Source organism: Dietzia natronolimnaea, assembly GCF_002289575.1.
Taxonomy (GTDB): Bacteria; Actinomycetota; Actinomycetes; order Mycobacteriales; family Mycobacteriaceae; genus Dietzia; species Dietzia natronolimnaea_A.
In genome coordinates, this window is sequence record NZ_NTGA01000009.1 from 1 (window position 1) to 57671 (window position 57671).

Sequence of the window (57671 nt, forward strand, 5' to 3'; positions counted from 1 at the left end):
GGCCCATCAGGCCCCCGATTAGCCGGATAATGCTGGGATAACGCGATGGCCGAATCGTTCTTCTCCGCCCTGAAGAACGAGCGTGTCCACCGAACCGCCTACGCCACGAAGCGGCAAGCCAGGCGCGACGTCATCAAGAGGGTGTTTCATTGAGTGTGTAAGGGTCCGGTCTCGAACCGAGGTGTGACCTACGGGTTTCACCTCTTGGAAGGACCGACCGAATGACCGAAATTGCTGGTGCGCAGAACCCCCTCGCTGGGGTTCTCAACGCCAATCAGATCGACGCGATGGTGACCGCCGCCGAGGAGCTCGGTGAGGGCCGCCATGGGGTCGAGGAGCTGCTGACGCGGATGACCAAGGCCGTACTGGAGCGGGCCATGGAAGCCGAACTCAGCGACCACCTGGGCTACGAGGCCGGAGACCCCGCCGGCCATGGGAGCGGCAACTCCCGCAACGGCAAGACCACCAAGAGCGTCCAGACCCTCCAGGGCCCTGTGGAGCTGACCGTGCCGCGGGACCGCAATAGCTCGTTTGAGCCGGTAATCGTTCCCAAGAGGGCCCGCCGGCTGGGCAAGGTCGAGGACATGATCCTGTCCCTCTACGCCCGTGGAATGACGACACGGGATATCGGCTCACACATCGAGGAGATCTACGGCTCCAAGGTTTCCGCCGCGACCATCTCCAGGGTCACCGACGTGGTGACAGACGAGATCGCCCTCTGGCAGTCCCGGCCGCTGGAGACGGTGTATCCGATCGTCTACATCGATGCGATCTGGTTGAAGATCCGCGACGGTGGAGTCGTGTCCAACAAAGCCTGCCACGTGGCCGTAGGCGTCGATCTGGAGGGCCGTAAGCAGGTGCTGGGCCTATGGCTCGGCGCCACCGAGGGGGCCAAGTTCTGGGCCAACGTGCTGACGGAAATCCGCAATCGCGGAGCCAAGGACATCTTGATCCTGTGCTGCGACGGGCTGACCGGGCTGCCGGCCGCGGTCAACAGCGTCTACCCCGAGACCGTGGTGCAGACCTGCGTGGTGCACCTGCTGCGATCGGCCATGAAGTACGCCTCCTACACCGACCGCAAGACCATGGCCAAGGACATGAAGCCGATCTACACAGCGGCCACCGTGCAGGCCGCCGAGATGGCGATGGAGGCCTTCGCCGAGACCTGGGGCACCAAGGCCCCAGGGGCGGTGTTGGCGTGGCGCAATGCGTGGGACGACTTCACTCCGTTCCTGGCGTTCACGCCGGAGATCCGCAAGGTCATTTACACGACGAATCAAATCGAGTCGATCAACTATCAACTCCGGAAGATCACCAAAACCAGGGGCTCATTCCCCTCGGCTGAGGCGGCGATCAAGCTGGTCTATCTCGGCATCCGCAACATCGAAACCACCCGCGGTGGCGAACTCGGCACCGGCACCCAGGGATGGCACCAAGCGTTGAACGCCTTCGCCGTGCAATTCCCCAACAGACTCCCACTCTGACCACCCGGCAGAGGGGCTAACTGACCGGCCCCTTACACAGAAAACTTGACACGCCCGTCATCAGCTACATCGAGGGGTTCTACAACACCCGACGGCGCCATTCAGCGCTCGGCTACAAGCGCCCGAACGAGGTGCACTACGCTGACCTCCAGCCGGCAACGGCAGCGTAGAGAAACCATCAACTCCGCTGTCCGAAATCGACGCGGCAGGTCAGACCGCGCACCCGGGTGTAGCCGTAGGCGGCGGCCTGTTTGGCGTAACCGTGGACCTCGCGCACAGTGTCATCGACATCGATGAATGTGAGCTCTTCGCCGGCACCGCCACCGGCCACAAGCCGCGGCACTCGTGCTTGCAGCCCCGCCAGCACCGCTGCGCCGACGGCATCGAGTTGTTGCACGTGCCCGTTGAGTGAACGAGCGAAGGAATGTGCCCAGCGTGGACGGGGCACGCACGCCGGAGACCAACCGCCCCATCCCGCCGTGGCGCAACAGATCTAGATCGTCAATGCTGTCAGCGCCGGCGAGCATCCCGCCCACCACGCTCGAGGCCTTGGCCGCCGCGTTCGGCGAAGCAACGCTCAGCCGCAGGTCCAGAAGACCATGCAGACCGGCCGACCCGGCCAACCGCATCGTCGGCACCAGACCAGACTCCGACACCAGGTTCGCATCATCGAACACCGGACAGATCGTGTGAGAGGATTTCACTCGCGAGGTGACCCTTCTGGGGGACGATTGGCGATTTCAGTAACCACCATTCTCCCTGCCCAGAAGGGAAACCTCGCCCTACGCCACGCTCACACCCCACTCTCCCTCGGTGGATCAGGCCTGAGTGGCCGCCTACAAGGCCACCATGACGTTGGCGCCGACCGGGCATAGGTTCAGCGAGATCGTCGCCGTGTGCTCGCGGCGGGAGATCGCGGCGGCCGGCGAAGACGATTGCCGCGTACGGCGTCACGGCCCGGGCAGGCGGCATCGATGAGCCCGGCCGAAATCGGACCCGAAGTCGCTGGATGCCCCCGACCGGCGCTACCCGATGCTCGTCCTCTCGCTACCCGATCAGCAGAACCCCGCTATCCGAAACGCGTCCCTAACACGCATGCCCTCATCGGGTGGGTCGAGGAGCCATTCGTCGAGCACGAGCAGCGTGAAGGCGGCGTACTTTTTCAGGAACGTCGAGCTGCCGTTCGGTTTGTCCCGCGCCAACGCCCACGCCTCGGCCAGGTCGGGCATCCGGATGTAGTGGGCCCGGATCCGGTGCGTGCATGCCTGCTTGGCCAGAGCGCAGCCGAGGTAGGACTTACCAGAGCCGGTGAAGCCCTGGAAGACGACATTCTGATGCCGGTCGATGAACGAGCAGGTGCCCAGTTGCGCGATCACGCCTTGGTCCAGGCCCCGCTCGGCGATCATGTCCAGCCGCCTGAGGTCAGCGTTCGGGTAGCGCAGGCCGGCTCGCCGGATCAGGCCCTCGACCTTGGCGTGGGTGAACGAGGAGTGGGCCTCGTCCACGACGATCTTGACCTGGTCCTCGAACCCCATGCCCATCATGAGGGTCTCATCGCGGGCCTCGAACGATTCCAGCAGCGCGGTGGCGCCCATCTCCCGCAGCTTGCGACGGGTCTCGGGATCGAGCCGGGTCATCGCGCACCTCCCGTGGCGTAGTAGTCGGCCCCGCGCACGTAACCGCCGGCGTCCTGGGAGGGTGGGTCCTGGCTGGCTCTGCCGGTCGATGGTGTGGGTTTGTCCTGCCCGGTTTCCAGGATCGGCCGCAGGTGGGCGTACCGCGGGGAGCGGATCGGTCCGGCCAACGCGTGGCAGATAGGGCTTGTCGGTACTGCGGGTCCGGCGAGTCGGTACCGCTGTTCCGGCGACCCGGAACCGGCCCGTGTGTGAGGCGGGCCGGCACCGTCGGGGGTTACTCCCAGTATCCGGTGGTCGCGCGGGCTTGGTCGTCGCGTTGGCGGCGCATGTCGACTTCGCCGAGGTTGATCTCGCGGGCGTTGTTGGCCAAGCGGTTGACGATGGAATCGGCGGCCACCCGGTCGGGCAGTGCTTCGAGCCAGTACGCCGGCCGGGACTGGGAGGCGATCATCGTCGGCAGGCGATGCTCCCGGTTGGCCAGGACGGCGAACAAATCGTTGGCGGCTTCAGGGTCGATCCCCACGGTGAGGAAGTCGTCGATGATCAGTAGCTCCACGTCCGAGAGGTCATTGAGCATCTTCTGGTGGCGGATCCCGTCGCCTCGGGCGATGACCAGCCGCCGGGCGAGCTCGTCCATCCGGGCATAGGTGACGGTGTGCCCGTTCTGGCAGGCGGCGATCCCGATCGCGCAGGCCAGGTAGGTTTTCCCACCGCCGGTCGGTGAGATCACCAGCAGGTTTGTGGGGTCCTGGCGCCAGTGGTGCCCGGCGTAGCGTTTCATCCGCACCGGGGTGATCCCGCGTCCTTCCTGGTAGTTGATCTCGGCGATCGAGGCTTGTGGAATGGGGAACTTCGCCGCGCGGATGAGCTTGTCGATCCGGTGGGCCTGGCGCTGGTCCAGGGCGTCGTCGACGGCGGTGAGGAAGATCTGCTCCGGGGTGAGCTCGTCATTGGCCTCATCGCTGATCAGCTCCTCGAACCGGGTGGCCACGTGCGTGATGCGCAGGCTGCGGAACTTCTGATGATCGATCTCGGTGAACATCACACGCCCTCCCCGCTGCGGCCGCGGGCGTAATGGTCGGCCGACCGGACTTGGATCGCCCCGTCATCCCGGGGGCCGGCCGGTGGTGGGGGCTTTCGTGTGGCGGCCGCCGGTACGGCGGGACGGGGCGCCTTGCCGTCGGAGTCGATCGTGGCCATCACGCGTTTGAGCACGCTGTAGCTGCCGGCACTGTTCTGGTTGAGCAGTACCTGGCAGGCTGCCTCGAGCCGCTGGCGACTGCGCTTGCCGAGAGTGTCGAGGATGTTCTGGCAGTCCAGATAGCCCTGCGCCTCGATCACGTGACGATCCAAGATCTGGGCGATCACCTGCTCGGTGGCGGGGCCGAATCCGCGGGCGCGGTCGGTGAACCACTGCCGCGACCACAGGCCGTCGATGCCCTGGTGTTGCTTTGGGGCGTGGGCGAGCACGGTGGAGTACTGGCCCTTGCGGCCATGGCGCCGCGGATGCTCGCAGACGACCTGGTCGCCGTCGAAGATCGTCACCGACTGCGCCGTCAGGCGCACCCTAAGTAGCTGACCGGCGAAGGTGTACGGCACCGAGTAGTACTGCGAATCGCAGGACACGTGATAGTTCCGCCCGACCTTGAGTTGCTTCCACTCCACCGTGGCGAACCCGTCGTCGGGCAGCGCCGTCAGCAGCGGTGCTTCGTCGGATTCGAACCGCTCCCACCTGGTCGTGCCGTCAGCCCGACGGATGGCGGTGTTGATCTCCGCGACACGGTCGGCGATCGCCGAGTTCAGGGCCTCGACGGTGGTCCACACCTCCTCGGCGAGATAGCCGATGACGCGCTTGTTGACCACGTCCACGGCCGATTCCACGGCCGCCTTGTCGCGGGGTTTGCGGACCCGCGCCGGCACGATCGCCGTGCCGTAATGGTCGGCCAACTGCTGATAGCGGACGTTGACCGCCCTGGCCGCCTCACCCTTGGCCTGCCGGTGAGTGGCGGTGGTCGGATTGTCGGGCACCACCATCTGCGGCGTCCCGCCGAAGAAATCGAACGCGGCGACGTGCGCGTCGATCCAGGACGGGGACTTCATATCGGTGAAGCCGCGGCAGAAGACCGCACCGGAGTACGGCAGCACCCCCACGAACAGGTACAGCTTGGTGACCTGGCCGGTGACGGCGTCGAGGACCTCGAGGGTGTCGCCGGCCCAGTCGACCAGCATCGTTCTGCCGGGTTCGTGATGCAGCGTGGCCACGACGTCCTTGACCCGTGCGTGCTCGGCAAACAGGGCGCAGTACTGCGAGTACCCGTACTTCTTCCCGGCCCCGGCGGGGTCGGCGAGGTACTTGCCCCACGCCTGCTGGATGGTGAAGTGCCGGTTGAACTTCATCGACGCCAGCACCCGGTCAAAATCCGGCTGGTTGTAGTCCTCCGAGACGCGCTTGCGCCCATCGGGAAACATCCCGGCGATCTCCGCCGGGTTCATCGACGCAGCCTGGCCGGCGGTGATGCCGTACGCGGTGATCGTCTTCTTCACCGCCGCGATCTCCCGCCGCGAGCACCCGACGGCAGCAACGATCTCACTGTAGCTATGCCCGGCCAGCGCCAACATCATGATGGCCTTGTAGTCGGCCACATCAGCCTCCTCAAATAGGAAGAGGCGACGCAGTCGCGCCGCCTCATCTTGAGCAGACCACTCGGGCACGACCGAGGAGTACCGAGTCGCCGGAATCGAAGTACCGGATCGCCGGACTAGGCGTACCCACTAGCCCTATCTGCCAAACGCGATCCGACACGCGGCCTCGACTCGCTCGGCGGAGTAGCGGCGGGTCAGCCGCAGGACTGCCAGCGCGGGATTGATGCCCTGCTCGGCGACGGGGACCGATTCGAAGATCCGATCGGTCACGATCACAGCGGAGGGGCCCACTCGCTCGGCCCACTCCCGCACCCTCGACTGGTCCCACTGCCGGTACTTCGGCCCGGCCGGCAGATCAGCGTCATTGGTGCGGTAGGCGTTGACCACGCTCTCGGGCAGCAGCACGTGGCTCGCCAACCGTTGGTGGCCGCGGTGTACCTCCAGCATCGACTCGGTGATCCGCAGGTCCACCTTGGCGCCCACGTGCGGGTACGGCACGGAGTAGAAGTTGCGGGCCCAGGACACGTGGCCGTTCCGCCCGACTCGCCGACCGTAGACCCAGCGACTGATCTCATACCCGGTGGCCGGAAGCGGCCGCAGCAACTCCTTCTCCTCTGAGGTGAACACGCTGGCCCGCGAGCCTGCCCGCTTCTGGAACGGCTCACCGTTGTAGGCCCCAAGCTGGTCGGCGATCGCCGTCTTCAGCTCGGCAAGCGTCGCGAACGTCCGCGTGCGTAGCGCCGCGATGACCCAGGTGGCCACGTGCGCGACAGTGTTCTCCACGCTCGCCTTGTCCTTGGGCTTGCGCACCCGGCCGGGAAGGACCGCGGCCGAGTAATGCGCGGCCATCTCCCGGTAGGCGTCATTGAGAACGATCTCGCCCTCGCGGGGATGCTTGATCACGCCGGTCTTGAGATTGTCACAGGCGATTCGCGGTACCGAGCCGCCGAAGAACTCGAACATCGCAACATGGGCGCGCAGCCAGGTGTCCTGCTTCATGTCCAGCGTTGGCTCGACGAAGGCATAGCGGCTGAACGGCAGGCACGCCACGAACAGATACACCCGGGTCGACTCGCCCGTCACCGGATCGGTCAGCTGCATCGTCGGCCCCGACCAGTCCACCTCGACGGTCTGCCCGGCCTTATGCCCGACGCGGGAGGCAAGCCCAGCGACCTGCACATGCTGCTGGTACTGCTTGCAGAACCTGTCGTACCCCATCGCCGGCGAGCCCGAGCTGGCGCACCGGTCGACGTACTCGCCGTGCAGTAGCTTCATCGTGACCCCGACCCGGGCCATCTCCCGATGTACCTCGGCCCAGTCTGGCTCGGCGAACACGCTCTCGTGCTCGCCACGGCCGGGGAACAACAGCGAGTACACCTCGCCGTCGGGCAGGTCCACCACATCGTCCCAGCTGAGCTGGGCTGTATCAGCGGCCTCAAACACCGCCGCCACGCTGTTGCGCGAAATCTGCTGCGAGGCCGCGATCGCTCTGCCGGACAGGCCCTCGGCCCGTAGCTGCAAGACGAGTTTCGCCTTGATCTTCCTCACCATTGGGAACTGCTCCTTCCGCCAGATGCCCGTTACACCCAGCGGAAGGAGTCTAAGAAGGTGGCTCTCAAGCCGAATAACGATGGCTCCGAAGCCGTCCAGGGCGTCAAGCAGCCACCGGCTCCCAGACCCAATACGACTGGCCCTCAGAACAACGAATACTCAGGCAGTGCTGGAGCGTGGGATGGGTGCCGAGCTGACCGGGCACCCGGGCCGCCAGACTCACGCCCGCGGCGGGGACGGAAACCATTGCAATGGCTCGAGCCGGAAGACGGTGGCGACCGAGGTCGGCCCGGTCGAGATCGACCAGCCGCGCGATCGTCAGGGCTCGTTCGTCTCGCAACTGGTGCCCAAGGGCGCCCGGCACGCACTAATTCCCGACGGCAACGCAAAGAACCGATCGAATCGCGCCGCCACTGGCAAAATAAGTGGTTCGGCGAATGGCGGGTCAGTCCGCTTCGAGGCGGGACGCGAAACCGGGATCGCTGAATGGCAGACCACGTGAGAAGGCGACGTCTACGGTTGCGGCCGCGCCGTTGATGATTCCCCACGTCGTCTCTGATAGGTGTGCGGTGAAAAACTTGTCGTCCACCCCTTGCTCACGACCGCTGTCGATCCACCACTGAGTCGCAGATAGACCAAAACCCAGAATGGACGCGACGGCTAAGGGAATGACTGACGTATTTGCGTGGACACGCTGCAGACTTTCAGTGAACCGATCGGCGACGACCTCCATCACCGATCTCAGTTGGTCAGCAACTCCGCCGTTTCCCGATCCGGAGTATTGAAACAAGTGATTCGCCATAAGGTATCTGACGACCGCGGGATATTGCCCGACGAGCGCGACGTAGCTCTGGACGGCCGAGCGAACCAGGTCGTCGACCGGAGCATGATCTTGCTCGGCGAGAATTGTGACTTGCGCCGACTCCCACATCAACGCACCGAGTTTCGCCGCCACCGCCCCGTTCAAGCCCGCTTTGTCGCCGAAGTAGCGGTACAGCTTCGGTTTAGATACACCGGCCTCCGCAGCGATGTCGTCCATGCTGACGCTTGCGCCATAGCGTTCGATGGTCCGTATGGCCGCGTCGACCAGCTGTGCGCGTACCGCGACCCGATGCTCATCCCAACGGGTGCTGCGGGCATCCCTCACCCGACGCTGCACCTGAGATGGTGCGGAGGAAACTCGGCGGACGACTGACATTCTGGGAGTAACCATACCGGAAGTCCCTCCCCAAGCGTTCATCAGCTCATGTGCGTTCGGTCATAGGTATCGACGGTTCGAGAGTCAACTTTCTACCGTGACTGCGTCCAGTCGCGCCGTCGCTTCGTTGAAATCGTTCGGTGCCTCCATGTTGGTCATGTGACCGATCTGCGGCAACGTCACGAAATCGTGCAACCGACCGCGCTGCTGCAGTCGTTCGGCGAGATCGATGGAATGAACCTCGGGTGTCAACTTGTCGGCAGAGCCCACGATCACTGTCGTCGGAACCGCCAGTGAGTCGACTCCTTTGCTGACGTCGATGGTGGCCAGGACCTTGCCCCACATCCCGCGCACCACAGGGGGGCACTGCAGTACTATGTCGGAACACTCAGCTACAACGTCGGCCGGCGCGTGCGGACCCAGCGTCCCGTATTTCACCAAACGTCGGTTGAAACGAGTGTCAGGCATCTCCGGTCCCGCGATGGCGAGCCCGGCTGCGAAGGCCCGCTCCAATGAGGCGCGGAATCGACGTGGCGACCCAATTAACGTCGATCTACTCACCAACTGGGAGGAGCCGGTGCTCGCCAAGACGGCACCGCGGGATAGGAGGGGCACCGACTCCGGGTGCTCGGCAGCCCAACCCATGATGGACATCCCGCCCATACTGTGACCGGTCACCAATGCCTTACGACTCGACGTGACGACCGCGCGCAAGACAGCCTCGAGATCGTCGCCGAGCAACGACGAAGAGAAGGGGGTGTGACCCCGGTCGCTCCAGCCGTGCCCTCGTTGGTCATACACCACCACACGGTGCGTGTTGGCGAAGTGTTCGATCTGAGGTCTCCAGAACCGACCGTGGCAAGCCCACCCGTGGCTGAACACCAACAGCGGCGCATCATCACCCAGCCCGTACTCCTCGACGAACAGCCTCGTGCCGTCACTGGAGAGAACCTCCCGCGACCGCCGCGACTGTAGGCCGGCTCCCGAAGAGTCAGAGGTCATCGAAGCTCACCGTCACAGCGTCGGTGAGCGGAAGTGACTGGCACGCGAGTCGCTCACCGTCCTCAATGTCGTCGTCGACGAGGATGTTGTTTTGCACCATGTCGACATCGCCCTCGATGAGCTTGCACACACACGCACTGCATGCGCCCTCTCGGCACGAGTACGGGGCGTTGTGCCCTCGGGAGAGCAGCACATCGAGCAGCGGCGTGTTACGCGGCCACTCCGTGGTGATGCACTCTCCGTTGAGGTAGACCGTGGCCGTAGCTACACCCTCGTCGTCACTGAGTCGACGCAGTGTGGCGGTGTCGAACGGGTCACCCGCCAGGGACTGGAACACCTCCCGATGTACATCCGAATGGTCCACTCCACACGCGGCGGCAGACCTTTCCACCAGATCCATGAAGGGGGAAGGGCCGCACGTGAAGATCGCCGATCCCTTGTGATCACGAATAATCTTCTCGACAGCCTCGGATGTGGGGATCCCGTTCTCCGACTCAAGCCAGTCAACCAAAGTGAACCGCTCGGCGAATTCGGATCTGATCTGCTGAAGCTGGCGCTCGTACATGATCGAATCGGCGTCACGGTTCGCGTAGAACAGGACGACTTCCCCACTGCCCGACACCAGTGCCGACTTCACCAGCGACAGGACCGGCGTGATGCCGCTTCCGCCGGCGAAGAAAAGCATGTCGACGTCGAGGCTCTTAGCGGTAAACTTTCCCGACGGCGTGAGTACGGTCACCTCCATGCCGACGCAGACGTTGTCGCACAACCAGTTCGACGCATATCCCCCGGCGGTGCGCTTCACCCCGATCTCGAGGCGGAAGTCATCGACATGAGGTGAACTGCTCAGCGAATAGCATCGTGCGACGTGGCCCGTCTGGTCGGACGGGATCTTCAGCGTGATGAACTGCCCGGGAAGGTGCTTGAAATCGTCGACGATCTCGTCAGGCACTTCGAAGGCGATGCTCACGGAGTCCTTGGTCTCTTGCACGACCTCCGACACGGTCAGCGTCCGCGACCGCGCGGTGGTGCCCGGCCGACTCTCCTGCTCAACGGTCATGTGATGATCCCCCGCTTGCGGGCCAAGGCGTAGCCCGCGCGTGTGACAGGCGCAGAGATGTCCTGGTAGCGCGGACCCACAACGCGTGCGACAAAGTCGAAACCCCGTGCGTCTGCGCCGATCAACACGCGGGGCTTCTTCTTGTCCATTCCCTTGAGGATGGTGGACGCCGCTTTCTCCGGAGTGGTCCTGGCGATGTTGTTGAACATCGAGGCAATGGTGGCGGTATCTGCCCCCATATCGGATACACCCCGAGCGTTGTTGACGATATTGGTCTTGACGCCACCGGGGTGAACGCATGTCACCGTGACCGGATACCGGCTGATTTTCATCTCTTGGCGAAGCGCTTCGGTGAAGCCACGCACACCGAACTTCGCGGCGTTGTAGGCACTCTGACTAGGGATCCCGACCAGACCGAAGACACTGGAGGTGTTCACCAGATGACCATCACCCGAGGCGATCAGATAAGGCAGGAACGCCTTCGTCCCGTTGACGACACCACCGAAGTTGATACCCATCAGCCAGTCGAAGTCCTCCCAGGACATATCGACGACGTCGGTGCCGAGGGCGACGCCGGCATTGTTGAACACCATGTTGACGCGCCCGAAAAACGACTGGACGCTATCTGCGTAATCCTGGAACGCAGCACGATCTGCCACGTCCAACACGGCGGTCTCAACCGTCACCCCATGCGCGGCACGGCACATGTCCGCCGTCTCCTTGAGATGCACCTCGTCGACGTCGGACAAGGCAAGGCTGGCCCCGTGTCCGGCCAATTGCAGGGCAAGGGACCGGCCGATCCCTGAGGCGGCTCCCGTGACGACCGCGACCTGGGTCGCGTAACGGCCTGCTGTCGAACTACTCACTGTCGCGTACCCACTTCTCCGATGACCTACGGCTGGACTGTCAGGCAATCTCGTACTCGGCGGACTCGAAGTCTTTCGTCGCTCGCCAGTACTGCCAGGTGAACCCGGGCCACACCGTACGGTTGACACCCTGCGAGTCCAGATACCAGCTCGTACATCCGCCGTTGGTCCACACGCCCTTGGCGAGCTTGTGCTGGATGTCCTTGTTGAAGTGTTCTTGAACCTCGGGCCGCACATCAATGCGCTGCGCACCCCGACTATCGACGGCGTCGATGGCCTTGATGATGTACTTGATCTGCTGCTCGATCATGAATACGACAGAGTTGTGCCCAAGACCCGTGTTAGGTCCGAGCAGGAAGAACAGGTTCGGGAAACCCTCGGTGGTGATGCCGAGATGGGTGTTGATGCCCGTTTCGTGCCAGTGCGACGGCAGGTCCTCGCCCCCCGCGCCCTTGAGCGCGAGTTGATCGAACCCGTCCGTGACATGGAACCCTGTGGCATAGATGATCACATCCACAGGATGCGACACGCCGTCAGCGGTGACGATCGAATCCGCGGTAACCTTCTCGATCCGATCGCTGATCACTGTCGTGTTGGGCGCAGCCAGCGCAGGATAATAGTCGTTCGATCCCAGGATGCGCTTACATCCGATGCGGTACGACGGCATCAACTTCCGGCGCAACTCAGGGTCGGTGATGGAACGTTCGATGTTCCACTTCGCCACCTTCTCGATTGGCCGCATAACGTTGGAATGGCCGTTGAGCCCGAAGGCCAGGCTCTCTGCGCCCCAGTAGACCGACCACCGAGCGAGGCGGCGAGTAATCGGGACCGTGCTGAGCAGGGTACGAAGTGCCCCCGGCACCGCGAAGTTCTTGCGCGGAAGTACCCAAGCCGGGGTTCGCTGGAAGACCGTGAGCGTGCCAGCCTCCTTCTGCACGAACGGCACGAACTGAATCGCGCTGGCACCGGTGCCAATGACGGCCACCCGCTTGCCCTGGAGATCCACCGTGTGGTCCCACCTCGCCGAATGGAACGCCTGACCGGCGAACCCGTCGATTCCGGGGATGTTCGGAAAATTCGGGACGTGCAGAGCGCCAACACCGGACACGACGTACTGCGCGACGTACTCCCGGCCCGACTCGGTACGCAGGTGCCACCGGGATTCAGACTCACTCCAATATCCGGAGACCAGCTTCTGCCCGAAGTGGATCTTCTGGGTGATACCACGCTTGTCGGATATACCCTTCAGGTACTGCTCGATCTCGGGCTGCGAGGACCACACCTTCGACCAGCTACCGCGGCTCTCGAACGAGTAGGAGTACATCAGCGACGGTACATCGCACGCGCATCCCGGATAGGTGTTGTCGCGCCACGTCCCACCGACGGAGTCGGCCTTCTCTAGCACGATGAAATCGTTGTACCCGCGTCGGCGGAGCTGCACGGCCATACCGAGGCCGGAGAAACCGCTGCCGACGATGAGGACCTTGGTAGTGATCGGTTCGGTCGTTCCCGGGTCGGTCGTTCCCGGGTCTGTCGCCGTGACGGCGCGCGATGCGCGCTTGGTGTTGGAGGACGGCATTAAGTTACAATCTCCTGATCAAAGTACAGCAAACGGACCTGCACGGCGCGGGGACGCGTGACAGGTGTGGGGAATGTCATCCGCCCGAGCCCCCGAACGGAGAGATCCGGACGTGGTGTCGGGCGGATGGGCCGGCGGGCGCCCGGACCGGTCCGGGCGGGTCAGCGCAGATCGTCGGGCAGGCTGCGCGTTGCGCGCCACATCGCCATCGTGAACTTCCCCTCCAGCATCCCGGCCTCGTGGAAGAACCGGATCATCGGCTCGGACATGAACTGCAAGTTGACACGATAATTCGGGCTCGTCTGCTGCGCCCACAGGCCGCGCAGACGGCCGATTCCGACAGCGGGGTACACCTTCGGATTGATGAGCAACGGGTACGCAAAGTTCGCAATGACCGCCAACGTGCCTCGATGCCAAGCGCGCGAGATGCGTCCGCGACGCTGCATGCCCTCCACCATGTCCAGCCGCGCGAACGTGATGTGGCGGGCCTCTTCGAGAACGTGGATCTTCATGAGCTGGCGCAGATGCGGCTGCATCTTCGGGTCATTCATCGCCTCACGCTGAGCGCGGTCGAGGATCTCCTCGATGAGCAGTGTCGCGCCGGACACAGACGGGCCGAGAGGCACAAAGTGCAAGATCTTCGCGAAGCCCAAGAACCCCCTCGGCAACTTGTACGGCGCCACGCCCGTCTTGTTGATCAGCTGGGCGAACATCGTCGAGTGACGTGCCTCATCGCCGATCTCGTTAAGGGCGTAGAGGGACCTTTGATCTGTCAGGGCGCCTTTGGCAGACGTTCGGAGCAGCGCCGAACTGAGCAGATTCTCGGCGTAGATCCCGAAGCTGAGAATACTGACGATCTCGTGGCGCCCGAGTTCCACCTTCTGCTCATCGCTCATCCTCTCCCACAGCTTGGTGCCGTAGAGCGAGACCCGATGCTCTGGCAGGAAGTACTTTCCTTCCTCCCAGGGCGAATCCCAATCGATGTCGATCTCCGCGTCATAAAATTTTTCGGCCGCCGCCCGCAGCAGTCGGCCGGCAGATCTCTGCATGTCGACGGGCTTGCGGGCGCTGACACGCGCAACGCCTTCCGTCGAGAGGCCGGACTTGTTCTCCACATTTTGAACAGTCATGTGACACCTCCGTTGTGTTCCGGGCCGAGCCGAGTCCCGACTCCATAGCCCATACTCTGGGTACCCGATACTGCTAGTATCTCCGCCAGTGAGTTCTTTTGTCAACGTTTGATGTGAAGAAAGGGAGCCCTGCGTGTCTGACGACCACGAGCTCGACTACTCCGGCGAGGGCACCCTGGTGTGCCGTGGCAAGGAGATTGCTGTCGAGGTGAAGATCAAAGGCTATTTCCAGCCCCTCAACGGCTTTTACACCTGGTACGGCAGGATCGACAAGAATGATGCGCTCGACGCCCTCCTCGCGGGCAGGCGCACAGTGGCCGTCTTCATAACACCAGAGGGACGCGCCGAGTGCCTCGTGGGCGATCCTGATTTCTGGGACCGCTACCGCATCTCGGGCACGAGCAGGCCGCCGTACCACATCCCCACCACGCTCGAAGAAGTGGAGGCGATAGCAGAGAGTGAACACCACAGCTGACCGACCCGCGCAGCCGCCTGGGGGCGTTCCCCCCACGTCCAGTCCTAGTGTCGCGTGTCGTTAGTTCCTAAATGCTTGGGTGTTTGGGAGAATGGGTCATGCCCAATAACCCGGCTCCGGCTTTGATTCTTCGTGATGGTGACCGCGAGGAGTTGGAGTCGTGGACGCGGTCAACGTCGATCCAATCGGGGTTGGCGATGCGGGCGCGGATTATCCTGCTCGCGGCGGAAGGTCAGGCAAACTCTCGGATCGCTGACCGGGAGCGAACGACGCCGACGACGGTGTGGAAGTGGCGAGGCAGGTATGAGGCGGATGGGATCGCGGGCCTGTTCGACGAGTCGCGCTCTGGCCGGCCGAAGCGGATAGATGACCAGAAGATCATCACCACGACGTTGACTCCTCCGCCGAAGAAGTACGGGGTGACGCACTGGTCCTCACGCCTGCTGGCGGATCATCTGAAGATCGGTAACGCCACCGTGGCCAGGGCGTGGCGCAAGTTCGGGGTGCAGCCTTGGCGGGCCGGAACGTTCAAGTTCTCCACCGATCCCGAACTGGTCGCGAAGGTCACCGACGTGGTGGGGTTGTACTTGGCGCCACCGGACAACGCGATCGTGTTGTGTGTTGACGAGAAGAGTCAGATCCAGGCGCTGGATAGGACCGCGCCGATGCTGCCGATGCGCACCGGCAGCATCGAAAGGCACACCCACGATTACAAGCGGCACGGCACCACGACTCTGTTCGCCGCGTTGGACATTGCGACCGGGCACGTCACCGGCGCGGTCAAGCCGAAGCATCGCCATCAGGAGTTCCTGGCGTTCCTGCGTCAACTCGACCGCGCCTACCCGGAGGTTGACCTGCACTTGGTGATGGACAACTACGCGACCCACAAGACCCCGGCGGTGAAGGTGTGGCTGGCACAGCATCCGCGGTTCCACGTGCACTTCACCCCGACGTCCGGATCCTGGCTCAACCTCGTGGAAGTCTGGTTCGGGATCATCGACCGGCAGGCCATCCGCCGTGGTGTCTTTACATCTGTCAAGGACCTCAATGCCAAGATTCGCCAGTTCATCACGGGCTGGAACGACCGCAAACACCCGTTCGTCTGGACTAAAACTCCCGAACAGATCCTCGCGAAAGCGAACCCTAAACCAACTTCAGAAACGCGACACTAGGAGCGTGGGTCAGGCCGGCGTTCCGCAGAATTCGGGGGTTACGGGGTTCGACGAACTCATCGACCCACCACCGTTCTAGGCCGAGCGCGCACAGCTCACACGAAGCGGCGGCTGACCTTCTCCGGCAACAGCGTCAACAGCGGGCCGATGGCCTTCCACGGCTTCGCGGGAACGAGCGCGCGGGTGGGCTCTGCGTCGATCGTCTTGACCAGCGCGTCGACACCCTCGTCGAACTCGGTCATCAGCGCGGTCTTGACCGACCGGTTGATGTCCGTGCGGATGTAACCCGGCAGGATGTCGGTCACCTTGATCCGGCTGCCCGCACTGTCGAGTTCGGCGTACAGCCCCTGAGCCAGAGCGGAGACGAACGCCTTCGTGGCGCCGTAGGTGTTCTGCGCCTTCGGCATGCCCCGCAGCGAGCTCACCGACGAGATGAACACCAGGTGCCCCACGCTTCGAGTGAAGAGCAGCTCCATCGCGGCTTCGGCCTGGTTGAGCGTGCCGACCACGTTCACCATCGCGGTCTCGCGATTGGCGTGCGCCTTGCCCGTGCCAATCGAGGCGCCCTTGCCCAGGCCGGCGTTGAGCACGAACCGGTCGATCCCGCCGAGTTCGGCATCCAGCTCGCCGAACACCCGCTCGACCGCGTCGGCGTCGGCCACGTCGAGCTCGCGAACCGCGACCGTGATCGACGGGTGGGCCGCCAGCAGCTCGGAACGCAGCTCTTCCAGGCGGTCGAGACGCCGTGCACACAGTGCCAGGTTCCTGCCCTGGGCGGCCCAGCGGCGGGCCATGCCCTCGCCGAGACCAGAGCTGGCACCGGTGATCAGGATCGTCTTGCGGTCAGTCACGAGTTCTCCTCCGTTGGCGATGCGCTCAGTGTGGCACGGCGCGGCTGGCAGGACGGGCAGCGGTACGCGATGCGATCGGGCGAATCACTCGGCTCGTGCGGGTCCGCGAGGCCACCGAGGCGGAACGTCTCCACCCGGGTCCCGCACCTGCGGCACGGCCTACCGTCACGGCCGTACACCCATAACTCGCGCCCACGCCGGGTCTCGCCGGTGGTCACGCGCACAACGCGGTTGGCGTTGGCGACCAGCATCTTGCGCGCGAGCGTGACCGTGGCGCCGAGATCCGGCCCGACCTCGACGGGATCCCGCGGATCCACCCCACGCAGAAAACACAGTTCGGCGCGGTAGATGGTGCCTATCCCGGCCAGATTGCGTTGGTCGAGCAGGGCCTCGCTGATCGTGCGCCCCGGCCGCTCCCGGATACGCCGCACGGCCTCGGCGGTACTCGCGACCGGATCCCAGTCCGCGTCCAACAGGTCGGGACCGAGATGCTCGACGGCGCCGTCGGCCTCGGCGGGTGTCAGTGCGCGCAGCAGTCCGAGTTCGGTGCCCACCACCTCGGTGTCGCCCGCGCGGAGGACCAGCCGGACGGTGTGCGCGGGGAACCGCCACCGCTCCCCCGCGCGCAACACATGGATGCGGCCCTCCATCTTGAGGTGGATGTGGAGGGTGACCGGATCGCGCCCCTGGCCATCGGGGCCGACGACGACGAGGAGGTGCTTTCCCCGGGACCGGGCTGCCTCAACGGTCCTGCCGCGGAGGTCGACCGCGGCGAACCTCGGCACCCGGAGCTCGGTCCTGTCCATGGTCCGCCCAGCGAGCGCAGCGCGGACCCGCGCCGCGGCTCTGTGGACCGTGTCGCCTTCGGGCACTGCTCACCATCCCAGTTCGTGACACCCGCCGGTACGGGCGGTCTCGATCTGCACGGTCACGTGCTCGACTCCGTGTCCCTCCAGCAGAACGCGCCGGGCGTCGCCGAGCACCTCGGCGTGGTCGGCACCCGGGTCGACCACCAGGTGCACAGTCCCCACGTCCATGCCGGAAGTCAGGGTCCACAAGTGCAGGTCGTGGACCTCCTCGACACCCCGCAACTCCCCGAGCTGCGCCTCCACCGCCCCGGGATCGACGTCGGCCGGAGCGTGCTGGGCGAGGACGGCGAGCACCTGTCGACCGAGCGCCACCGCCCGGATCACGACGAATACGGCGATAGCCACCGCCACCACCAGGTCCCACACCGTCGAACCGGTGACCCGCATGAGCAGCGCGGCCGCGATCACCCCGACCGAACCGGCCGCGTCGGCGAGCACCTCGAGGTACGCGCCGCGGACCGCCAGACTCTCGGTGGAGCCACTGCGCAGCAGCAGCAGGGAGACCACGTTGATGACGAGCCCCAGCACGCCGACGAGCAGCATCGTCCCGGTGGCGACGGGAGCGTCGGAACCGAGCCGGCTGACGGCTTCGACCAGCACGTACCCGCCCATGCTGAGCATGATGAGCACGGCCAGGCCGGAGGCGAAGATCTCCCCGCGGTAGCGGCCGAACGTCCGGCGGCCTGTCCCGTCGGGCCGGGCGGCGATGATCGTCGCCAGCAGGGCCGCACCGAGCGCCACCACGTCCGCGCCCATGTGCCCGGCGTCGGACAGCAGGGCGAGGGAACCGGAGACCAGTCCCGCGACCAGTTCGACGACGAAGAATGCCGCCGTCAGGACGAAAGCAGTAGCGAGCCGCGCCCGGTAGCGGGCACCGGCATGGCCGGAGGGTCGACCGTGAGCATGACCCGCACCCATGTGACATCCCCCCTTCCCAACATATGCACTAATGCGCATATTCTAACTACTCGTCGGGGCGGTCTCAAGAAATCGTCTCACGGGTCGGCCGCCCGGTCGGCGTCGCCTAGCCTCGGATGCGCAGACCCTGGGGGGTGATACCGAACCCGGCGCTCTCGAAGGCGGCGGCGTGGGGTGAGGTGTGGACGGCCTCGCCGCCGAGGGTCGTGACCGTGAGCGTGCCGACCGCGCCCGATCTCACAGTGCCGGCGAGCGCGGCGGCGGCGAGGGGGACGGCGTCGACTCTGTCGTCGAGAACCAGGATGGTCCGCCCTCCGCGCTCGACGAACAGCACGCACACGCCGTCGACCAGCACCACCAGGGCGCCCGCCTTGCGGCCGGGACGGTGTCCGGACGCGGTCCCGGCCCCTGCGCCAGCCCCTGCGCCGACCCCGTCGCCGGTCATCCTGCCGGCCGGCCAGGGCAGGGCCGCGCCGTAGGGGTTCGCAGGGTCGGTCGCGGCGAGCACCCGGACCGTAGGCTCGTCGGCACCGGAGGGCCAGTGCGCGTCGTCGGCGGTGTCGTCGAACGTCCGCAGCCGGTCGATGGTGTTTCCGGCGGCGAACTGGGCGGCGCCGAGGCCGTCGACGAAGTAGCCGCGGCGGCAGCGGCCGGAGTCCTCAATCTGTGCCAGTACCTTGTACACGGCTGCGAACCCGCCGGGGATCTCCTCGGCCTCCACCGCGCCCCGGGTCACCACGCCGTGACGCAGCAGGAGGGTCTCGGCCCAGGCGTGAGCGCGCAGCGTCACGTCGGTGACCGGCTCCGGCACGAGCGACCAGCGGCCGGCGAGCACGGGCGGCGTCCTCGTCCCGGCGGCCACCGCGCCGTTGAGTTGGGCCATCGTGGTCCTGCCCAGGCGGGCACGGCGTGGACGGGCGGAGGATCGGGCCGAGCGGTGCGCGGTGCCCGACCCCGACGACCCGCCGCCGGCCAGTACGGCGCGCAGCGGGGCGAGGGTGTCGTTGGTGACCACACCGTCCCACACCAGGTCCCACAGGGCGTCGCGGACCGCGGCCTCGGTGATGACCGGCGCGGCGTCGGTGGGCGCGGCGTCGGCGGGTGCGGCGTCGATGGGCGCGGCGGCCTCCTTCACCCTGGCCACGATGTCGCGGAAGAACAGGGCTCCGCCGCGCAGGGAGTCGACGACGGCGAGATGGACCGGCCCCTCCGGCTGCGGTCGCTCGAGGGGCAGGGTGGCGCCGGCCGAATCCGCCGGATGCAGCGAGACCCAGCCGTCGCGGGACCCCGCACGTCCACGCCCGCTCCAGACCACCTCTCCCCCGGCGAGGAGTTCGTCGAGCATCGCCGGGGAGTAGTCCCGCACGCGCGGCGCCAGAATCAGTGGTTCGAGAGCCGATGCCGGCAGAGCGAGGCCGTCGAGTTGCTCGATCACCGCGAGCACCCCGTCCACGCCGGACTCTGCGCCCGCGTGGGAGCCGGTGGCGGAACCACCGGCGCCGGAGCCGGCCCCGGTGCCGAGGCTCTGCCAGCCGGGCAGGAAGCGGCCCAGCGCGGAGTGCGAGACCGGTTCGATCTGCGATCGCAATGCGGCAAGCGAGCGGCGACGGATGTGCCGCAGGACCTCGGCGTCGCACCACTCGGGGCCCGTCGCGCCCGGACGGAACTCGCCGGCCAGCAGCGCCCCGGAGGACGTGAGTCGATCGAGAACGCCCCGGGCGACGGCCACCCCGAGCCCGAAACGCTCGGCGACCGCGTCGACGGTGAACGGGCCGTGGGTGCGCGCATAGCGCCGGATGAGCTCACCGAGCGGGTCGGTGACATCGCCGAGGAACGCCGACGGCACCCCGGGCGGCGGCGGGACACCCAGTCCATCGCGGAGCCTGGACACGTCTTCGACGCCGGCCCACCACGTCCGGCCGGAATGCTCGACGGTGACCACGCGCCACGCCTCGGCCAGGGAGGCGAGCCAGGCGGGAGCGGCGTCGGGGTCGGTGGACCGGGCCGCGACCTCCTCGGCCGTGAGCGGGCCCAGCAGGCGCAGGAGATCGACCACGGCCTCGGCGTCGCGGGCCGCGCGGTCGGGCTCCAGGTGCTGCAGCCGCCGCCCGATCGAGTCCAGGACCTCGATGTCGAGCAGCTCGCGCAACTCGACGCGACCGAGGAGCTGCCCGAGCAGCGACGGGTCGATCGCGAGCGCCGCCGCCCGCTTCTCCGCCAACGGCGAGTCGCCCTCGTAGAGGAACGCCCCGACGTAGTCGAACAGCAGCGACTGCGCGAACGGCGAGGCACTGGGTGTGTCCACCTCGACGATCCGCACGGTGCGCGACTCGATCTCGGTCAGGATCCGCTCGAGCGCCGGGACGTCGTAGACGTCCTGCAGACACTCGCGCACCGCCTCGAGGATCATCGGGAAGTCCGGGTAGCGGCGCGCGACGTCGAGCAGCTGCGCCGACTTCTGCCGCTGCTGCCACAACGGCGCCCGCCGGCCGGGGTCGAGCCGGGGGAACAGCAGGGCGCGCGCGGAACACTCACGGAAGCGGGAGGCGAACAGTGCGGACCCGCCCACGTGCCGGGTGACCAGGTCCACCGCCTCCTCGGCCCCGATGGCGAACGTCTCGGCTCCCGGGCGTGCGCCCACCTCGCCGTCGTCGCCCATGTCCGGTACCCGGAGGATGATGCCGTCGTCGGACACCACGGGCACCGCGTCGAATCCGTGCGCGGCGGCGAGCCGGGCGCGCACGGCCTCCGCCCACGGCCAGTGCACCCGCGCCCCGAACGGCGAGTGGAGAACCACCCGCCAGTCGCCGACCTCGTCGCGGAAACGCTCCACGACGAGCGTGGTGTCGCTGGGTACATGACCGGTGGCCTCGCGCTGTTCGGACAGGAAGCGCCGGAGATTGGTGGCGGCGTTGGCATCGAGGCCGGCGGCGTCCAGCCGGGCGGTGGCCTCCGCGTCCGTGCCGCCCGCGACCTCCCGCAGGAAGCCGCCCAGCGCGCGGCCGAGCTCGGCGGGCCGACCCTGGTCGTCACCGAGCCAGAACGGCAGCCGACCGGTGCCGCCGGGCGCGGGGGTGACCAGCACCCGGTCATGGGTGATCTCCTCGACGCGCCAGCTCGAGGCCCCGAGCGCGAACACGTCACCGACGCGGGACTCGTAGACCATCTCCTCGTCCAGCTCCCCGACACGGGTGGCCTTCTCCCCCACCATGAACACGCCGAACAGTCCGCGGTCCGGGATCGTGCCGCCCGAGGTGACGGCCAGCCGCTGGGCGCCGGGGCGGCCGGTGAGCGTCCCCGCGTCGCGGTCCCAGACCAACCGCGGCCTCAATTCCGCGAAGTCCGCCGACGGGTACTTACCGGCGAGCATGTCGAGCGTGGCCTCGAACGCCGACCGCGGCAGCCCCTGGTACGGGGCCGTGCGCCGGACGGCCGAGAACCACTCCTCCACGTCGATCGGCTCCAGCGCACACGCCGCCACCGTCTGCTGGGCCAGGACGTCGAGGGGGTTGGCGACAACCGACAACTCCTCGATCGCACCGGCGAGCATCCGCTCCACGGTCACCGCGCTGTGGACCAGGTCCGCACGGTGCTTGGGGAACACCACCGCCCGGGAGACCTCACCGACCTGGTGACCGGCACGGCCGACGCGCTGCAGCCCCGACGCCACCGACGGCGGTGACTCGACCTGCACCACCATGTCCACCGACCCCATGTCGATGCCCAACTCGAGGGACGAGGTGGCCACCACCGCCCGGAGCCGGCCCGACTTCAACGCGTCCTCGATGAGCGCCCGGCGCTCCTTGGACACCGACCCGTGGTGCGCCATCGCCAACTCCGGCGGTGCGCCCCGCGTGACCTCCGAGGGCACCATCACCTGCGCTGGCGGTCGGGCCGGGGGCTCGGGCAGGGACCCGGGGTCGGTGTCCTCGGCGTAGATCTCGTTGAGGCGGGCGGTGAGCCGTTCGGCCAGGCGACGGGAGTTGACGAAGACGATCGTCGAGCGGTGCGCGGTGACCAGGTCCACCACCTGCCGCTCGACGTGCGGCCAGATCGACCCCTGCCCCGGCGTGCCCGCTGGTGCGGACACATCCGGGGCGGCCGAGGACAGGTCGGTCATGTCCTCCACCGGGACCCGGACGGACAGCTCGAAGCTCTTGTCCGACCGCGGTGCCACCACGGTGACCGGGCGCTCACCCGCCAGGAAGCGGGCCACCTCGGAGTGCGGCCGGACCGTCGCCGACAACCCCACCCGCTGCGCGGGCGCGTCGAGCAGCTCGTCCAGACGCTCGAGGCTCAGCGCGAGGTGCGCGCCGCGCTTGCTGCCGGCGACCGCGTGGATCTCGTCGATGATGACCGTGTCCACGTCCGTCAGGGTCTCGCGGGCGGCCGAGGTCAGCAGCAGGAACAATGACTCGGGCGTGGTGACCAGGATGTGCGGTGGCCTGGCCCGCTGGCGGCGTCGCTCGTCCGGCGGGGTGTCACCGGTCCGGATCCCCACGGTCACCTCCGGCGTCTCCGTGCCCAGCGCCGCGGCCTCCCGGGCGATCCCCGCCAGCGGAGCCCGGAGGTTACGCTCGACGTCCACGGCCAGCGCCTTGAGGGGGGAGATGTAGAGGACACGGGTGCCGGGGCCGGACGCGCGGGCACTCCCGGCCGCACTGCCCGGGTCGGGTTCGGCCGGGCCCAGGAGCAGTCCGTCGAGCGCGGCGAGGAACGCCGACAGCGTCTTGCCCGAGCCCGTCGGTGCGACGACCAGGGTGTGGGCGCCCCCGGCGAGGGCCGCCCACGCACCGGACTGCGCGGCGGTGGGCGCGCCGAACGCACCACGGAACCAGGAGGCGGTGGCCGGGTGGAACCGGTCCAGGGCGACGGACATGAACACATGATGTCGTACGGCTACGACACACGCCGAGACACGGACGTGGCTCCGTAGAGTGTGCCCATGCGCGATCTCGACGACCACGACCTGGCTTCCCACCTCGCCACCGGCATCGGGGACATCGTCCGGGGCACCCGCGCGGGCGGCCTGCTGCACGGACGTTCGCTCGCGCGTGTGGCGAACGACGTCGCCGAGGACTGGACCGGCGAGGTACTCGCCGTGCACCGACCGGACGACGGGATCCTCTCGGAGGGGGTCGCCGACGATCGCAGCCGCCTCGCCAAGTCACGGGTGTGGATCATCGACGTGATCGACGGCACCAAGGAGTTCTCCACCGGCCGGTCGGACTGGTCGGTCCACGTCGCGCTTGTCGTCGACGGCCGGCCCACCGTCGCCGCCGTCGGACTCCCCGACGCGGGCCGGGTGTTCCGGTCGGACCAGGTCGATCACGTCGACGGCCCGAGTTCGGGGGCCATGGTGATCAGTCGCAACAACCCGCCCGCCGGGATCCACGGGGCCGCCGACGAGCTCGGGCTGCACGTGCGGCCAATGGGGTCGGCCGGCGCCAAGATGCTCTCCGTCCTGCTCGGCGACGCCGACGTCTACCTTCACGCCGGCGGACAGAACGAATGGGACCAAGCGGCGCCCGTCGGCGTGGCGCTCGCCGCCGGTCTGCACGCCTCCCGGATCGACGGGTCGCCTCTCGAGTTCAACAAGTCCGACACCTACTCCCCGGACATCCTCGTGTGCCGCCCCGATCTCACCGAGAAGGTGCTCGCCGTGACGGCGGGGCACCCGGTCTGGACCGCGTGACCGGACCGCCTGAGTAGACTTGAGCGCCATGACCGTCCCCACCCCGTACGAGGACCTGCTGCGGTTGGTCCTGGAGCAGGGCGCCCCCAAGGCGGACCGCACCGGCACGGGCACGCGGAGCCTGTTCGGCCACCAGCTGCGCTACGACCTGGCGCAGGGGTTTCCGCTGATCACCACCAAGCGCGTGCACTTCAAGTCCGTGGCGTACGAGCTGCTGTGGTTCCTGCGTGGCGACTCCAACGTCGGGTGGTTGCGCGAGAACGGTGTGACGATCTGGGACGAGTGGGCGGACGCCGACGGTGAGCTGGGGCCCGTCTACGGGGTGCAGTGGCGCTCGTGGCCGACCCCCGACGGTGCCCACATCGACCAGATCGCCGCGGCGGTGGAGCTACTGAGGGCCGACCCGGACTCGCGGCGCAACATCGTCTCCGCGTGGAACGTCAGCGAGTTGTCGGAGATGGCCCTGCCGCCCTGCCACCTGCTGTTCCAGTTCTACGTGGCCGACGGCAAGCTCAGCTGTCAGCTGTACCAGCGCAGCGCCGACCTCTTCCTGGGCGTGCCGTTCAACATCGCCTCCTATTCCCTGCTCACCCACATGATTGCGCAGCAGGTGGGTCTCGAAGTGGGTGAGTTCATCTGGACCGGCGGCGACTGTCACATCTACGACAACCACGTCGAGCAGGTCCGCACACAGCTCTCGCGGGAGCCGTACCCCTACCCCGAGCTGCGGCTGAACCGCGCCCCGTCGATCTTCGACTACACCTTCGAGGATTTCGAGGTCGTCGGCTACGAGCACCACCCGGGCATCAAGGCCCCGGTCGCGGTCTGATCCGGCGGACGACTGCGGTGACCGTGCGGATGGTGTGGGCGCAGGCCCGCGGCGGGGTGATCGGTGACGGCCGAGACATGCCGTGGCACATCCCCGAGGACCTCGCGTTCTTCAAGCAGGCCACCGTCGGGCGTCCCGTGGTGATGGGCCGCGCGACGTGGGACTCGATCCCGGAGCGGTTCCGCCCCCTGCCCGGCCGTCGCAACGTCGTGTGCACGCGGGACGCCGACTGGTCGGCCGACGGCGCCGAACGCGCCGGGTCCGTGGAGCGCGCCCTGGAACTCGCAGGCCCGGAGGCCGCGGTGATGGGCGGCGGCCAGATCTACGCCGCGGCGCTGTCCGCCGCGGACGAGTGTCTGGTGACCGAGATCGACGCCGAGGCGCCGGGCGTTGTGCTGGCGCCCGAACTGGACGACGCCTGGGAACTGGTCGAGGTCGGCGAATGGATCACCGACCCACGGAGTCGGGTCGAGGGGTACGACGACGAGGTGCGGCACCGGCACACCGTGTGGCGTCGCCGGAGAATCTCCTAGAACCACTTCCAGGTCTTGGGGATCTTCTCCCCCGCGGCGAGGATCTTGATCTTCGCGCCCGCCATGAACCCGTTGATCTCGATGTCCAGGTGGGGACCGCCGTAGACGTCGTAGCGCCCCTCGTCGATCCTCAGCTCGCTCATGGTCCGGTTGCCGGTGATCGACACCGAGACCCCGGGCGGGAGAAGGATCTTGGCGTTGGCGCCCCACAGATCCAGTTGGAGGTGGGTGCGCGGGCGGTCGACGACGGCCTCTCGGGCGTCGAGGTAGATCTCACCCAGCCACGACGTCAGTCGGTAGTCGTCCGGCAGCATCCAGCGGCCCTCGCGCTTGAGGGTGTCGAAGACGGAGGTCCTCTTCTGGCTCTCGTCCACGGTGATCGCGCTGCCGGGACGGGTGGCCGGCGGCGCGGAATGCACCGGGCCGACCGGCGCCGGTCGGGCGTGCTGTGCCGGGCCGGGCCGGTCGGCGGGGAGACCGCTCAGCGCCACCTCGAGTTCCGCGGGGCAGGTCGCGGCCCAGATCTTGGCCGCTCGGTCCGAGAACTCGGCGAGCGACAACTCACCTCGCCCCACCATCGCCTCGAGGCGCCGCTGGGCCAGGGTCCGTGGGTCGTTGTCCTGCTCCGGGTTCATGCCCCCAGGTTACTCAGCGCGTGAGGTCCTTCATCATCGAGCGCATGTCGGTGGTCAGTTCGTCGGCGAGGTCCTGCAGGCCACCGGAGATGACCTGCGAGAGGAGATCCGGGTTCTGGGCCTCGATCACGCAGCCGCCGCCGGACTCGCGGATCACCACATTGCACGGGATCATCAGGGCGACGTCCTTGCTCACGTCGAACGCCTTCCCCGCGAACCCGGGATTGCAGGCGCCGAGGATGAGGACACGCTCGATGTCTTTGTCGATCTTGTTCTTCAGGGTGGCCGTGAGGTCGATCTCGTGGAGGATCCCGAACCCGCGGTCGGCGAGCGCAGCACGGGTCGCCTCCACCGCCTCGTCGAACTCCATCTCGGTGAACGTGCCGATTCCGATGTCCATGTCGACTACCTCCGGTGTCGTCGGTGCTGGTCTTGTCGGTTCTGGTCTCCGGTGTCGTCCCCCAGCCTGCCACGGCGCCGGGCGGTGGTCAGGCGAGCGAGAGGAACAGCTTCTCGAGCTCGGGCAGGTCCACCCCGTCCGCGCCGGGTTCGCCGTCGCGGGTGATGCACTCCTGGATGTTCTCGCTGATGATCTTGAACCCCGCACGGTCCAGCGCCTTGGACACCGCCGCGAGTTGGGTGACGATCTCCTTGCACGAGCGTTCCTGCTCGACCATGTCGATCACCGCGTTGAGCTGGCCGCGCGCGCGGCGCAACCTGTTGAGGACCTGCTGCCTGGGCTCGGACACAGCTTTTGCGGACACTGCTTTGTCGGACACTGCTTTGTCGGACACTGCCCGCTCGGTTTCTGACATCGTCGTGCCTCTCGTGGGTCACTGATGGTCTCGGACGGTGAAGGTGGACTGACGCGAGACCCCCGTGGGTCCACCGGATGACTCCAGTGTACCCGCGGGGGTATATTTCCGCGAGTGCCGGTTACTGTCGGCCCAGCTGACGGTCAGTCGTCGTGGACGATGATCCCGCGGACCATGCCCTCGCCGCCGCGCTCCATGATCTCGTAGCCCTCGTTGACCTGGTCGAGGGTGAAGCGGTGCGTGATGAGCTCGTCCAGCTTGAGCTGCTTCTCGTCCCACAGACGCAGGATGTTGGGGATGTCGTGGAAGGCGTTGGCGGAGCCGAAGAGCGAGCCCTTGATGACCTTCTCGTACTGCGAGACGAACAGGCCGGGCAGGGAGATCGACTGGTTGTCGAGGCCGCCCATCGAGGTGAGCACGACGACGCCGCGCTTACCGACCATGTCGGTCGCGTCGGCGGTGACCTTCGCGTCGGCCACGCCGATGGTGATGATGGCCTTCTCCGCCATCGTGCCCCAGGTCAGGCCCGGCAGCTCGGCCTTGGCCTCGTCGACGTCCGTGTAGACGTGGGTGGCGCCGAACTCCTTGGCCTTGGCCAGCTTCGACTCGTCGGTGTCGATGGCGAGGATGAACCGGGCGCCCGCGTGCTTGGCGCCCTGGATGGCGTTGATGCCGATGCCACCGATGCCGAACACTACGACGGTGTCGCCGGCCCGGACGTCGGCGGAGTAGACGGCGGAACCCCAGCCGGTGGTGACGCCACAACCCACCAGGGCCGCGACCTCGAAGGGTATCCAGTCCTGGACCTTGACCACCGAGTTCATGTTGGCCACGGTGTACTGCGAGAACGTACCCAGGGTGCACATGGCACCGGCGGTCTCGCCGTTGTCCAGTGCGAACGGGTAGCGGCCGTCGGCCATCTCACCGATGGTGCCGTTGAGGCCACCGTCGCAGAGGTTGGTCATCCCGCGCGCGCAGGCCGAACACTTGCCACAGGCAGGGATGAACGACCCCACCACGTGGTCGCCGGGCTGAACGTGGGTGACGCCGTCACCGACCGCCTCGACGACGCCCGCACCCTCGTGACCGCCGACGATCGGCAGGCGACCCGGCAGGTCGCCGCTGGTGATGTGCAGGTCCGAGTGGCAGAGGCCGGCGACCTTCCACTTGACGAGCACCTCGCCGAAGTTGGGTCCGTCGAGCTCGGCCTCGACGATCTCGAACGGCTTGCCGAGCTCTCGGACGATGGCGGCCTTGGTCTTCATTGAACTCCCTCCGGGCGCGACGGGGCGAAGCCCGTCACTGGAACGTGTTCTAGCAACGTTAGCCCCATAGGTGAACCCTGTGGGGTGGTTACCGGAACGTGTTCCGGCGGGACCCCGCCGCCGCCGTCGTCCCGTCAGGAGAGTGGATCGACCCGCCGATCAGGGCTGCGCGTCACCCTGCTGCGCCTGCGCCTCCTCGACGGCCTTGCGGACCTCGTCCATGTCGAGCCCCTTGATCTGCTCGACCAGGTCGTCCAGAGCCTGCTCCGGGATGGCACCCGAGTGGCGGAACACCGCGATGCCCTCGCGGAACGCCATAAGCGTCGGGATGGACTGGATCTGCAGCATCGCTCCGAGCTGCTGCTCGGCGTCGGTATCCACCTTGGCGAAGGTCAGCTCGGGGTTCTTGCCCGAGACCTTCTCGTAGACCGGACCGAACGCCTTGCACGGGCCACACCACTCGGCCCAGAAGTCCACCAGGACGATGTCGTTCTCGGTGACGGTCTTCTCGAACTCGGCGGTCGTGATGTCGACGGTGCTCATACGAATGCCCTCCTAGCGCGGACGGGGCGGCTCTCGTCCCGTCTCGTTACGCCGCCAGCCTACGGACAGCCCGCGCCGGCGACGACCTTCCGCGACAATCCATACCTCTGGGGGTATGAATGCCGCGCGTAGTCAGTGACAACGTCGCCGGAGGCGGGTTATTCCCAGCTCCCCCCTGGCCTCACGCCTCCCGGGACGTCTCCCGGCGGGGCGGCGAGTCGAGGACCTCGGCGAGGAACTTCTCGAGCTGGTCGAGGAAGACCGCGTTGTCGTCGCCCGCGACCATGTGCCCGGCGTCGGGCACCTCCATCGTGTACGCGTGCGGGAGCAGCCCCCGCAGGTGCCGCACCGACTCGTCACTGACGATGTCCGACGCCGAGCCCCGGATGAGCAGGGTCGGTTGCGTGATGTGCGGGACGAGCTCCTCGAAAAAGGCGTTGCCGAGTTCCGCGTTGTCGGCCGAGGCGCAACCGGCGAAGCGGGGGTCCCAGTGCCAGTGCCACCGTCCGTCCTCGCGCAGCCGGAGGTTCTTGCGCAGGCCCTCGGGATTAGGCGGTCGCTTGCGCTGCGGCTGGTAGGCGGCGATCGCGTCGGCGGCCTCCTCGAGACTGGCGAACCCGTTAAACCCGGAGCGCATGAACTCCCCGACCCGCTCGACACCCTTTGCCTCAAGCTTCGGGGTGACGTCCACCAGGACGAGCGCACGGGCGACGTCCTTGCCGGTGCCCAGCGAGAGCATCGCGGTCATCCCGCCGAGGGACGCGCCGACGATCACCGGACGCCGGGAGGGGAACCGCTCGGCGACGATCGCCTCGAGGTCCGCGGCCAGCCGGTGGATGTCGTAGTCACCCTCCGGATCCCAGTCGCTGTCCCCGTGACCACGGGCGTCCATCGCGGTGACCCTGTACCCCTCCCCCGACAGCCGGCGGGCGGCGCGGCTCCACGCGTGGCGGGTCTGGGCACCCCCGTGCAGCATGAGGATCTCCTCGACCGGGTCGAGCGAGTCGCCCGCCGGATCCACCGGATCCCACACCTCGCCGACCAGCGTGACACCGCCGTCGCGTTCCACCGTGAACTGCCGCGGTTCGCAGATCGTCTCGGTACTCGACATGTACGGGCCTCCCGGGATGCCGCCCACCCCATCGGTGGAACGTGTTCTCGTGCCGTTCTACCACGCCCGCTCGGCGATCACCCGCGTAGCGAGGTCCTCGGCCACCGCGAGGACCGTGTAGTAGGGGCCGCACCGCGGCAGCGAGGGCAGCGCCGACGCATCGGCGACCCGCAGTCCCGGCACCCCCAGGACACGTCCGGAGTCGTCGAGCACCTCCCCGATCCGCGCGGTGCCGGACAGGTGCTGCGAGGTCGAGACCGTGACGTCCCCGTCCAGGCCCATCCGCTCCGCCACCCTCGCGGCGGCCTCGGCGAGGACGGCCGCGTCGTGCGGATCGTCGGCCAGGTGCACGGTCCCGTCGTCACCGATCCGGCCACGACCGACCGGGGTCATCAGGGCGACCCCGATCCGGCGCGGCGCCGGCACCAGGCCGGGGATGACGTGGTGCAGGGGGACGGCATAGGGACGGATCTCGACCTCGGCCGCCGCGGACAGCTGCAGCCGGACGACATGGGAGAGCAGGGGTGGCAGCCCCCCGGGCGCGTCCGGGCCGGGACGCGGGTACGGGTCCCGGCCCGACAGGACGTCCGCGGGAAGGTCCAACAGCAGCTCCGGATGCTCCTGCACCCCGTGGCCCACCGGGTGTCCAGTGGACGGTCCGATCCCGGACCCCATCAGCAGGGCGGCCGTCCCGATCGCCCCCGCACACAGCACCACCTGTCCGGCACCGATCTCCTCGTCGTCGTCGAGCACCACGCCGTCACACCGTCCGGCGACGCGCCCGCCCTCCCACCGGAGCGACCGGACCTGCGCCCCGGTGCGCACCCGGGCCCCCGCGCCGGACGGGTCCCAGGCGTCGAACGCGGTGACGCGCCGCGGGCCCCGGCGCGCCTGACCGATCGCGGACACGCGGCCGGGGAACGCGGCGGCCACCTGCGCGGCGACCGGCCCCATCGGCGCCAGGCCGGGTCGGAGGCGCTCGGCGGCCCGGGCCAGTCCCACCGCGTACCGCCGCGGCCAGTCCGGACCCCACTCCGCGAGGTCCGCCGGCCGGGCCGGGGTGCAGTACCCGCCGTTGACCGCTCCGGACCCGCCGAGGGTGCGGCCGCGGGGCAGGTCGAGTCTCGCCTCGCCGAGTGTGGCGCGATGACGGGCGACGACCTGCGACCCCGGACCCACGTCGAGCAGGCCCGCGCGCGGCGAGGCGCTCGCGGTGCCGGACTCCACCAGGAGGACGTCGGCACCGGCCTCGGCGAGGCGGCGGCCCATCACGCAGCCGGCCGGGCCCGCGCCGACCACCACCACGTCGGCCCTCGCGGCACGGGATCCCTCTCCGCCGCTCACCGCGTGACGTCCGGTCGCAGTGCGTCGAGCGAGCGCGCGGCCCACGCCGAGCGCCACACACCGACCCCGTAGGCCAGGTCGTCGAGACGGTGGAGAAGGACGTGCCCGAGGGGTTCGTCGATCGGCAGCCGTCCGGGTTCCCGGGCGGTCCACCAGTGCCACAGACCCTCGGCCACCGCCGCGGCGAGGAGACGCTGGCGCAGGCCGCGAGCCGCGTGGGAACGGGACCGGGCGGTGGCGGCGAGCGCGGCCGCCGTGACCGGCCAATACGGGCGTAGTAGTGCCTGCGGTAGCTGACGGACCGACGCCCCGGCTCCCCGGGTGACCAACCCGGCGGCCGCGCGACCGTCCCCGGTGAGGCCGCGGGTCCGCCACCACGCTCTCCCGATCGCACCGGCCGCGACCAGCGACCCCACCGGCGTGGCGCTCCACACCCCGATCGCCACGGCGAGGGACCACGGTGCGGCCACCGCGGGCGCCACGGCGGCCCCGTGGCGGTCGGCGAGCGGCGCCGCTCCACGCCCGTAGAACGCGCGCCGCGCCACCACCGCGCCGAGCGACGTGCGATGCCGGTGCGCCACCCTGGCGGCCGGCTCGTAGCGCAGATGGCTCCCCGCGGCATCGGTGCGCCAGCACAGGTCCACGTCCTCGGCGACGCGCATGCGTTCGTCGAACGGGCCGATTCCCCCGCCCTCGGGAGGGGGCGGCAACCGGTCGGGTCGTACCGCGAGCGCCGCGCTGGGGACGTACGCCACCCGTGTGCGGGGTCTGACTCTCGCAGGCTCGGGCCCCATGTCCAACGCGGAGCGGGCCGTCTCGTACCCGCGTACCCAGAACCGCCCCGGTTCGGCGGCCACGATGCGGGGTGCGACCGCGGCGACCCGCGGGTCGTTGAGGCGGGCGAGCAGGACGTCGAGCCACCCGGGCAGCGGGATCACATCGGCGTCGAGGTAGACCACCACCTGCGCCCCGTCCGCGACGGCCGCGGCGGTGCCCGCGTTGCGGGCGGCGGCGGGGCCCCTCGACTCATCGTGGCGCAGGATTGTGGTGGCGGCCGGGGTGGCGGAGGTGGTCAGGGAGGCGGAGGTGGTCAGGGGCGGGGTGGAGCCGTCGTCGACGACGACGAGGTGCAGTCCGCGGGCGAGTTCCGGCGCGAGCGCCTTCGAGAGCGCGGCGACCCCGGCGGCGTCGTCACGGACGGGGACCACCACCGCGACGGCCGCCAGCGGACGGGTGCCCGTCGCGGTGCCGGCGGGGTGGGCCATCCCCCGGTCGGAGAGGGCACGCGCGAGGGCCGCACCCGCGGGAGTGTCGGTGGCGACCGTCTCGCCGCCGTCCAGGAGAGCCGACACGGCGGGCGACGGCGTGATCAGGGTGACCGGGTCGCCACCCAGCACCCGCACGACGTCGCCACGGCGCAACACCCGGGTGCGACGATCGAGCAGAACGTGGGGGGCCTCGCTCATCGCAGCATCCCGTCCTCCCCCGGCCGCCACCGTCCGAGACGGCCACGGGCGTCGTCGAGCAGCGCCTCCCACAGGCGCCGGCCCTCGTCGACGGAGGCGGTGGTGGGGTCGCCCAGCACCCCGTTCGGGCTCACCGCCGCGAGCCCGCCCTCGCGGAGGGCGGGCAGGATCCGCGGCAACGGTTCGACACAGCCGGGCGCGGCGAGGTCGACCCGGACGAGGCCGGGGTGCAGATGCAGCAGGAGCGAGGTCTCGGCGTGACCGGCGTGGGTGTCCGTGGGGTCCTCGCTGGTGCGGCAGGGCAGCCAGGCGGCGTCACGGCCCTCGTAGCGGAGTCGGGGTACCGCGAGGCGCAGTGCGCCGACGTTGCCGCCGTGCCCGTTGACCACGACGAGCCGGTCCGCCCAGGCGCTCACCGACCGGCCGAGCTCGATGATCGTCCCGGCGAGGGCCTCGGTGCCGATCGACACGGTCCAGTCAAACGCCTGGTGCTCCCCGCTCGCACCGTAGGCGAGGGCGGGGAGCACGCGGGCGTCACCGAGGGTGACCGCGCGGGCGGTCGCGGTGGCCAGGAGGGTGTCCGTCTCCGGCGGCAGGTGCGGGCCGTGTTGCTCGGTCGCCCCGAGGGGCAGCACCGCAAGCACTCCCGCACCGGCCCGGCCGGTCGCGCCGATCGCGCCCGTCACGTCGGGTCAGACCTTGATCGCGCCCATGTCGACGGTGAAGGTCGAGGCGGTGATGGTCCGCGAGGCGTCCGAGGCGAGGAACATCACCGAGTCCGAGATGTCGTCGGTGGTGGCCATGCCCATCCCCAGGATCGGCGTGAAGTGCGGCAGGAACTGCGGCATGGTGTTGAACACCTCGAGCGCGTCGGGGTCCTCCGCGCCCATCGGCGTCTGGACACCGTAGGGGTGGATCGTGTTGACCCGGATACCGTGCTCGCCGAGCTCCTTCGCCGCGGTCTGGGCCAGGCCCACCACGCCGTACTTGGACGCCGAGTAGGGCGACTGCACCGGCATGGCCTTGAGACCGGCCACCGAGCTCACCAGGATGATCGACCCGCCGTTACCGGCGGAGAGCATGTGCGGGATCGCCGCACGCAGCGTCTTCCAGTACCCCGTGAGGTTGATGTCGAGGGTGTCCTGCCACTGCTGCTCGTCGAGCTCCCAGACCTTGCCCCAGTTGCAGATGCCCGCGTTGGCGATCACCACGTCCAGGCGGCCACCGAAGCGCTCCACGCCGCGGGCCACGAGGGCCTGCTGGAACGCCAGGTCGCGGACGTCACCGACCTCGGCGAGGATCTCCCCTCCCTCGGCCTCCACGCGCTCGATGGTGGTGGCCAGGTCGTCCTCGGTGGCGGCCCGGTACTTCACGTACTCGGACGGCGAGTCACACAGGTCCAGGCCGATGATCCTGGCGCCCTCGCGCGCGAAGCGGATCGCGTGCTTGCGGCCCTGGCCGCGGGCCACACCGGTGATGTAGACGACCTTGCCGTCGAAATCTCCCACTACAGGGGGTGTCCTTCTCTTCCGTGGTGGTGGGTCAGACGCCGAGACGGCGCATGAAGTCGTCGGGGATGACGTAGTCGTCGCGGTTCAGCTCGGAGATCGAGGACTTGCTCAGCCCGATGAGGCTCGAGTCGAGTCCGGAACGCATGATGTCGAGGACGTTCTCCACTCCCGCCTGGCCGTTGGCCCCGAGCCCCCACAGGTACGCGCGACCGATCATCACGGCCCGGGCACCGAGCGCGAGTGCCTTGGCCACGTCCGAACCGCGACGGATGCCGCCGTCGAGCAGGACCTCTACCTGATCGCCCACCTCGTCGGCGATCGGCGCGAGGCACCGGATGGACGCCGGGGTGGCGTCGAGGTTGTTGCCGCCGTGGTTGGAGACGGAGATCGCGGTGACCCCGGCGTCGACGGCCCGCTTGGCGTCGTCGACCCGGGTGATGCCCTTGAGCATGACCGGCCCGTCGTAGTTCTCCACGACCCAGGCGATGTCCTCCCACGTGGCCGGCGGGGTGCCCATCCACTCGCCGTAGGCACCGAAGAACGTCGGGCCCATCTCGCCCTTGCCCACCAGGTTGGGGGTCGTCAGATCGGGGAACCGCTTGTTGACCACCACGTCGCGGGCCCATTCGGCGGCCCAGCGGGGACGCACGGCGATCTGCGGGGCGAGGGTGATCATGGCCCTGGCGTCGAGCTTCTCCGGGATGGCCGGGCTGCCCCAGTCACGGCCCATCGAAAACGACCAGTCGGTGGTGAGGATGACCCCCGCCGCCCCGGCGGCCTTGGCGCGCTCCAGCCGCTCCAGCACCTTCTCCTTGCCGCCGAGCCAGTACACCTGGAAGAAGGTCTGCGGGTTGGCCGCGATGACCTCCTCGATCGGCTTGGACGCGAACGAGCTCAGTCCCATCGCGGTGCCGCGGGCGGCCGCGGCACGGGCCACATCCACCTCGCCGTCCGGCGTGACGGCCTGGACACCGGTCGGCGAGATCATCACCGGCAGGCTGATGGGCTGGCCCATCACCGTGGTGGCCATGTCGCGGTCCTGCTTGGCGCCGATCACGTGGGGCTTGGGCTCGAGCTCGGTGAAGGCGTCCATGTTGTCGCGGATGGTCACCCCCGCCTCGCTGCCGCCGACGAGCGCCATGTACACGCTCTTGGGCAGCTTCTTCTTCGCGCGGCGCTGGGCCTCCGCGACAGACTCGAACCACGGGTTCTGGCGCCAGGGGTTGGCCTCGGCGATCTTCGACAGGCGGGACACGGTGGTGGGTGCTCCTTCTAGGGGGTTCGTCCGGTCTTGCGGGGTTGGTCCGGGCCAGCGGGGTTCGTCCGGGCGGGCCGGTTTCAGATCGGGGACTCGTCGCACAGGCTGGTGGGCCTGCGCGGCGGTGTCGTGACGAGGGTCAGCGGCACCGGGCCGGTGGGCTGCTTACGCGCCGCGAGCCCCATGGGCCGGGTGTGGTCCTGCGACGGGTCGGGGATGCTGCGCTCAGCCGCGAGCAGTCCCTCGCCGTAGCCCTGGACGCACTCGGGGTCCGGGCCGTCCATCGGCAGCCCGGTGAAGAACTTGGCCGCCATGCAGCCACCCCGGCAACTGTCGTAGAAGTCGCAGGACGCACACGCCCCGGCCGACTGCGGCTCGCGCAGCTCACGGAACAACTCCGAGGTCTGCCACACCGTCTCGAACCCGCCGTCGGCGACGACGTTGCCGGCGAGGAACTCCTCGTGGATGGCGAACGGACAGGCGTAGACGTCGCCGATCGGGTCGATCAGGCACACCACACGGCCGGCACCGCACAGGTTGAGCCCGGGAAGCGAGCCCTGGCCTTCACCGAACGCCGACAGGTGGAAGAAGCTGTCACCCGTGAGCACGTCGGAGCCGTTCGCGACCAGCCAGTCGTACAGGTCCCTCTGCTGCTCGGGCAGCGGGTGCAGGTCGTCCCACACGTCGGCGCCGCGGCCCGACGGGCGCAGGCGGGTGATGCGCAGGGTCGCGTCGTACTTGTCGGCCAGCGCCTTGAACTCGTCCAGCTGGGTGACGTTCTCGCGCGTCACCACCACCGAGATCTTGGCGTCGGTGAAGCCGGCGTCCTTGAGGTTCTGCAGCGCACGGCAGGCCATGTCGAAGGACCCCGGGCCGCGGACCGCGTCGTTGACCTCCGCGGTCGCACCGTCGATGGAGATCTGGACGTCCACGTAGTCGCTCGCGGCCAGGCGCCTGGCGACCTTCTCGTCGATACGGACACCGTTTGTGGAGAACTTCACGCCCACCTGATGGCTGGTGGCGTAGTCGACCAGCTCCCAGAAGTCGGAGCGGACCGTCGGCTCGCCACCGCCGATGTTGACGTAGAAGACCTGCATCTTCTGCAGCTCGTCGATGATCGCCTTGCACTGCTCGGTGCTGAGCTCACGCGGGTCACGGCGACCGGAGGAGCTCAGGCAGTGCACGCAGGCGAGGTTGCAGGCGTAGGTGAGTTCCCAGGTCAGGCAGATCGGCGCGTCGAGCCCGCGCTCGAACTGGTCGACGAGGCGGCCGACGGGCGCCGGGACGGGACGGTCGAGCATGCTGGTCATGAGGTCTCCTCGATCATGCGCGAGGCGGCGAGCTGGCCGAGCGCGTGCAGGTACAGCCGCGCTGTCGCGGGATCATCGATCGACACCCCGGCGGCGGCACAGGCGGCGCGCGCGGTGGGGTGGTCGGCGAGGGTGCGGACCACCTCGACGATGGTCGGCGACTTGAGGAAGCTGAGCTTGCGTGTGTGGAAGTGGTAGAGCAGTGCCCCGAACGGCTCGGGCCGGAGCGCCACGCCGGGGTGCAGGCGCCAGCCGGCGTCGAGGTCGAATTCCGCCGGGGCGGCTGACTGCTCGGCGTCGGCCGGCGCTGCTGCGGAGGTCATCTCAGTAGACCCCACACATGCCGTCGATGGAGACCTCCTCGATGAGGGCCTCCTCCAGCACGACCTCGGTGTTCTGCGTGTTCTCCACGGCGATTCCTCTCGTCGGCGGGTTGGGTGACTCACCACACGCGGTGAGATCTGCATCATATTGACACCTAGTGCCAAATGCAATGGTCTGCGCACAACCCGTCCCCGGGATGCCTCTAGGCTTGGCGGTCATGGGGATGACGGAGCCTTGCCAATGACGGAGCCTTATCAATGACGGAGCCGAACGACAGTCGCGCGCCCGGGCGGCGTCCGTCCACGACGCGCGCCTCGATCGTGGCGGTGGCGCTGAGGCTCTTCGACCGCCAGGGATACGAGGCGACCAGCGTCGACGAGATCGCCGAGGCCGCGCACATCTCCCGGCGGACGCTGTTCCGCTACTTCCCCGGCAAGGCCGCGATCGCGTGGGGCGAGTTCGACATCCAGATGGACGGGATGCGTCGCCAACTGGCCCGGATCCCGGCCGACACGCCACTGAGGGACGCGCTCGCGGACTCCCTGGTCACCTTCAACACCTTCCCGGACTCCGAGACTCAGGTGCACCGCCTGCGGATGGGCCTACTGCTCGGGGTGGACGAGCTCCAGGCCCATTCGACGCTCATGTACGCCGACTGGCGCAGCGCCGTGGCCGAGTTCGTGGCCGCGCGCCGCGGGGAGTCGGTGCACGACCTCATCCCCGCCGCCACGGCTCACGCGGCGCTCGGGATCGCCCTCTCGGCGTACCGGCGGTGGGTCGACGAGCCCGACGCCGACCAGGCCCGGTTGCATGCGCTCCTGCGTGAGGGCACGCGGATCCTCGCTTGATCAGGCGGCCGACCAGGCGGCCCGCACCATCGCGAACCTACCGGGGAGTAACATCGGCGCGGTGACCGATACCGCGCCCTCCACCTCCGCCCCCACCCCGACCTTCCGTCTGTGGCAGAAGGCGACCCGCCTCCCGCTGGGCTCGCGCCTGTTCAGCGCCGCCGTAAGCCTCAAGGCGCCCTACTTCCGGACCGCCCTGCCGCACGTCGTGGAGCTGCGCCCCGGCCGGTGCGTGGTCCGCGGCCCCGGCTGGTGGGGCAACCGCAACCACATCGGGACCTTCCATGTGATCGCGGCGTGCAACCTGGCCGAGATGGCGATGGGCATGCTCGCCGAGGCCACCGTGCCGGCCACCCACCGCTGGATCCCCGTGGGGATGAACGTGCGCTACCCGGCCAAGTCGACCGGCGGCATGACGGTCACGGCCGAGTGGACCGACATCCCCGACTTCGCGGCCTTCACCAGCGGCCAGGACGTCGAGGTCCCCCTGCGCTTCGTTGACGACGCCGGCGTGGAGCCCGTGGTGGGGACCATCACCATCCGGGTCTCCCCCAAGAAGAAATCCTGACGACGACCTGCCCCACGGCGAGCCGGTCCGCGGGTCGGTCCCGGGTCAGTCCCGGGTGCGGGCGTCGAAGGCCTTGACGGCGATCGGCGCGATGATCACCGTCAGCCCGACGATCCACAGCAGCGACGCCAGCACCGGGTGCTGCAACGGCAGCGCGGCGTCCGGTCCCACGGCGGGGGCGTTGCCCCAGAGCTCACGCATGGCCTGGACGACGGACGCCAGCGGGTTCCACTCAGCGACCGGCCGCAGCCACACCGGCATCGTTTCCGGCGGCGCGAACGTGTTGGCGAGGAAGGTGATGGGGAAGATCGTGGTGAACATGACGCCGTTGACCGACTCGATGGTCTTGAGGCGGGACCCCACGACGATGCCGATCCAGATCATGACGAAGCCGAAACCCAGCAGGATGAGGTAACCCAGCACCGCGTCGACCAGCCCGCTCCGGATCCGCCACCCCACGATGAGGCCCGTCAGCGACATGACCACCACACCGATGGAGGAGTGGATGAGGCTGGAGGCGCTGCGCGCGATGAGGATCGACGCCCGCTGGATGGGTAGCGACCGGAAGCGGTCGATGATGCCCTTGTTGAGGTCGTTGCACAGCCCGGAGGCCACGACGAACGAGGAGAACGCCATGGTCTGCGCCATGATCCCCGGGAGCAGCCACTCCCGGTAGTCCACGCCGCCGGCCACGGCGATCGCGCCGCCGAAGACGTAGGCGAACAGCAGCACGAACATCACCGGCTGGATGGTGACGTCCGCCAGGTTCTCGGGCTGGCGACGGATGTGGAAGAGGTTGCGGCGTACCAGCGCGGAGATCTGTCGGCTCAGCGGCGGCCCGTCGGGGCGGTCCGGCATCTCGAACCGCTCGTGGGTCGCGGAGGTGTGGGCGGGGTCGGCGACGGTGCTCATACCCGGTTCTCCTGTTCGATGGTGTCGGCGCCCGCGGTGTCCCGCGCGCTCTCCGGATCCTCGGCCCGGCGGCCGGTGAGGGACAGGAAGACGTCGTCCAGACTGGGGCGCTGGAGCCCGATGTCATCGAGCTCGATCCCGGCCTCGGTGAAGGCGGCGGCGATCCCCGCCAGCGCCGAGACGCCCTCCGACGGCGCGGTGAGCCGGCGGGCGTCGCGGTCGACGTGCAGTTCCCCGATCCTTCCGTCGAGGACCCGCACGGCCTCGTCCACGTCATTCGGTCGCGAAACGGTGATGACCAGGCTGGCGGCACCGGACCGGTCCTTGAGCTGCAACGGGGTGCCCTCCGCGATCACGCTGCCGTGGTCGATCACGATCACCCGATCGGCCAGCTGATCTGCCTCGTCGAGGTACTGGGTGGTGAGCAGCAGCGTGGTGCCGTCCCGCACCAGGTCGCGCAGCACGTCCCACAGCTCGTTGCGCGACCGGGGATCGAGCCCCGTGGTGGGCTCGTCGAGGAACAGCACGGGCGGGGCCGCGACGAGGCTGGCCGCCAAGTCCAGCCGGCGGCGCATGCCCCCGGAGTAGCTCTTGGCCACCCTGGTCGCGGCGTCGCTCAGGGAGAACTTCTCCAGCAACTCATCCGCGCGCGACTTCACCCTCTTCTTGGGCAGTCCGTACAGGTCCCCGATCAGACGGAGGTTCTCGCGCCCGGTGAGCAACTCGTCGACGGTGGCCGCCTGGGCGGTCAGCCCCATGGCCTTGCGCACCGCGGCGGGTGCTGCCGTCACGTCGTGGCCGGCGACCCGCGCGGTGCCCGAGGTGGGTGGGCTCAGCGTCGTCATCATGCGGATGGTGGTGGTCTTGCCGGATCCGTTGGGGCCCAGCAGTCCCAGGACCGTTCCGGGCGGGACGGAGAAGGAGATGTCATCGACGGCGGTGAAGTCGCCGAACTTCTTGACGAGGTGTTCCGCCTCGATCGCCGGGGCGTCGGACGGTGGTGGGGTACTCACTCGCCACAGCGTGCCGCGCCGGGAGGGGGTAGTCAAGGCACGCATCCACCAATGCGGACCGATCCCGTCCTGAGCGCCGGCCGGCTGTCTCCCAGCCTGCGTTCAGCCCCGGACGGCATCGGCGATCCGGGGAACCAGGGTGTCGAGGGCGTACGAGATCGACAGTGGGGTGTTGACGGAGATGGCCTGGCGCTCCGCCGGGGTCAGGGTGAGGAGCTCTGCGGAGAACCGGCCGAACAACTCGTTGTACTCGGTCGGGACGAAGTTCTGGTCGTCGGTCAGGAACAGGACCACGTCGCCGTCGAGCATCGCCACCTCTTCGGACGCTACCTGCACGCTGAAACTGGATCCGTCGTCCCGGGCTCTGATCGACTCGGGTAGCCGCATCCCGATGGTCTCGATGAACTCCCCGCGCCCGTCCCTGTCCTGGAACCCGTAGTACGTACTCGGGTCGTAGACGAGCACCGCGGTCCCGGTCTTGCCCTCCAGCTGCGGGTACTTGGCCCTGGTCTGAGCGATACGCTCCTCCAGCTCGGTGAGCAGCTCCTCGCCCTCCTCGACCCGGCCCAGAGCCCGGGCGATCTGCCGGGTCGCGGGCGCGCGATTGACCTGCCAGACGTTCGTTCCCGCCGGGCGGGCCACCGTGGGCGCGATCGAGGACAACCTCGAATACTGTTCGTCGTCTGTCCCGCCCTGCACGTCGATGATCAGATCCGGTTCCAACGCGGCGATCTTCTCGTAGTCCGGTTCGCTTGCGTTACCGAGGTCCACCGCGTCGATGTCGCCGGCGGCATCCTGGGCCCAGGGCTGCAGTCCCGGGTAGTTCGCGCTGCGCACGTAACCGACCGGGTTGACTCCGAGGGCGATCGCGTTGTCGATGTCGCCCCATCCGAGGGTCACCACCCGCTGGGGCTCGGACTCGATCGTGGTCTCACCGAACTCGTGCTCGACCGTCACCGGGAACGCAGAACCATTTCCGCCGGCACCGGAGTTCCCACTTCCGGCAGTGGACCCGTCGCCCGAACTACAGGCGGACAGTCCGACGGCGAGGGTGGTGGCGAGCAGGGCACCGACAGTGCGGCGCAGTGTCGTTTTCATTGTGTGGGGATCTCCTTCGGCGTGTGGATCGTTCTCTTTCGACGGTCACGCCCGAGTGGGATGACCTGAGGTGTTCCCGCGACGGGATCGGGGACCACGCGGCACCGCAGTCCGAAGACCTCGTGGACGAGCTCCTCCGTGAGGATCTCCTCGGGGGCACCGGTGGCCATCACCCTCCCCTCTCGCATCGCGATCAGGTGGGTCGCGTAGCGGGCCGCCTGGTTGAGGTCGTGGAGCACCGCGACCAGGGTTCTGCCCTGGTGGTGCAGGTCGGTGAACATCTCCATGAGCTCGATCTGGTGGGCGATGTCCAGGAACGTGGTGGGCTCGTCCAGCAACAACAGTGGGGTCTGCTGTGCGAGCACCAGGGCGACCCAGACGCGTTGACGCTGTCCGCCGGAGAGCTCGTCCACCAGGCGCGCGGACAGCTCGGTGGTCTCGGTGGCGGCCAGTGCTGCCGCGACGGCCTCCTCGTCCGCGGTCGACCACTGGCGCAGGAACCCCTGATAGGGGTTGCGGCCGCGGGCCACCAGATCGGCGACGGTGATTCCGTCGGGCGCGAGCGAACTCTGCGGCAGCAGCCCCAGGCGCCGCCCGACCTCCTTGGCCTTGTAGGAACTGATGTCGCGTCCGTCCAGGATCACCTGCCCCCTGGTGGGCGCGAGCAGCCGTGACAGGGCGCGGAGCAGAGTGGACTTGCCGCAGGCGTTCGGGCCGATGATGACGGTGAACGAGTCCTCGGGGACGGCGACCGACAATCCCTGGGAGATGACCCGTGTGTCGTAGCCGATCGTGATGTCCTCGGCGTGCAGCGGAGGCAAGGTCATGGGAGCTTCCTCATCTCGCGGATCAGTAGCCAGATCAGATAGCTTCCGCCGATGACGACGGTCACCACCCCCACCGGCAGCGTGTTCGGCAGGGCATGCTGGGCGACCAGGTCGGAGGCCAGCAGCAGGACGGCCCCGACGACCGCGGACGGCCAGAGGGTGATCCCGGGCGTGCGGGCGAGACGGCGGGCGACCTGCGGCGCGGCCAGCGCGATGAAGGAGATGGGTCCGGCAGCGGCGGTGACCGCCGCCGTCAGTGCGACGCCCGCGATGATGAGACCCAGTCGCGAGGGTTCGACCCGGATGCCCAATGCTCTGGCGGCGTCGTCACCGAGCTGCATCTGCTGCATCGGCCGCGCCAGCAGTCCGATGCCCAGCATGAGCACGATCACGACCGCGGTGGCCACACCCGTCTGCTCCCAGGTGATCCCGTTCAACGACCCGGCACCCCACACCGCGGCGCTCATCGCGACCTCGAGTTCGGCGCGCAACAGCAACCAGGTGTTGAACGCCGTGAGCATGGCCGAGACTCCGATGCCGACGATGATGAACCGGAACCCGGTGATCCCACCCCGGTACGCCAGCAGATAGACCACCGCGGCGGTGGCCACGCCGCCCACCAGCGCTCCTGAGGCCACCTGGGTGTAGCCGCCCCCGAGAACGATGATCACGACGATCGCCCCGGTGTACGAGCCCGTGGCGAACCCGATGACGTCAGGACTCGCCAAGGGGTTGCGGGTCAAGGACTGGAACACCGCGCCGGAGGCACCGAGGGCCGCGCCGAACACGACGGCGGCGAGGACACGTGGGGCCCGCCACTCCAGCACCACGGTCTGGGCGAAAGTTCCGTCGGCACCGCGCAGGACGTCGAACAACCGGCCGAGGTCGACGGCGTAGCTACCGACCGCCAGTCCGATCACCGCACCCACGCCCAGGAGAACCGCGAGAACAACGCAGACGAGGAGCGCCCGTACGGGGAACCGGACGGAGAAACCGTGACGTCGCCACTGCACCTGCCGCGCCCCGAAGTCCACCCGCGAGCCTCCGGTGGCGAGGTCGCTGCTCACAGTCCGCTCGCTTTCTTGCGTCGGATCAGGGCGATCAGGACAGGGGCGCCCACGAAGGCGGTGACGATCCCGACGGGCAGTTCACCTGGGCGCATCAGCACGCGACCGAGGACGTCCGAGGCGATCACGAGGATCGGCCCCATCACCAGCGAGTAGGCGATGATCCAGCGCTGTTCCGGACCGGTGATCCACCGGGCGATGTGCGGAACCATCAACCCCACGAACATGATGGGGCCGGCGATCGCCGTCGCTCCGCCGGCGAGCAGCGTCACAGCGATGATCACCGTGGTCCGTGTCAACGCGACCCTCGTTCCCAGGGACGTCGCGAGATCATCGCCGAGCGCGATCGCGTTCAACGACGACGCCGCGCCCACGGCCAGCACCACTCCGAGGATCAGGAACGGCAGCACCGGCAGCAGCACGTCGTATCCTCGGCCGGCGATCGACCCGGCGTTCCAGTTGCGCATCTGGTCGAACGCACCCGGGTCCAGCAGCGTCATACCCAGTGTGATGCCGGAGAGCACCGCGCCGAGAGCCACGCCCGCAAGCGTCAGCCGCACCGGGTCCGCCGGGCCCCGGCCGGCCGATCCGATCAGGTACACCCCCACCGTGACCACCAGGGCCCCGAGGAACGCGAACCACACATACCCGGCGATTGAGGACACCCCGAAGACCGCGACGCCCAGCGCGACGAAGAACGCCGCCCCGGCGTTCACCCCCAGAATGCCGGGGTCGGCGAGCGGATTACGCGTCAGCGCCTGGATGAGCGCACCCGACACCGCGGCGAGCCCGGCCCCGACCGCGAGGCCTGTCAGCGTCCGCGGCAGCCGCATCTCCCACACGATGAAGTGCTCGTCGATCGCGAGGTCGGAGTTCCGGAGCGCCTCCAGCACCGTGGACAGCGGGATGTCTTTGGACCCGACCGCCACGCTGAACAGCACGGCGACCGCCAGCACCGCCAGGAGAACCAGGAGTCCGGCCGAGCGGCGGGCGCTGGTGCCCGCCACCCCCCGGCGGGAGCCGCTCCGGGAGCGGGTGGGCACGTCGGTGCCCGTCGTCATGGTCGTCGTCATGTCAGGTGCGCTGCTCTCGCGGCGGTATGGGGCCGGGCAGGGGTCATCATCGTGGACCTCCATCCTCATCCGCCTGAATATAGGTCAGCCTATCCTTACCGATCAGGCCCGGGGTCACGCCCCCTGGATGCACCTCTTCCCGTGTGGTACCTCGCATCGCCCCCGGCGTATCGTGGAGAGGTTGCCGCGAGACCCGCCCGTCCCGCGTTGATCCGTTCCCCCGAGCAAAGGATGACCGGTACCGATGAGCCCCATGTCGACCATCCCGCCCACGATCGCCCGTTCGTGGTTGCTCCTGCCGGCAGACAAGTCCGAGCGGTTCGACGCGGCCGCGGACTCCGAGATGGACGTCGTTGTCCTGGACGTCGAGGACGGGTGCCGTCAGTCGGAGAAGGAGCGCGCGCGCCGCGAGGTCCGCCAGTGGCTCGAGGCCGGCAATCACGCGTGGGTCCGCATCAACGACGTCCGCTCCCCCGAGTGGGAGAAGGACCTCATGGCGCTGGGCCACTGCCCCGGTCTGGACGGGGTGATGTTGGCCAAGACGGAGAACCCGGAGCACGTCTCGCTCACCGCCGCCCGGTTGGCCCCCGACACCCCGATCGTCGCGCTGGTCGAGTCCGCCGACGGTCTGGCCGCCGCCACGGAGATCGCCAAGACCGACCAGGTGGTGCGCCTGGCCTTCGGTATCGGCGACTACCGCCGCGACACCGGCATCGGCTCCTCGCAGATCGCCCTGGCCTACACCCGGTCGCAGTTCGTCGTGTCCAGCAGGGTCGCCCGGGTGGCCCCGCCGATCGACGGTCCCACCATCTCCAACGACACCCAGGTCCTCATGGACGCCGCCGAGCACGCGGTCGAGATGGGCATGACCGGCAAGCTGTGCCTGCGGGTGGACCAGGCCCCGTACATCAACGAGGTCCTGTCCCCCTCGGCCGCCGACGTCTCGTGGGCCGGGTCCGTGATCGACGAGCTGGGCCCCGGGGGCGAGCGGTGCCGCGACGGCGCGGACCTGCCGCGACTGGCCCGCGCGCAGAAGATCGCGCACCTCGCACAGGCGTACGCCGTCGTGCGCTGACCTGCCTCAGGGGTAGATCAGCTCAGGGGTGAGTCAGTTCCGCGGTGAATCGACTCAGCGGGGCGAGTCGCCGGTGACCAGCGGCAGTTCCGGATCGCCGGCCCACGGGTTCATGGAGCCGTCGTACACCGCGATGTCGTCGCGGCCCACGAGCGCCAGGGCGTGCGCGACCCCGGTCGCCGCGATGCCGCCGCCGCAGTAGGTCACGACGGTCCGGTCGTCGTCGAGCAGGCCCACGGCCTCGAACTCGCGACGCAGCTCCTCAGTGGGCCGGAGGGTCCCGGTCTCGGGGTCGCGGAGCGTGAAGACCGGCAGGTTGATGCTGCCGGGGATGTGGCCGCGGCGGGGGTAGGTGTCCACCTCGCCGCGGTAGGTGGGCTCGTCCAGGACGTTGACCAGGACGGTCTGCTCGTCGTCGAGCGCGTCGGCGATGTCCCGGGTCGAGCGGAACAGCTCGGGGCGGCGCGTGCCGGTGAAGGTGCGCGGGGTGGGCTCGGGGACCACGTCGGTCACCTCGTAGCCGGCGGCCTTCCAGGCGGGCAGCCCGCCGTCGAGAACCGTCACGTGCTCGAAGCCCTCGTAGCGCAGGTGCCACCAGAAGCGGGTGGCCCAGAAGCCGTCGTGCTGGTCGTAGACAACAACGGTCGCGCCGTCGCCGATGCCGAGGGCGCCGGCGGCCGCGACGAACCGCTCGTGGTCCGGCGCGGTGAAGGGCTGCGGGGCGTCCGGGTCGGCGAAGTCCACCAGCAGGTCGGCGAACACGGCGCCCGGGATGTGCTCGGGGCGGTAGGTCTCGGCCCCGGACGTCAGAACGGCCGGGCCGTCGGTGGGAACGCGAAGGTGGGCGGTGGCGTCGACGACGACGAGGTCGGCATCGTCGAGATGCTGGTGCAGCCATTCGGGGCTGACGGTGAGGGGCGGGTGCGGTGTCGTGGCGGTCATGACGCTCCTTTCGTGAGAGGTCGACCGCCGAGGGTAGGCGGACGCACTCCGGCCGGGGGCGGTGAGTGCCCCCGGCCGAAGTGGGCGCGATGTGTCGCTGGGTTACGGCGTCGCTGGGTTACGGCGTCGCTGGGTTACGGCGTCGCTGGGTTACTACGTCGGGGTCAGTGGACCCGCTGGAGGCGGATGTTGACGAACTCGCCGAGGCCCCAGCGTCCGAGCTCCCGGCCGTAGCCCGAGCGCTTGACGCCGCCGAAGGGCAGGCCGGCCATGGTGGTGCCGTGCTCGTTGACGTAGGCCATGCCCACCTCGAGCCGGTCGGCCACCTCGGAGGCCTTGTCGGTGTCGGTCCCCCACACGGAGCCGGACAGCCCGAAGGGGGTGTCGTTGGCGACCCGCACGGCCTCGTCGAGGGAGTCGTAGCCGTAGACCATGGCCACGGGGCCGAAGATCTCCTCGGTGTAGGCGTCCATCTCCGGGGTGATGCCGGTGAGGACGGTGGGCTCCATGAACGCGCCCGGGCGGTCGATCGCCCGGCCGCCGGTCACGAGGGTCGCACCCTGCTCGACAGCGCGCTCGACCTGCTCCACGACCCCGTCACGGGCGCCCTCCGAGGACAGGGGGCCGAGCGCGGTCCCCTCATCAGCCGCGGGGCCGACCTTCGTCCCCTCGTACAGGTCGCGGAGCCTGGCCACGAACTCGTCCTTCATGTCTTCGGGCACGAACATCCGCTTGGGTGAGTTGCAGGCCTGCCCGCAGTTCGACAGTCGCGCCTTGCCGACAGTCTCGACCAGTTCGTCGAGGTTGTCGGTGTCCAGGACGATGAGCGGGTCCGAGCCGCCCAGTTCCAGGACGCTGGTGGTGAGGTTCTCCCCCGCCACCTTGGCCACGGCGGCGCCGGCGCCCTCGCTGCCGGTGAGCGAGACGCCCTTGATCCTGGGGTCGGCGATCATCTCGGCGACCGTGTCGCTGGAGGCGTAGACGTTGACGTACGCGCCCTCCGGAAGCCCGGCCGCGCGCTGCACCTTCTCGATGGCCGCGGACGAGCGCGCGCAGATGCTCGCGTGCTTGAGCACGATGGTGTTACCCAGCAGCAGGTTGGGGGCCGCGAACCGGGCCACCTGGTAGTAGGGGTAGTTCCACGGCATCACGCCGACCAGGGGCCCGACCGGCTCGTGGGTCACACGGTTGAGGCGCGCACCCGGCACGTCCAGCGTCTCGGGCTCCAGCAGCTCGGGGCCGTGTTCGCCGTACCAGCGGTAGATCGAGGCGGCGAGCTTGACCTCGCCCTGCGCCTGGTCGGGGAGCTTGCCCATCTCGGTGGTGATGGCCTTGGCCAGCTCCTCGGTGTGCTCCTCGAACGCGTCCGCGATCGCCAGGAGAACCTTCGCCCGCTCCGCGACGTCGGTGGCGCGCCAGGAGGCGAAGCCCTCGGTGACGGTGGACAGGATCCCGTCGACGTCGTCGGTCTGGTCGTACTCGCTGTCGGTCGTACCGGTCGACGGATCGTGGGTGACGTACATGTGGGTCCTCCCGTGGTTCGCGTCCGCCGGGTGAACGGCCCGGCTCTGCTCGCGACGGTAGGTCAGGCTTGCCTCGCCTGCATCCGGTCGGGAACCCCGTGCAGGGGTGTGCCGCATGGGTAGCGATTCGGCAACGGACACGAGTAAGGTTTCGGGCAAGGTAGCCCCGCGCCCGACGGCTTCGCCCGTCGGCTCCTCTAGCGCGTGGGGCATGTTCATGAGCTACGGCAGCGCCGTTCACACCGCCGACGCGGACTTCATCGTCGGATCCATTCTCTCGGGAGCCGCACCCTGGCTCCAACTATCGTCTGAAACCACTCTCGAGTACGCCTTCTTCGGGGGCGACAGCCCGTTCGCCAACTGGGTGGGCCAAGACCCGTACGCGTGGGAAGCGTGGCCCACGCCAGAGTCGCTGTTCCTCACTCACGATCTCGGCGAACGCATTCGGACCTGGGTGCGAGAGTTCGCACGGTGTGCGCATGTCGATTGCTGCGGTCTACCGGCAGTCGGTGGTTCCACGTTCGTCGACACCGCTCTCGAAGGACTCAGGCTGGCCGATCTCATCAGAAGCGAGCTTCCCTACTACTACGTGGAAGCGACCTTCTTCGACTCGGTCCCCCAGGCTGTCATTGATCGGCTCGACGCGGAAGTCCCCGACCGGTCGGGGTATCGCAAGCTCGATGGAAGGACGGATGTGATCGATTGGCAGGCAATGCTGTTCCAGCCGTTCGGCAGCAGCCAGATGCCGCCCGAGCTGTCCACGATGTCGGCCGCGATCATGGCGAACGTGGATCGTTACGGTGGCCGCGTCGTGGATCCGGCCGCAGACGTCTGGGCGATCTGGACGCCAGGCAGGCCCGATATGACGAGAACTTCCTCGGCCTCCCCGACCAGAGGGGCCACACCCCTCGATGGCGCCCCGGGTTCGATCGCCTTGGATGGATGGCCGAAGGCCTCGCCCCACAACAGGAGTCCCACACCGCGCTGGAGGGCGTGCACCTGACCTGCGGAGCGGCCTACCTCGCAGTGTCGAAGGACGAGTGGGATTCGATGCTCGCTGTCTACCTCGAGAACAACTCCCCAGGGCCAGGCCACGCGGGCCCATCCACAGTCGAGGGGGCGTAGTGACACGATTCCATCAGAATTCTACAGGTGTAGGGAAGGTGTGCTGGGCGTGGGACGTCGATGATCCCCGTCTGATCCTCTGGTCACCGCCCTGGAATGGCCACTGACCCCGGCCACCGGATTCTCGGCTGCCGGGGTCCACGAACCGCAGGGCGGCCCGCCAGGGCTGGGTTACTCAAAGGCTGGGTCACTCAGATTGCGGTCCTCGTACCCGCCGCGTTGGTCAACCCCATCCCTGGGCTGCGCGGCGATCGGCATCGGCCATTCCCTGGTTTCCCTGACTCGCTGCCCGCGAGATCTCCGCGAGCATCGCCTGGAGCGCGGCAGCGGCATGGTCCCAGTCGTTCTGGTGTGCCTGGTAGGCGACGGCGGCGTCACCCTCCCATTCGGCGACGAGCGGCGCGAGGTATGCCTTGAGGTCGTCGAGGGTGGTCCGCAGCGCGGTGGACGCCGAACCGACCTGGCCGACCAGCGCCTCGATCGGGCCGTGGTTATAGGTGATCTGTCCTGAGGTCATGAGTCTTCTCCCGATTCGAGAATGAGTGGTCAGATGTTCAGAGGGCCGGAGGCGCCGACTCTGCTGATGGCCTGCGCGGAGTCCTGATCAGCGGCGTCGAACGAGGTGCTGTTGACCCGCATGGTCTCCGAGATCCCCGCCAGGGCGGAGTTGAGCTTGGCGCTCTGCTGCTGCCACTCCGTCATGATGGTCGCGAACCGCGCCTGCGCGGCGCCCCGCCACACAGATCCCCCGAGCTGCGACACCGAGTCCCGGACGTTCCCGAGTAGTCGATCGATCTCCATGTTGACCTCGTCGACCCGCCTGGCCGCGGTGTCCATGGTCCCGATGTGGGTGTTGAAACCGGCCATCTCGTCCTCCCCTTGTCGTCCTGCGGCCCCCTCGTGGGTCCGTCACAGTGTTCGACGCCGCTACGTCCGCGATCGGTTCCATCCTCATCGCCGGTCCGAGCAGACTCAGGCATCCTCGTGGAGTCGCAGCGCCGCCTCGACCGGAGCGGTCTCCGGCACGACGAAGGAAAGCAATCTGGCCTGATCGCAGGCGTCCACGACTCGCTCGCAGTTGCGTCCACGAGCCAGAACCTCGGTTGACCCGGTGCCCGCCTCACGCCTCGCTCGTCGGAGGGTGGTCACCGCATCGATCACACGGGACACCTCGTCGTCGCGCATCGAATCCCGGCGCGGGTCCCAGCGGTGAACGACGGCCCGGTCGATAAGGGTCAGTTCCCCGCGTGTCCGTTCCACGAGGCTCACCGTGGTCCGGGCCTCGGATGCCTCCACGCACACGGCCCAGCGGGCTGACGAGGAGGGCAACGCCTCGGCGGTCACCAGCGCGGAGCGGACGATCCGCGGAGAGAGACCCAGTCCCTCCGCCGCGGCGACCAGTCGAGCGGATCGGGTGTTGCCCCACTCACTGGGAACGAGGAGCACCACGCCGTCGCCGTCCCCCGCCCCGCCCCACCGGAGGGCCCTGGAGACGGGCGCTGCCAGAACTTCGTCCACGGGAACGGAGAGCCCCGCCACCTCGGTGCGATCCCGGTGGGTTCTCGCCACCGGATCGAGCAGACACCGGTCCGGGTGGCGGAGAGCGAGGGAGTCGACACGGTCGGAACACTCGATCCGATCGCCACCCGGGGGCAACGCTGTCCCGTAGACACCGGCGAGCACCGAGGTCGGCGTGACCGACGGGGACAGGACGGTCGACGCCGACGCCGACGCCACCGCGAGTCCGGAACACGAGAGGTCGACCGCGAGGGTCACGCCCCGGCGGGTCACGGCTCCGCCAGCGCGGTCTGCACCAGACGGACACCACCGTTTCGGGTGACGAGCCTGCCACGACCTGCCGGCATGGGCGTGGGACGAACCCCTCCGAGAAGGGGCCCCTCCTCCCGGCTCCCGGACATGATGAGGCCAGCGCCGCCCAGATCCCGGATCCTTCCGACGAAGGGGTCGTACAGGGCTCGAGAGGATCCCGCACACCGCCGCGCGAGAAAGACGCAGAAGCCGATGTCGCGGGCGTGCGGGAGGAAGCGGGCCAGTGGGGTCAGCGGGTTTCCCGCACCCGTAACGACCAGATCGAGGTCGTCGACGACGAGGTGGATTCGAGGACCATCCCACCACGATCGCGACCGGAGCTCCTCCGGAGTGACCTCCGCGCCGGGCATCCGCTGCTCGAGAATCTCCACGAGGTGCTCGACCATCGGCGTCAGCGCGGTCTCGGTGGCGGCGTACCCGGCGAGGTGGTCCCCCTCGACCTCGCCCAGCATGGTGCGGCGATAGTCCACCACGATGATCTTCGCCGACTGCGCGGTGTTGCCGGAGACCAGTCCCCGGGTGACGGCCCGCAGGACGGAGGTCTTGCCGCACTCCGAATCGCCCAGCACCATCATCAGCGGATCGGCGTCGAGATCGGCGTAGACGACCTTGAGGTCGGATTCGTCCACCCCGAGCGGCACGCGTGAACGGGTACCGTCCGGTCCAGGCCGTGCCAGACTCGCGAGCTGGCCGTACGGCAGGGTCTCCGGAAGCATCCTGACCGGCGCCGCGGCGACGGGGCCCGCGAGTTCTCGCCACCGCTGCGCCAGATGCCGGGAGGCCGAGATGGTGGCGTCGGCGATGCCCTCCGGGTCGACGAGCCCGTCGAGTCTGGGTTGGAAGATGAGCATGTGGTGTCGGTCCCGGGTCAGACCCCGTCCGGGTGAGGCGGGTACGGTCACCGCCGCGCGGCGGTCGATCATCGAATCCGTGGGATCGCCCAACCGGAGTTCGACCCGCGTGCCGAGCGCGTCCCGCAGCGCCGGCCGGAGATCGGCCCACCGGGCTGCCGACAGGACCACATGGACTCCGTAGGAGAGACCGTCCGCCGCGAGCCCCAGGACCACCTGCTCGAGATCCTCGACCTCCGTCCTGAACGCCTGCCAGCCATCGATCACCAACATGATGTCGGGGTACTCGGCGACCGATCGGCCATCACGCTGGATACGTCTGCGGCGGGCGTGATCGATGGAGGTCAGGCCCTGCTCACGGAACGCCGCTTCTCGCCGCTTGAGTTCGGCGTCGACCTCGGCGATCGTCCGGCGAACCTTCTCGTCCTCCCCGCGCCGGGCGACTCCGCCCACATGAGGGAGCGGGGAGATCGACTGGAGGGCCCCGCCACCGAGATCCACGACGTAGACCGAGAGCTTGTCGGGCCCGGTCGTCGCCGCGGCGGCCAGGACCAGGGTGCACAAGGCCGTCGACTTGCCCGACCTCGTCCCGCCCACCACCGCCACGTTGCCGTCCGCCCCGGAGAGATCCACCGACCAGATGGCTCGACGCTGCTCGAAGGGCAGGTCGACCTCCGCGAGCGGAAAGCTCCAACTCGGAGGGTCGGTGTCGCCCGGGACCGTCGGTTCTCTGCCCACCGCCGAGTCGAGGGCCGCTCCGGCACCCAGCGGCGGGAGCCAGACCTCGTGCGCGGGTCGCCCGTGGCCGGAGAGTCGGCCGACGAGAACGTCCAGCAGACTCGAGCCCTCCTCCAGATCGTCCCGACCGTCGTGCTCAGCCGGGTCCCGTCGATCGGAGACGGAGTCGATGGCCGGAGGGGCGGGAGCGGCCACCGGCATGAACCAGGACGTGAAAGGCCGCACCGTGGCACGGGCGACCGGTGCCGCGACGGACACCCCCTCCCGCCGACGATCCTCCTGGTAAGGGCCCGAGACGTAGGCGGCGTCGAAGCGCACCGGTTCACCGGAATCGACCTTCAGGAAGCCGGCGCCCGGCGTGGCGGGCAGGTGATACGCATCGGTCACGCCGAGGACCGTGCGGGACTCGGTCGCGGAGAACGTCTTGAGTGCGATCCGGTAGGACAAGTGACTGTCGAGACCCCGCAGTCGCCCCTCTTCGAGCCGTTGCGATGCCAAGAGGAGGTGGATGTGCAGACTGCGCCCGAGCCTCCCGATGGTGAGGAAGAGTTCCGCGAACTCCGGCTTGGAGGACAAGAGTTCGGAGAACTCGTCGACGACGATCACCAACGCGGGCAGCGGGTCCAGCTGGGCCCCCCTCGCCCGCGCCGCCTCGTAGTCGCCGACCCCCGCGTAGTTGCCTGCCGCGCGGAGGACCTCCTGGCGCCTGTTCAGTTCCCCCTCGAGCGCGTCCCGCATCCGGTCGACCATGGTGATCTCGGCCTGGAGGTTGGTGATCACGGCCGCCACATGGGACAACGACTCGAGTCCGAGAAACGTGGCCCCACCCTTGAAATCCACCAGGACCAGGTTGAGCGCGTCCGGGTCGTGGGTGGCGACGAGACCCAGGACGAGAGTGCGGAGGAACTCGGACTTGCCGGAGCCCGTCGCGCCGATACACAGTCCGTGCGGTCCCATCCCGCCGTGTGCGGCCTCCTTGAGATCCAACTCCACCGGGGCACCATCCGGGCTCACACCCACCGGCACGCGCAATCGATCACGTTCGCCTCGCCGGCGCCACGCCACCGCCGGGTCGACCCTGGCCGCCGACCCGATCCCCAACAGGTCCGGCAGCCCCGGGACGCGCCTCGTGGACGTGGAGCCGTCCGCGTTGGTCACGGTATCCGCGGGCCGGTATCGCGCGAGCGCCATGGCGAGTCGCTCCGCTTCCGGAAGGCTCATGGGATCCGCTCGCGCGATCTGCTCCTCCCCGGACTCGGTCCGTACCGAGACGTCGCCGTCATCGTGGACCCGGACACACAGCCCGAGCCTCGTCGCGAGGTCGCGTAACTGGCCGGCGCGACTACCGGAGACCTCCAGGACGGTGACGCCATCCAGGCCGTCCTCCGCGACCAGACGTTCCGCGCCGGTGACACCCACACCGTCCACCACGACCACGAGGTGAGGTTCTCCCGGCCGATGCGTCGCGCCCGCCCCGAAGGCCGGACGGGCCGCGATCTCCTCGGCGAGCATCGACTCGACCCCGGCGAGGGAGAACTCGGTCAGTCGTACCCGTCCGCCGCCGTCCGTGTACGTCGGATGCTCGTGGTGGGGTAGCCATTTGAGCCACTCCCATGCCCGACGTGCCTGTCCCTCGCTCGCGGCGACCGCGATTCGGACGTGCTCGGGCCCGTGGGTCACGGCGAGGCCCGCGAGCGCGGCCCGGACGGCGGCGCGCACCACGTCGACATCGCCGTCCAGGGAGACGACGGGGAACGCCCGCAACTCCAACGCCACCGGCAAGCCGTCCACCACCGAGTGGACCCTGACGAAACGCCTCATACTCACGACCGAGACCGGTTCGAGGTCGTCCACCGGACCGGTGTCGGGCGCGGACAGTCTCGTCGCCAGCGACTGCCGTCCGGGACCCAGTCGTGCGGTGAGGTAGTCGGCATCGCCCTCCTCCCGCTCCCACATCCGTGGGGTCCCCACCAGCGCGGGCAGTTCTGCCGGGTCCGGGTGACTCCACAGCGCGGCCTGCCGTTGCGCGGTCGCGATCCCGCGGACCTTCTCCCGGGTCTGCCCGAGATAGCGCAGGTAGTCCTTGCGCAGTTCGTCCGTCTCGCCGGTCTTGTTGCCGCCGGACAGGGTTCCGGCGAGCATGCCGACGGCGGACACCGCCATCATCACCGGGAAGAGCATGAACATCGGATTGCGCATCATCCCGGATCGCATCATCACGACGACCATGCCGGCCACGGCGACGACCAGGATGATCGGGAGCACGATCTGGATGAGTGGCCTGGGAGTGGGCCGGGGCAACCCGGGAGGAGCCTGCAACTCGAGCTCACCGGTCGGGACCGCCGGCGGCTCGACTCGCTCGCCGCGAGTGAAGACCACGTCGCCCATCCGCGTCCTCCTCCCTACTGATGCCCCGACTCATGCCCCGGCTGACGCCCCGACTGATGCCCGCCGCCCAGTTCTCGGGCGAGCGGTTCCAGACCGCCCGGCCCCCACCCGGCACCGGAGGAGGACCCCCCACGAGTGCGCCCCGCCATCAACAATGGTCGCCGTGTCGAACCGCGATGTTAGGGCAGTTCACCTCGCGACGGGGGCCTCAACCCACCGGGAGGACAGCGCCGGTGAGTCGGACGAGTGGAGGGTTCTGGGGTGACGGGACAGAACGAGCTCCGGGCGGTCGCGTCCGGCGTCGAACCGCTGGACCAACGTCGGGTGTCGATCGTGTGCCGCACCACGCGTGTCGATCTGAGCCTGCCGGCCCACCTGGAACTCGTGGCCGTGATCCCTGAGATCGTCGACCTCGTCCGAGATCGGATAAGGGCGGCCGCGGGGCCTGCCTCGCACGTGGACGTGGACTCTGAGATGGGCGGCTGCGCGAACGGGTCATGGCAGCTCTCCAGGCTGGCGGGCGGGCCGCTGGCCATTTCCGAAACCCTCGCCCAACAGCGCGTGCACGACGGGGAGATCCTCGTGCTCGACCACCGGCCCGTCCCCACGCCGGCGCCACTGTTCGACGACGTGCTCCAGGGTCTGACCGATCCCGACGTCGCACGCTCCCGTAACTGGGGCCGCCGCGACGCCGTCGCCACGGCCACCTCGACGGTCGCGGTGGCCGCGCTGGCCGCTGCCACCGCGCTCGTCACGCAGTGGTGGCACACCGGCGGAGTCCTGACCCCGCTGGTCGCGGCCCTGCTCGCCGCGGTCGGCCTCGCGACGGTCCTCGCCCTGCGTCGGTTCGACGTACCCGGGTCGGCTCACGCCGTGGCAGCGGCGGCGACCATCGGGTTCACGGTGATCGCGGCCGGCACCATCGGCGCGGCCCCCGTCGGAGCGGGGAGTGTGGTGGGTGGCCTGACCGCGGGCGCCGTGGTCGCCGGTGTGCTGCGGTGCACCATCTTCCGCCCGGCCCCCGGTCGGTCGTACGGTCTCGCGGCGGGATACCTGGCCCTGGCGCTGCTGACGTCCGTGGGTGCGATCTCCGCGATGGTCGCCGCGTACACGACCGTGCCGGTGCACGCCGTCGGAGCCGGTGTGGTTCTCGTGGGCCTGCTCATCCTGACCGCCGCGCCCGGCGTCTCGGTCGCGGCGGCCCGCATCCCGATCCCACCGGTCCCGGCTCCCGGGGAGGATATCGAGGTAGGCGATCTCGGCCATGTCGGTCGCGACGTGGATGCGGGGCATCCCGACGACCTGCGGAGGCACGGACCACTCCCGACACCGGCGACGCTCAGGCACCGCTTCCTCACCTCGCGCTCGTGGCTCACCGGCCTGCTGTCCGCAGGGGGCACCGCATGTACGGCCGGCGCGCTCATCGCGTTGACCGGCACCGGTGCATCCCCGGGATGGTCCGCTCCTCTGGCGCTGGTGGTGATCGTGATGCTGATACTCCGCGGGCTCGGTTACTCCGATCGGGTCCACACCTCGGTGCTACTGGGGTCGGCTCTGGCCCTGGCGGGCGGTGTACTGATCGGGGCGGCGTTCACCCACACCTCGCCGATCACGGTCGTCGTCCCCGTCGCCGCCGCGCTCGCCGCTGCTGTCGCCATCACGGTGGCGGCGCTGCCGCAGGTGGAACTCTCCCCCGCCGCGCTGCGTGCGGTCGGGACGATCGAGGTGATCGTGATCTGTGTGATGGTCCCGCTCGCGGTAGGGGCCATGGACGTCTTCTCGACCGTCCGTCAGCGATGAGACCGGTCGGGTCGCTCTCCCTCGCCACCACGGTGGCGATGCTGACCGCGCTCGGTGCGGGCAGTCCGTCGGCGATCGCTCTCGAGCGACCCTCCATCGACGGCCCCCTACCGGAGGTCGGCCCTATCGATCACGTCGCCGCGGAACCCGGTGGGTTGAGGCTCAGCGGCCCCTGCCGCACGACCGCTGCAGTCCTCGACCCGTCCGCCCCTCCCCCCTCCGCGACATCCGGTGACCTCAGTGCAGCCTGGATCCACGGAAAGGGTGAGGGGCAGGTGGTCGCCGTCATCGATACCGGGGTCAACCCCGGCCCCCGGTTGCCGCGCGTTCGTGGCGCAGGTGACCTCGTGCCCGGTAGGGACGGCACCGAGGACTGCGATGCGCACGGCACACTCGTCGCCGGAGTGCTGGCCGCGACCGAAGACGACTCGGGGCACTCCGGTGTCGCGCCGGGCGTCGAGATCGTCTCCATCCGGCAGTCGAGCAGCGTCCTGACGACCTCGGGACGCCCATCCGACGACTCCGTGGCCGGGTCGGGTGTCGGCACGCTGACCTCCCTCGCCAGGGCGATCCGCGCGGCCGTCGACGCGGGCGCGGGCGTGATCAACATCTCCGAGGTCGCCTGTGTTCCCGCCGGCACCCCACTGGCGGACGAGACGCTCGGCGGAGCGATTCGCTATGCCGCCGTCGACCACGACGTCGTCCTGGTGGCGGCTGCGGGAAACGTCGGCCAGACCTGCGGAGACCAGAACCCCGAATCCCCGGACCCCGCGCGAGCCGGAGATGACGGGTGGGACGACGTGCTCACGGTGGCGGTACCCGCCTGGTACGACGATCACGTGCTGGCCGTGGGCGGCGTGGGACCGGACGGGGCGGCCGCGGACTTCTCGCTCCGGGGCCCGTGGGTCGATGTCGCGGC

At 68.6% G+C, this 57671-nt stretch carries 50 protein-coding genes and 5 pseudogenes (1 of these 55 running past the window's edge); 14 read left to right on the forward strand and 41 right to left on the reverse strand.

What is annotated here, in order from left to right; genetic code table 11:
* Positions 1–287: 287 nt before the first annotated feature.
* Both CEY15_RS04835 and CEY15_RS04840 read left to right on the forward strand, forming a co-directional pair.
* Positions 288–1484 carry an IS256 family transposase gene (locus tag CEY15_RS04835; protein ID WP_428844186.1) on the forward strand — a complete coding sequence of 399 codons (1197 nt, stop codon included), beginning with the start codon at positions 288–290 and terminating at the stop codon, positions 1482–1484.
* A 56-nt stretch (positions 1485–1540) separates the two neighbouring features.
* Positions 1541–1654 (forward strand): annotated as a pseudogene (locus CEY15_RS04840) (IS3 family transposase); the annotation flags it as partial.
* A gap of 41 nt (positions 1655–1695) precedes the next feature.
* On the opposite strand, the pseudogene CEY15_RS18700 reads toward CEY15_RS04840, so the two are convergent.
* The 5 genes and pseudogenes from CEY15_RS18700 to istA (CEY15_RS04865) form a co-directional block, all read right to left on the reverse strand.
* Positions 1696–2188, reverse strand: a pseudogene (locus CEY15_RS18700) (IS1380 family transposase); the annotation flags it as partial.
* Positions 2189–2575: 387 nt separating this feature from the next.
* Positions 2576–3121 (reverse strand): annotated as a pseudogene (locus CEY15_RS04850) (ATP-binding protein); the annotation flags it as partial.
* Between the two features lie 274 nt (positions 3122–3395).
* Entirely contained in the window at positions 3396–4163 is a 768-nt protein-coding gene (locus CEY15_RS04855; RefSeq protein ID WP_063973427.1) for an ATP-binding protein, read from the reverse strand.
* Positions 4163–5764 carry an IS21 family transposase gene (gene istA / locus CEY15_RS04860; protein ID WP_095717550.1) on the reverse strand — a complete coding sequence of 534 codons (1602 nt, stop codon included), beginning with the start codon at positions 5762–5764 and terminating at the stop codon, positions 4163–4165. Before istA (CEY15_RS04860) ends, CEY15_RS04855 begins: the two co-directional genes overlap by 1 nt.
* A 147-nt stretch (positions 5765–5911) precedes the next feature.
* Positions 5912–7315 (reverse strand): annotated as a pseudogene (gene istA, locus CEY15_RS04865) (IS21 family transposase); the annotation flags it as partial.
* A gap of 160 nt (positions 7316–7475) precedes the next feature.
* Here istA (CEY15_RS04865) and CEY15_RS18705 point away from each other — a divergent pair.
* Positions 7476–7676, forward strand: a pseudogene (locus CEY15_RS18705) (transposase); the annotation flags it as partial.
* An 84-nt stretch (positions 7677–7760) separates the two neighbouring features.
* Here CEY15_RS18705 and CEY15_RS04870 read toward each other — a convergent pair.
* From CEY15_RS04870 to CEY15_RS04895, 6 genes are all read right to left on the reverse strand, one after another.
* Entirely contained in the window at positions 7761–8513 is a 753-nt protein-coding gene (locus tag CEY15_RS04870) for a TetR/AcrR family transcriptional regulator (RefSeq protein WP_043566441.1), read from the reverse strand.
* Between the two features lie 84 nt (positions 8514–8597).
* A complete protein-coding gene (locus tag CEY15_RS04875) occupies positions 8598–9515 on the reverse strand; it encodes an alpha/beta fold hydrolase (protein ID WP_007627572.1) in 918 nt (305 codons plus the stop codon).
* The gene (locus tag CEY15_RS04880) at positions 9505–10575 is read right to left on the reverse strand and encodes a ferredoxin--NADP reductase (RefSeq protein WP_007627570.1); all 1071 of its coding nucleotides are present in this window, start codon (positions 10573–10575) and stop codon (positions 9505–9507) included. The genes CEY15_RS04875 and CEY15_RS04880 overlap by 11 nt, the downstream gene beginning before the upstream one ends.
* A complete protein-coding gene (locus CEY15_RS04885) occupies positions 10572–11441 on the reverse strand; it encodes an SDR family NAD(P)-dependent oxidoreductase (RefSeq protein ID WP_067716550.1) in 870 nt (289 codons plus the stop codon). The genes CEY15_RS04880 and CEY15_RS04885 overlap by 4 nt, the downstream gene beginning before the upstream one ends.
* A gap of 40 nt (positions 11442–11481) precedes the next feature.
* Positions 11482–13020: a flavin-containing monooxygenase gene (locus tag CEY15_RS04890; RefSeq protein WP_095717551.1), complete on the reverse strand. Its 1539-nt coding sequence runs from the start codon at positions 13018–13020 to the stop codon at positions 11482–11484.
* A gap of 161 nt (positions 13021–13181) precedes the next feature.
* Positions 13182–14150, reverse strand: a complete 969-nt coding sequence (locus CEY15_RS04895) for an AurF N-oxygenase family protein (protein WP_095717552.1) — start codon at positions 14148–14150, stop codon at positions 13182–13184.
* Between the two features lie 133 nt (positions 14151–14283).
* Between CEY15_RS04895 and CEY15_RS04900 the strand changes: the two genes are divergently transcribed.
* On the forward strand, positions 14284–14625 hold the full coding sequence (locus tag CEY15_RS04900) for a DUF4873 domain-containing protein (RefSeq protein ID WP_007627564.1): 342 nt from the start codon (positions 14284–14286) through the stop codon (positions 14623–14625).
* 98 nt (positions 14626–14723) lie between these two features.
* Positions 14724–15797, forward strand: a complete 1074-nt coding sequence (locus tag CEY15_RS04905; RefSeq protein WP_095717553.1) for an IS630 family transposase — start codon at positions 14724–14726, stop codon at positions 15795–15797.
* A 95-nt stretch (positions 15798–15892) separates the two neighbouring features.
* Here CEY15_RS04905 and CEY15_RS04910 read toward each other — a convergent pair whose 3' ends face one another.
* From CEY15_RS04910 to CEY15_RS04925, 4 genes are all read right to left on the reverse strand, one after another.
* Positions 15893–16648: an SDR family oxidoreductase gene (locus CEY15_RS04910; protein WP_007627562.1), complete on the reverse strand. Its 756-nt coding sequence runs from the start codon at positions 16646–16648 to the stop codon at positions 15893–15895.
* Positions 16645–17520 (reverse strand): DNA-formamidopyrimidine glycosylase family protein, encoded by an 876-nt coding sequence (locus CEY15_RS04915; protein WP_095717554.1) that lies wholly within the window; start codon positions 17518–17520, stop codon positions 16645–16647. The genes CEY15_RS04910 and CEY15_RS04915 overlap by 4 nt, the downstream gene beginning before the upstream one ends.
* A 3-nt stretch (positions 17521–17523) precedes the next feature.
* Positions 17524–18435 (reverse strand): cation diffusion facilitator family transporter, encoded by a 912-nt coding sequence (locus CEY15_RS04920; RefSeq protein ID WP_007627559.1) that lies wholly within the window; start codon positions 18433–18435, stop codon positions 17524–17526.
* A gap of 106 nt (positions 18436–18541) precedes the next feature.
* The gene (locus CEY15_RS04925) at positions 18542–23314 is read right to left on the reverse strand and encodes an ATP-dependent helicase (protein ID WP_095717578.1); all 4773 of its coding nucleotides are present in this window, start codon (positions 23312–23314) and stop codon (positions 18542–18544) included.
* A 66-nt stretch (positions 23315–23380) separates the two neighbouring features.
* On the opposite strand from CEY15_RS04925, the gene CEY15_RS04930 reads away from it, so the two are divergent.
* From CEY15_RS04930 to CEY15_RS04940, 3 genes are read left to right on the forward strand one after another with little or no spacing between them, the layout of a single operon-like run.
* Positions 23381–24130 carry a 3'(2'),5'-bisphosphate nucleotidase CysQ gene (locus tag CEY15_RS04930; RefSeq protein ID WP_007631142.1) on the forward strand — a complete coding sequence of 250 codons (750 nt, stop codon included), beginning with the start codon at positions 23381–23383 and terminating at the stop codon, positions 24128–24130.
* A 28-nt stretch (positions 24131–24158) separates the two neighbouring features.
* Entirely contained in the window at positions 24159–24959 is an 801-nt protein-coding gene (locus CEY15_RS04935) for a thymidylate synthase (protein WP_095717555.1), read from the forward strand.
* A gap of 17 nt (positions 24960–24976) precedes the next feature.
* Positions 24977–25492, forward strand: coding sequence for a dihydrofolate reductase (locus CEY15_RS04940; RefSeq protein ID WP_007631135.1), 516 nt, complete (start codon positions 24977–24979; stop codon positions 25490–25492).
* Here the strand turns inward: CEY15_RS04940 and CEY15_RS04945 are convergent.
* The 14 genes from CEY15_RS04945 to mftA form a co-directional block, all read right to left on the reverse strand.
* The gene (locus CEY15_RS04945; protein WP_007631134.1) at positions 25489–26127 is read right to left on the reverse strand and encodes a DUF1707 SHOCT-like domain-containing protein; all 639 of its coding nucleotides are present in this window, start codon (positions 26125–26127) and stop codon (positions 25489–25491) included. The genes CEY15_RS04940 and CEY15_RS04945 overlap by 4 nt on opposite strands.
* Positions 26128–26140: 13 nt before the next feature.
* The gene (locus CEY15_RS04950) at positions 26141–26527 is read right to left on the reverse strand and encodes a DUF302 domain-containing protein (protein WP_007631133.1); all 387 of its coding nucleotides are present in this window, start codon (positions 26525–26527) and stop codon (positions 26141–26143) included.
* Between the two features lie 88 nt (positions 26528–26615).
* A complete protein-coding gene (locus CEY15_RS04955; protein WP_235027768.1) occupies positions 26616–26942 on the reverse strand; it encodes a metal-sensitive transcriptional regulator in 327 nt (108 codons plus the stop codon).
* 143 nt (positions 26943–27085) lie between these two features.
* The gene (locus tag CEY15_RS04960; protein ID WP_007631130.1) at positions 27086–28207 is read right to left on the reverse strand and encodes an NDMA-dependent alcohol dehydrogenase; all 1122 of its coding nucleotides are present in this window, start codon (positions 28205–28207) and stop codon (positions 27086–27088) included.
* A gap of 159 nt (positions 28208–28366) precedes the next feature.
* On the reverse strand, positions 28367–28750 hold the full coding sequence (trxA, locus tag CEY15_RS04965; protein ID WP_007631129.1) for a thioredoxin: 384 nt from the start codon (positions 28748–28750) through the stop codon (positions 28367–28369).
* A 181-nt stretch (positions 28751–28931) separates the two neighbouring features.
* A complete protein-coding gene (locus tag CEY15_RS04970) occupies positions 28932–29861 on the reverse strand; it encodes an alpha/beta fold hydrolase (RefSeq protein WP_050797185.1) in 930 nt (309 codons plus the stop codon).
* Positions 29862–29918: 57 nt separating this feature from the next.
* A complete protein-coding gene (gene mftG / locus CEY15_RS04975; RefSeq protein ID WP_245847280.1) occupies positions 29919–31205 on the reverse strand; it encodes a mycofactocin system GMC family oxidoreductase MftG in 1287 nt (428 codons plus the stop codon).
* On the reverse strand, positions 31202–32671 hold the full coding sequence (gene mftF, locus CEY15_RS04980; RefSeq protein WP_095717556.1) for a mycofactocin biosynthesis glycosyltransferase MftF: 1470 nt from the start codon (positions 32669–32671) through the stop codon (positions 31202–31204). The genes mftG and mftF overlap by 4 nt, the downstream gene beginning before the upstream one ends.
* Positions 32668–33357, reverse strand: coding sequence for a mycofactocin biosynthesis peptidyl-dipeptidase MftE (gene mftE / locus CEY15_RS04985; RefSeq protein ID WP_095717557.1), 690 nt, complete (start codon positions 33355–33357; stop codon positions 32668–32670). The genes mftF and mftE overlap by 4 nt, the downstream gene beginning before the upstream one ends.
* Positions 33358–33363: 6 nt before the next feature.
* Positions 33364–34179 (reverse strand): mycofactocin-coupled SDR family oxidoreductase, encoded by an 816-nt coding sequence (locus CEY15_RS04990; RefSeq protein WP_067716570.1) that lies wholly within the window; start codon positions 34177–34179, stop codon positions 33364–33366.
* A 34-nt stretch (positions 34180–34213) separates the two neighbouring features.
* A complete protein-coding gene (mftD, locus tag CEY15_RS04995) occupies positions 34214–35437 on the reverse strand; it encodes a pre-mycofactocin synthase MftD (RefSeq protein WP_095717558.1) in 1224 nt (407 codons plus the stop codon).
* An 83-nt stretch (positions 35438–35520) separates the two neighbouring features.
* Positions 35521–36750 carry a mycofactocin radical SAM maturase gene (mftC, locus tag CEY15_RS05000; protein ID WP_067716575.1) on the reverse strand — a complete coding sequence of 410 codons (1230 nt, stop codon included), beginning with the start codon at positions 36748–36750 and terminating at the stop codon, positions 35521–35523.
* Positions 36747–37073: a mycofactocin biosynthesis chaperone MftB gene (gene mftB / locus CEY15_RS05005; RefSeq protein ID WP_067716578.1), complete on the reverse strand. Its 327-nt coding sequence runs from the start codon at positions 37071–37073 to the stop codon at positions 36747–36749. Before mftB ends, mftC begins: the two co-directional genes overlap by 4 nt.
* Position 37074: 1 nt before the next feature.
* On the reverse strand, positions 37075–37293 hold the full coding sequence (gene mftA / locus CEY15_RS19100) for a mycofactocin precursor MftA (RefSeq protein WP_095717559.1): 219 nt from the start codon (positions 37291–37293) through the stop codon (positions 37075–37077).
* 38 nt (positions 37294–37331) lie between these two features.
* Here mftA and mftR point away from each other — a divergent pair, with 38 nt between their 5' ends.
* Both mftR and CEY15_RS05020 read left to right on the forward strand, forming a co-directional pair.
* Complete coding sequence (gene mftR / locus CEY15_RS05015; RefSeq protein WP_095717560.1) at positions 37332–37922, forward strand: mycofactocin system transcriptional regulator; 591 nt, start codon at positions 37332–37334, stop codon at positions 37920–37922.
* A 61-nt stretch (positions 37923–37983) separates the two neighbouring features.
* Positions 37984–38490, forward strand: coding sequence for a hotdog fold domain-containing protein (locus CEY15_RS05020; protein ID WP_095717579.1), 507 nt, complete (start codon positions 37984–37986; stop codon positions 38488–38490).
* Positions 38491–38535: 45 nt separating this feature from the next.
* Here CEY15_RS05020 and CEY15_RS05025 read toward each other — a convergent pair whose 3' ends face one another.
* From CEY15_RS05025 to CEY15_RS05050, 6 genes are read right to left on the reverse strand one after another with little or no spacing between them, the layout of a single operon-like run.
* Positions 38536–39402 carry an ABC transporter permease gene (locus CEY15_RS05025; protein ID WP_095717561.1) on the reverse strand — a complete coding sequence of 289 codons (867 nt, stop codon included), beginning with the start codon at positions 39400–39402 and terminating at the stop codon, positions 38536–38538.
* Complete coding sequence (locus CEY15_RS05030; protein WP_428844185.1) at positions 39399–40460, reverse strand: ATP-binding cassette domain-containing protein; 1062 nt, start codon at positions 40458–40460, stop codon at positions 39399–39401. Before CEY15_RS05030 ends, CEY15_RS05025 begins: the two co-directional genes overlap by 4 nt.
* Before the next feature lie 57 nt (positions 40461–40517).
* Positions 40518–41513: an ABC transporter substrate-binding protein gene (locus CEY15_RS05035; protein WP_095717563.1), complete on the reverse strand. Its 996-nt coding sequence runs from the start codon at positions 41511–41513 to the stop codon at positions 40518–40520.
* Positions 41510–42340: an ABC transporter ATP-binding protein gene (locus CEY15_RS05040; protein ID WP_095717564.1), complete on the reverse strand. Its 831-nt coding sequence runs from the start codon at positions 42338–42340 to the stop codon at positions 41510–41512. Before CEY15_RS05040 ends, CEY15_RS05035 begins: the two co-directional genes overlap by 4 nt.
* Entirely contained in the window at positions 42337–43407 is a 1071-nt protein-coding gene (locus tag CEY15_RS05045; protein WP_095717565.1) for a FecCD family ABC transporter permease, read from the reverse strand. The genes CEY15_RS05040 and CEY15_RS05045 overlap by 4 nt, the downstream gene beginning before the upstream one ends.
* Positions 43404–44468, reverse strand: a complete 1065-nt coding sequence (locus CEY15_RS05050) for a FecCD family ABC transporter permease (protein WP_245847282.1) — start codon at positions 44466–44468, stop codon at positions 43404–43406. Before CEY15_RS05050 ends, CEY15_RS05045 begins: the two co-directional genes overlap by 4 nt.
* A gap of 265 nt (positions 44469–44733) precedes the next feature.
* Here CEY15_RS05050 and CEY15_RS05055 point away from each other — a divergent pair, with 265 nt between their 5' ends.
* A complete protein-coding gene (locus CEY15_RS05055; RefSeq protein ID WP_017838239.1) occupies positions 44734–45555 on the forward strand; it encodes an HpcH/HpaI aldolase/citrate lyase family protein in 822 nt (273 codons plus the stop codon).
* 54 nt (positions 45556–45609) lie between these two features.
* On the opposite strand, the gene CEY15_RS05060 is transcribed toward CEY15_RS05055, so the two are convergent.
* The gene (locus CEY15_RS05060; RefSeq protein WP_095717566.1) at positions 45610–46497 is read right to left on the reverse strand and encodes a sulfurtransferase; all 888 of its coding nucleotides are present in this window, start codon (positions 46495–46497) and stop codon (positions 45610–45612) included.
* A gap of 164 nt (positions 46498–46661) precedes the next feature.
* The gene (locus tag CEY15_RS05065; protein ID WP_095717567.1) at positions 46662–48020 is read right to left on the reverse strand and encodes an NAD-dependent succinate-semialdehyde dehydrogenase; all 1359 of its coding nucleotides are present in this window, start codon (positions 48018–48020) and stop codon (positions 46662–46664) included.
* A 211-nt stretch (positions 48021–48231) separates the two neighbouring features.
* Here CEY15_RS05065 and CEY15_RS05070 point away from each other — a divergent pair, with 211 nt between their 5' ends.
* Positions 48232–49023 carry a hypothetical protein gene (locus CEY15_RS05070; protein WP_095717568.1) on the forward strand — a complete coding sequence of 264 codons (792 nt, stop codon included), beginning with the start codon at positions 48232–48234 and terminating at the stop codon, positions 49021–49023.
* Positions 49024–49368: 345 nt separating this feature from the next.
* Here the strand turns inward: CEY15_RS05070 and CEY15_RS05075 are convergent, their stop codons facing one another.
* The 4 genes from CEY15_RS05075 to eccCa all read right to left on the reverse strand — a co-directional run bounded on the left by CEY15_RS05075 (position 49369) and on the right by eccCa (position 54952).
* On the reverse strand, positions 49369–49662 hold the full coding sequence (locus tag CEY15_RS05075) for a WXG100 family type VII secretion target (RefSeq protein ID WP_095717569.1): 294 nt from the start codon (positions 49660–49662) through the stop codon (positions 49369–49371).
* Positions 49663–49691: 29 nt separating this feature from the next.
* Positions 49692–50012, reverse strand: a complete 321-nt coding sequence (locus tag CEY15_RS05080) for a WXG100 family type VII secretion target (RefSeq protein ID WP_017838234.1) — start codon at positions 50010–50012, stop codon at positions 49692–49694.
* Positions 50013–50117: 105 nt separating this feature from the next.
* A complete protein-coding gene (locus CEY15_RS05085) occupies positions 50118–50936 on the reverse strand; it encodes a hypothetical protein (protein ID WP_095717570.1) in 819 nt (272 codons plus the stop codon).
* On the reverse strand, positions 50933–54952 hold the full coding sequence (gene eccCa, locus CEY15_RS05090; RefSeq protein ID WP_095717571.1) for a type VII secretion protein EccCa: 4020 nt from the start codon (positions 54950–54952) through the stop codon (positions 50933–50935). The genes CEY15_RS05085 and eccCa overlap by 4 nt, the downstream gene beginning before the upstream one ends.
* A 261-nt stretch (positions 54953–55213) precedes the next feature.
* On the opposite strand from eccCa, the gene eccD reads away from it, so the two are divergent.
* Positions 55214–56752 (forward strand): type VII secretion integral membrane protein EccD, encoded by a 1539-nt coding sequence (gene eccD / locus CEY15_RS05095; RefSeq protein WP_095717572.1) that lies wholly within the window; start codon positions 55214–55216, stop codon positions 56750–56752.
* Positions 56749–57671 carry the 5' portion of a type VII secretion-associated serine protease mycosin gene (gene mycP, locus CEY15_RS05100; RefSeq protein WP_095717573.1) on the forward strand. It continues 466 nt past the right edge of the window, so only the first 923 of its 1389 coding nucleotides appear in the window; the start codon lies at positions 56749–56751; its stop codon lies off the right edge, out of view. Before eccD ends, mycP begins: the two co-directional genes overlap by 4 nt.

What these genes read in the sequence shown, in the direction of transcription:
- CEY15_RS04835 (WP_428844186.1), top strand. Translation starts at nt 288, where the DNA reads ATGGTGACCGCCGCCGAGGAGCTCGGTGAGGGCCGCCATGGGGTCGAG.
- CEY15_RS04855 (WP_063973427.1), bottom strand. Translation starts at nt 4,163, where the DNA reads ATGTTCACCGAGATCGATCATCAGAAGTTCCGCAGCCTGCGCATCACG.
- CEY15_RS04870 (WP_043566441.1), bottom strand. Translation starts at nt 8,513, where the DNA reads ATGTCAGTCGTCCGCCGAGTTTCCTCCGCACCATCTCAGGTGCAGCGT.
- CEY15_RS04875 (WP_007627572.1), bottom strand. Translation starts at nt 9,515, where the DNA reads ATGACCTCTGACTCTTCGGGAGCCGGCCTACAGTCGCGGCGGTCGCGG.
- CEY15_RS04880 (WP_007627570.1), bottom strand. Translation starts at nt 10,575, where the DNA reads ATGACCGTTGAGCAGGAGAGTCGGCCGGGCACCACCGCGCGGTCGCGG.
- CEY15_RS04890 (WP_095717551.1), bottom strand. Translation starts at nt 13,020, where the DNA reads ATGCCGTCCTCCAACACCAAGCGCGCATCGCGCGCCGTCACGGCGACA.
- CEY15_RS04895 (WP_095717552.1), bottom strand. Translation starts at nt 14,150, where the DNA reads ATGACTGTTCAAAATGTGGAGAACAAGTCCGGCCTCTCGACGGAAGGC.
- CEY15_RS04905 (WP_095717553.1), top strand. Translation starts at nt 14,724, where the DNA reads ATGCCCAATAACCCGGCTCCGGCTTTGATTCTTCGTGATGGTGACCGC.
- CEY15_RS04920 (WP_007627559.1), bottom strand. Translation starts at nt 18,435, where the DNA reads ATGGGTGCGGGTCATGCTCACGGTCGACCCTCCGGCCATGCCGGTGCC.
- CEY15_RS04925 (WP_095717578.1), bottom strand. Translation starts at nt 23,314, where the DNA reads ATGTCCGTCGCCCTGGACCGGTTCCACCCGGCCACCGCCTCCTGGTTC.
- CEY15_RS04930 (WP_007631142.1), top strand. Translation starts at nt 23,381, where the DNA reads ATGCGCGATCTCGACGACCACGACCTGGCTTCCCACCTCGCCACCGGC.
- CEY15_RS04935 (WP_095717555.1), top strand. Translation starts at nt 24,159, where the DNA reads ATGACCGTCCCCACCCCGTACGAGGACCTGCTGCGGTTGGTCCTGGAG.
- CEY15_RS04945 (WP_007631134.1), bottom strand. Translation starts at nt 26,127, where the DNA reads ATGAACCCGGAGCAGGACAACGACCCACGGACCCTGGCCCAGCGGCGC.
- CEY15_RS04950 (WP_007631133.1), bottom strand. Translation starts at nt 26,527, where the DNA reads ATGGACATCGGAATCGGCACGTTCACCGAGATGGAGTTCGACGAGGCG.
- CEY15_RS04955 (WP_235027768.1), bottom strand. Translation starts at nt 26,942, where the DNA reads ATGTCAGAAACCGAGCGGGCAGTGTCCGACAAAGCAGTGTCCGACAAA.
- CEY15_RS04960 (WP_007631130.1), bottom strand. Translation starts at nt 28,207, where the DNA reads ATGAAGACCAAGGCCGCCATCGTCCGAGAGCTCGGCAAGCCGTTCGAG.
- trxA (WP_007631129.1), bottom strand. Translation starts at nt 28,750, where the DNA reads ATGAGCACCGTCGACATCACGACCGCCGAGTTCGAGAAGACCGTCACC.
- CEY15_RS04970 (WP_050797185.1), bottom strand. Translation starts at nt 29,861, where the DNA reads ATGTCGAGTACCGAGACGATCTGCGAACCGCGGCAGTTCACGGTGGAA.
- mftF (WP_095717556.1), bottom strand. Translation starts at nt 32,671, where the DNA reads ATGAGCGAGGCCCCCCACGTTCTGCTCGATCGTCGCACCCGGGTGTTG.
- mftC (WP_067716575.1), bottom strand. Translation starts at nt 36,750, where the DNA reads ATGACCAGCATGCTCGACCGTCCCGTCCCGGCGCCCGTCGGCCGCCTC.
- mftB (WP_067716578.1), bottom strand. Translation starts at nt 37,073, where the DNA reads ATGACCTCCGCAGCAGCGCCGGCCGACGCCGAGCAGTCAGCCGCCCCG.
- mftA (WP_095717559.1), bottom strand. Translation starts at nt 37,293, where the DNA reads ATGACCGCCAAGCCTAGAGGCATCCCGGGGACGGGTTGTGCGCAGACC.
- mftR (WP_095717560.1), top strand. Translation starts at nt 37,332, where the DNA reads ATGACGGAGCCGAACGACAGTCGCGCGCCCGGGCGGCGTCCGTCCACG.
- CEY15_RS05025 (WP_095717561.1), bottom strand. Translation starts at nt 39,402, where the DNA reads ATGAGCACCGTCGCCGACCCCGCCCACACCTCCGCGACCCACGAGCGG.
- CEY15_RS05030 (WP_428844185.1), bottom strand. Translation starts at nt 40,460, where the DNA reads ATGCGTGCCTTGACTACCCCCTCCCGGCGCGGCACGCTGTGGCGAGTG.
- CEY15_RS05035 (WP_095717563.1), bottom strand. Translation starts at nt 41,513, where the DNA reads ATGAAAACGACACTGCGCCGCACTGTCGGTGCCCTGCTCGCCACCACC.
- CEY15_RS05040 (WP_095717564.1), bottom strand. Translation starts at nt 42,340, where the DNA reads ATGACCTTGCCTCCGCTGCACGCCGAGGACATCACGATCGGCTACGAC.
- CEY15_RS05050 (WP_245847282.1), bottom strand. Translation starts at nt 44,468, where the DNA reads ATGACGACGGGCACCGACGTGCCCACCCGCTCCCGGAGCGGCTCCCGC.
- CEY15_RS05055 (WP_017838239.1), top strand. Translation starts at nt 44,734, where the DNA reads ATGTCGACCATCCCGCCCACGATCGCCCGTTCGTGGTTGCTCCTGCCG.
- CEY15_RS05060 (WP_095717566.1), bottom strand. Translation starts at nt 46,497, where the DNA reads ATGACCGCCACGACACCGCACCCGCCCCTCACCGTCAGCCCCGAATGG.
- CEY15_RS05065 (WP_095717567.1), bottom strand. Translation starts at nt 48,020, where the DNA reads ATGTACGTCACCCACGATCCGTCGACCGGTACGACCGACAGCGAGTAC.
- CEY15_RS05070 (WP_095717568.1), top strand. Translation starts at nt 48,232, where the DNA reads ATGTTCATGAGCTACGGCAGCGCCGTTCACACCGCCGACGCGGACTTC.
- CEY15_RS05075 (WP_095717569.1), bottom strand. Translation starts at nt 49,662, where the DNA reads ATGACCTCAGGACAGATCACCTATAACCACGGCCCGATCGAGGCGCTG.
- CEY15_RS05080 (WP_017838234.1), bottom strand. Translation starts at nt 50,012, where the DNA reads ATGGCCGGTTTCAACACCCACATCGGGACCATGGACACCGCGGCCAGG.
- eccCa (WP_095717571.1), bottom strand. Translation starts at nt 54,952, where the DNA reads ATGGGCGACGTGGTCTTCACTCGCGGCGAGCGAGTCGAGCCGCCGGCG.